We start from the raw sequence: 55,364 nt of genomic DNA, 5'->3' as shown, positions 1-55,364 counted from the left end.
GGTCTGCGCCAAGTCGTAGAAACCGGCCAGGTTGACCTCGGCGAAGTAGTCGATCGGCACGCCGGTCAGGCTGCGCACCGCGCGCAGGGTCGCGGCACGGCCGGCTTCGCGGCCGCGGGTCTCGAGCTCCCGCTGGCTGCTCCCACCCTGGTTGGCCAGCTTCTGCGCCACGTACTGCTTGGTGAGCCCGTAGGCCTCTTTGATCTTGATGTGGTTGTAGCCCGGAACCCCGTTGAACGGCACCCAGTCGTCGCGGGGGATCGAGAAGGCAGTCACCTTGTTGTCGGCCCCGACGTGCACGAGTATCAGCGTGTTGGTGTTGTAGCCACCGTCGTCGGAATCGCCGGCGTGCAGCTGCCGCAAAATCGACGACGGCAGGTCGTTGCCGTCCTGATCTTTTCGGGAGTCCAGGCCGATGAGCAAGATGTTCATGTTGTCGCCGCTGGATCGTGGATCGTCGGGGCTTAGGGCGTCCGAGACGGTGATGCCGCCCAGCGCCCCGTGAGCGACGTAGTAGCCTGCCCCGGTCATCAGGATGGCCCCGACCGAGACCAGCGACATGAAGCTGCGCGCCAGCCCTTTGCGAATTGCTGATGGCTGACGAACGGCTCGGTGGCGGCGATGGGCCCCGCCCGAGCGCGCCATCACAAACCCCGGCCCGTATCCAGCGCAGCACTCGCTACCGCGACTGCGGTTTGCGGTGACGGCGCTAAAAGCATGAGGTCAAGTATGCGTTAGCTTGCTGTGAAGCCCCCAATCGAGAAGGCCGCCGAGCGGCCGACTGTGGGCAGGCTCACCCGCCGCAAATGGCGAAATCGGCGGCGCCAATCTTCCCACTACCAGCACGTTTGGCGGGGCTACGCCCCCGTCGGGTGTGGGCGCGTCTCGGAAAGGTCTCGGGCGGGCCACTCGGCCGCCGAAATCGACGCCAACTCGTCACCGAGCCGGTACGAGGTCCTCGCCCGAGGAGTAGCAGAGGCGGATGTTCGAGCCCGTGGCGAACTCGGCGAGGTACACGCCGAGCGGTTCGACCTCGTAGTAGTAGTGCACGTAGCCCCGCGTATCCAACGCGGTCGCGCACGAATAACCGGGCGCGCCGCACCGCTGTTTGACCGGAATCGCGAGCACGCCGAGCAGCACGACGACGACAATCCCCACTACAACCGGGATTTTGGTCAGCGTGCGCGTCGCCTGCGCGGGATGCATCACAGGAGTGTAAGCGTCTCGCTTAGCGGCTCCGCGGAGCCCAGGCGCCGCGGCGGGCCTGATCCCCTGGGCGGGGCCGTCTTACGATCTCCTGATGGCGACCGCACCAGAGCAGTTCTCGACCCACGGGCCGGGCGGGGTTCGTATCGTCGCGGATCGCTGGGGCGATCCCCACGCGCGCGCCGTGGTTTTCCTGCACGGCGGTGGGCAGACCCGACGCTCGTGGGCCCGCGCGGCTGCCGCTGTGGCCCGGCGCGGGTGGCAGGCCGTCACGATCGACCTACGCGGTCACGGCGAGTCCGACTGGTCCAGCGACGGCGACTATCGTGTCGTCAGCTTCGCCGCCGACGTCCAACAGGTTCTGGAGAGCCTGCCGCCACAACCGGTTCTGGTTGGCGCGTCGCTGGGCGGATTCACCTCGATGCTGCTCGCGGGCGAGCTCTCACCGGGCATCGCCAGCGCGGTGGTCCTGGTCGACATCGTGCCGAACATGGAGCAGTCCGGGGCGACGCGGATACACAACTTCATGGCCGATCGGGTGGAATCGGGATTCGCCTCTCTCGAAGAGGTGGCCGACGCGATCGCCGAGTACAACCCGCACCGGCCCCGACCGACCGATCTGGACGGTCTGACCGCTAATCTGCGCCGGCGGGGCGACCGCTGGTATTGGCATTGGGATCCGCAATTCATCAGCGGCACAGCGCCGTTTCCCCCATTCGAGGTCACCGACGCCGATCGCATGCACGCGGCCGTCGATGCGATCCTGCGCGACGGCGTGCCCATGCTCTTGATCCGGGGTCAGATGAGTGACCTCGTCAGCCAGGAGAGTGCCGACGCATTTCTCGCGCGTTTCCCACAAGTCGAGTTCACCGACGTGCGCGGCGCCGGGCACATGGTTGCCGGGGACCGCAACGACATTTTCGCCGGCGCCGTGCTGGATTTCCTCACCCGGCGCGTCGACCAGGCGGGGTGACGATCGCGCAGCGATCGCTGGCCGACGGAACATCCTCGGGGAGAACGAATCCCGCGACGATCAAGGTGAGAACCCCGATCGGGATGTTGATCAGGAAGATCGACTTCCAGCCGAACGAGTCGATCAACCAACCGCCGACCTGCGGCCCGCAGATCGGCGCCAGCAAGATGGGGACCATGCTGATCGCCAGCACCCGGGCCAGTCTTTCGGGTCCGGCGGCGTGGGCCAGGATGATCAGCAAGAGCGGTATCAGCATGCCACCGCCGAGTCCCTGGAATGCCCGAAAGACCGCCAGCAGACCGACATTTGGGGCCTGCACACACAGCAGGGATGCCCAGGAGAACAACAGCACCGAACCCAGGAATAGGGGTTTCGCGCCCACCCGGCGTGCGGCCCAGCCGGCAAGTGGGATCACCGCCGCCATCGCCAAGGTGTAGCCGGTCACCGACCACGCGATGGCCCCCGTCGAGCCGAATCGCCCGCTCAAAGCCCGCGGCGCCGCGTTCACGACCGTGGCGTCCAGGGTGATCATCACCGGGAGCAGTGTGCACGCCACCGTGATCAGCCAGAGTCTGGAAGCCAGCCTGGCGGGATGGGCCTTGGCGCGAGCTTGTTCGATTGTCGTCGGCGTCACGGCTGAATCGTCAGCCCATGCGCTTGAGGAATCCTTGCGAAATTCTTGGAAAGCTCACCCGACCTTCCGCCGCGTTCCCGTTTCTCTCGCCAGGTAGAAGGCGCCGCACACTGCTAGCATGCTGCGGACACAACTGGAGGAGGACGGCGTGACCTTTCGGTGGTTGCGGGCGCCGGGGCTGGTCGGTGCCGTGATCGTGGCCGCGACGACGGTCGCCGGGACAGCGGCGGCGGACCCGGACTTGGCGTCACGCCCCATGCCGGGCATGCACGTTGCCGACGGAACCGGCGGGTGCACAGCCGCTTTCGCGGCGCAGGACAACGACGGCAGCTACTACCTGCTCACCAGTGGACACTGCGATCCGCACGACGGTTCGGTTTGGACCTACGGGGAGGATCGTCCGCTCGGGATGATCACCGCCAGCGAGAAGGTGGGCGACACCAGGGACGCCGCGATTATCCGCCTGGACCCGAGCGTCGGAGCGCCGACGGGCGATGTCGGTGACCGGTATCCGGTCCGGGATGTGTTGAGCCTCCCACAGATTCGGGTGGGCATGCCCTTCTGCAAACTGGGCGCGGTCACCGGTGAGACCTGCGGCGTCGTCAAAGGCGAGAAGGGCGACGTCATCGAGGCCAGCGTGTACAGCCTCAACGGCGACAGCGGGAGCCCTGGCTTCGTCAAAAACGCCGACGGCACCGTGAGCGCCGTCGGAATCTTGATGTCCTCGCCCGACGGCGACGACAACACGACGTACTTCACACTCGTGCATCCACTACTTGCCAAGTGGGGCTTGCACATTCTTCCCTGACGCGGCGGAAACCCCCACGCGGCGCGTCTCCGGATGAGATCATCTGACGGTTCACACCGGCATGCCTGAAGGAGAGCGCCATGGCCAAACCGTGGTTACGGGGACTCGGCGGGGTCGGTGTCGTGGCGATCTCCGCGACGGTGTTGGCGAGCCCGGCGCGCCCAGACCCAGGTCTGACGCCGGGCGTCCAGGTTCAAGACGAAAGCAGCTCGTGCACAGCGGGTTTCGCGGCACAAGGCAACGACGGCAGCTACTTCCTCATGACGAGCGGACACTGCGACGCTCACGACGGCTCGGTGTGGACCTACGGGAACGACGTCCCGCTGGGCAGGATCTCGGCCAGCGAGCAGGAAGGCGACAAGCGGGACGCCGCGATCATCCTCCTCGACCCGAACGTCGGTGCCCCGGTGGGTGATGTCGGCGGCAGGTATCCGGTGCGGGATGTGCTGAGCCTTCCCCAAATCAAGGTGGGCATACCGTTTTGCAAGGTCGGTGCGGTCACCGGAGAGACCTGCGGCGCCGTCACGGGCATCGAGGGCGACGTCATCGAAGCCAGCGTGTACAGCCTCCAGGGGGACAGCGGCAGTCCCGGCTTCGTGAAAAACGCCGACGGCACCGTGAGCGCGGTCGGTCTGTTGATGTCTTCGCCGGAGGGCGACGACAACACGACATACTTCGCGCTCGTGAATCCACTGCTCGGCAGATGGGGTTTGCGAATACTGCCCTAAACGTGGGGCATCGGGTATTCGCGGGGCGGCATCGTGCGGCCCGTCCGAGGGCGACCGGTAGGGTCTGCCATTGTTGACGAGGTCTGGATGACGAGTCCGGGACCAGCGAGACGAAGGAGACCAGTGCTAAAGCGTGGGATCGTAGTCGGCGTCGCCGGCGCGGCCATGGTGGTCGCGGCTTGCGCCGGCTGTTCGAGCAACAAGTCCAATACGGGTGCGTCGTCGAGCTCAGCGCCGGCCGGCCCGCAGGTCATCGTGGACGGGCAGAACCAGAACGTCAGCGGGCCCGTCACGTGCACCCCGGCGGGCGCCAACACCACTATCGGCATTGGCGATCCGACCGCCGGCGTCGGCGCGGTGGTCAGCAACGACAATCCGCCCATCGTCCATTCGGTCGGGCTGGGCAGCGTCAACGGCATCTCGCTCGGATTCTCGGATGCCGCACCGAATAACCAGGGCGCCAACGCCGGAGCCGCGGTCAACGGCAAGTCGTATGCGATCAAGGGCACGGCCACGGGTGCCGACATGAGCAACCGGCAGCAGCCGAAGCAGGTGACCAAGTCGTTCGAGATACAGGTGACCTGCCCGTAGGGGGCTAGTCAGACATCGTCGGGGCCCGAAGCCCCAGAGGGGACGCAGCTATGTCTAGGAAACGTGTCGTCAGCGCGGCGGCGGTCGCGGCGGGCTTGGGCATCTCCGCGCTGACGTTGAATCCGGGGTTCGCGAACTCCGCGCCGATGGACCCGCCGCCGCCGTGCCCGAACTGCCACGGTGGCGGTGGCGGCGGTGGCGGGGTCTCCGGCGGCGGCGGGATTTCCGGCGGTGGTGGGGTTTCCGGTGGGGCCGGACAGAACCCGCAGGCTCCGGCAACCACCGCGCCGGCGCCCACCCACAGCACGGCGCCGGCCCAAACCACGGCTCCGCCCGCGTCTCAAACCACGGAGACGCCGGCCACTCAGAGCACCGAGCAGCAGACCACCCAAAGCACGCAGACCACGTCGACGAGCGCGCAGACCACGTCGACCAGCGCGCAAACCACGTCGACCAGCGCGCAGACCACGTCGACAAGCGAGCAGACGACGTCGACGAGCGCGCAGACGACGACGCCGGGTGCAAATACCAGCACGTCGTCCGGCCCAACTGAGCGTCAGGCCTTGAATCCGCCGAGCACTCAGCCTCCGCACCCGGCGTACATCCCGCCGCGCGGAGAAATCGCACGGGGCAGCGCGGAAATCGGTGGCCCCATCGACGCGAGCGTTGGCTTCAGCATCCCGGGCCGCGGCGCGCCGCTGCCGCCGCGGGAACGAGGGTACGGCTGGAACGACGGCCCGCCTCCCCATCACCCGCCTCCCAACTGGTACGGCCCACCGCCTCCGGGCGGCTGGGACGGTCCGCCGCCCCCGGGCGGCTGGAACCGGCCGTGGGACGGACCGCGCGACCGCGACGTGGTCTACGCGCAGAGCGACTTCGGACCGTTCGAGTACAACACCTTCACCGTCATCCCGGTCTTCAACTGGCAGTACGGAGGTTGGGGATACTGGTTCTTCGGTGTTTGGGTCCCGCTGTACTGACGCCGAGCAGCGCAACGGACTGCGGCGCCCATGAACGGGCGCTTCGTCCAGCTCGCTCGTGACGGCGGCGTGGTCACCATCGAGTTGATCAACTCGAAGCCGCTGAACATCATTGGCAGCGGCGCTATCTCGGAGCTGACCGACGCATTCCGTGCCGTCGGCCAGGACGGTGACGTGCGGGTCGTGGTGTTGCGTGGAACGGGTGAGAAGGCGTTCATCGGCGGTGCCGACATCAACGAGATGGTCACCCTGGACCGGTCCAGCGGCGAGGCGTTCATCCGCCGGCTCGCGGACCTGTGCGAAGCGATCCGCGAATGCCCAGTCCCTGTTATCGCCCGGCTTGCGGGCTGGTGCCTCGGCGGCGGTTTGGAGATCGCAATGTCGTGCGATCTGCGAATTGCAGAGGCGGGGGCCAAGTTTGGAATGCCGGAAGTGGCGGTCGGAATCCCGTCGGTCATCCACTCGGCGCTAATGCCGAAGCTGATCGGCGCCTCGCACGCGGCGTGGCTACTGCTGACCGGCGAGACGATCGATGCCGACACGGCCGCCAGCTGGGGTTTGGTACACGAGGTCACTACTCCCGGCGAACTCGACGTGCGCATTGCCGAACTCGCAAGGAAGCTAACTGGATTCGGGCCGCAGGCGGTGCGACAACAAAAGCACCTGCTGAATAAGTGGTTCGACATGACGGTCTACGGGGCGGTCGAGGACAGCATCGATCAGTTCGGCCTGGCATTCCTGACCGGCGAGCCGCAACACCACATGCGGCAATTCCTGTCTCGCAAGCGCGACAAGAAATAGCGCGGTTGGTCGAGGGCGGCTACTTGCCGGTGCGCTCGCGATGCGTGCAGCCCGGCCAGCAGCAGGGCCTCCGCATGCCTTCTTCCAACTCTTCCTGGGTTCGGCGGATGCGGCGCTCTCGGGTCTTCTGTTGCTTCGCATCCTCGACCCAGCAGATGAATTCGTTGCGCGCCAAGGGCGTGATGTCGTTCCACGCGGTAAGTGCGGTGGAGTTCGCGATCAGCGCCTGGCGCAGGTCGGCGGGCAGTTTGTGCACCACCCCACCGGGCACTCGCTGGCTGCTCACGGGGCCAGCCTAACTTGCTCGATGTCCCGGGACTTGTCACAACGTCGCGGGACCATCAAACTGACTGATATGCGCGATCGCGAGACGATCGACTCAGAATTGCGGCTCCTCGCTGCTGCCCGCCGATCGATCCGCGAGCAGGGTCATCAGCCGTCGTCCCGAGAGGCCGACCAACTTCTCGACGAGCTCCTGGCCCACGACGCAGGGGCATCTCTCGCCACGCCGGTGGAACCCGATATTGTGGCGGACACCAGGCCGCGGGGCTACAACAACGGCACGACGCCTCACCGGCGGAACGACGTGCTGCGCCGACGCTTGGGCCTCTTCGCGGCGTTGCCCCTATCTCTGATAGCCGTCGCCGCCGCGGTGGTGGTGATATTCGCGTCCCACCACGAGGATTCATCGGCGCAGGCGCCGGAAACCCCGCCGTCGGCCGCGCCGCCCAAGCCGGTTGCGCCGAAAGCACCCCCTCCGCGGATTGACGTCGTCGACATGGCGTTCATCGCCGCGTTGAAACAAGAAGGCGTACCTGTTCCCAGCCAGGAATACGCGATGACGCAAGGGCACGCGGTTTGCGACTTCCTGGCGCACCAACCCGACTTCGGGCAGGCGGTCAGCTTCGTGCAGCGATCGTCGATATGGGATGCCAATCAAAGCGCGGTGTTCGCCACTGGCGCGATCGTTTCGTACTGCCCTCAGTACCAACTTGCTAGCCCGGTCGACACGCAGCCGGGCTTGCAGAATGCGCTGCCTGATCTGCAACGCATCCAGGGCGAGCTGCAAGGCATCCAGGGTGATCTGCGCGGCATCCGAGATGGTCTGCCAGACATCCCGGGCCACCCGTAAATTGCAGTAGGTACCTTCAAAGTAGTCGCGTTTCAACGCAATTTGCTGGCGTAATGGAAGCAGCCGTTGGCTCGTCCGGATGGTCGCTCAAACGTTTGCATCCGGGCCCGGGCTGCATCTCCGTTAGCCATACCAGTCGTGCACATCCTTCGGGTACGCATCAAGCAGTCCAAGACCCTCGCAGCGCTGCCCCGGCGGGTAGATGACGCGGGCGTTGAGCCGATCGCGGAGAATGTTCACCTGCTTACCCTTGCCGGTGTTTGTCAAGCACTGCGTCGGCGGCCGGGTGTGAGCTTGGGCGGGCAATGAGTGCCACTAGTAAGGCGATGAGCGACGCCGCCGCGCGACGATCGATCACGGGAACTCCTTGAGTGCGGGATGTGGGGCTGACTAATCAACCCCGAACGATTCCTTTGAGCGTGTCGGTCTGTGTTAATTCCGGTAACACGATGGCATAGTTGTTTAAAGCCCTCTCAGCTGCCGATTCACCCGCGAACAGATCGCGGCGTCACTTCCCCGACGATGCTGGCGGCCAATGCGAAATGTTCGTGGACCAGCAACGGCCGCTCGGCATTCACGCGCGCGCCGCGTGTCACACGGTGACGGGCCTAGCCGCGAGGTGAGTGGAGAAAAACTGCATCGACAACTCGAACCAGTCGGGGGCGTGCCGCATCGCGCAGTGATCATCATCGGGGTACAGCTTGAGCAGTCCGCCAGGCGCGCATGTAGCAATGTCGATGGAGTCCTGAGTGGCCAACAGGGTGTCGTTCTCGCCATTGATGACCAGCAGGGGAGCGGTGATTTGCGCGTACCGGTCTTTCAGCGACAGTGCCTGGAGTTTGGTGAGCAGGTCGCGACGGTTCTTCGCGTGCGTGGCCTTGGTCAGCGTCTGGATGAATATTTCAGGTGTGCCGATATTGCGGCCGGCTTGGAAACTGTAGTGGCTGGGCGCGCCGCTGGCGACAATTGCGCGTAACCGGTTGTCGGCGCAGGCCATTCGGGTGGCCCAGTAACCGCCGAAGCTGACGCCGAGCATTCCAATACTTTCGGCGTCGACGCGGGGATGTGTGGTCAGGTAGTCGATGACCGCGCGATAGACGTCGGCGGCGGCGAGCGCGAGTGGTTGTCGGTAGCTGTAGGTGCCGGGCATCTCCATGCAGAGCACGCCGAAGCCGCGGCGCCGGTAGGCCAAAGCGGGTAAGAGGATTTCGGGCACCGTTCCCTCAAGGCCGTTGCTACACAGAATGGTTGGGAGCCGGTCCGCGCCGGCGGGGAACGCCACGGTGGCTCGCACGGTGTCGCCGCCGGGCACCGGGATGCTGACGTGCTCGATGACACCGTTGGCGTGCGGCCCCAACGCTGAGGTGAGCACCTCGCACAGCCGCTGCGACACCGCATGGGCCCGCAGACGTTTCGGGCTCCAGCCGGGCCAGGCTTCGGCGAACTTGTACGTGATGACTTTGATGAGCTCATCGGTCGCTGTCACGGCCGTCGTGGCCTCGGGAGCCTGGGCGATGAATCGTCTCGCGGCGTCGGGGGGCGGCATGGCGCCGCGATCGGCGGCGAATAGCGCGGCCGGGGCCAGGGCTTGACCGAGCGCATCGATATCGACGGATGCTTCGGGGTCACTGAGTTCGTGCACGAGGGGAGCGCCGAGCGCCGCCAGCGCCGCGTCGGCGGCTTCCATGTGGTTGTTCGCGATGGCGCCCCAGTGCTCGGTCCACCGGGCTTCACCGAAGGAGCGGCACGCCTCGAGCTGGGCGGCGAAAACCTGCGGGTCGATGCCACCCATATGGGTGAACCGGTCGACGAAGAGCGCGGGCAGGAAGAACGCCGTACCTAGTCGCGCCGCGGCCGCCTCGGTGGCCCCCGTCAGCGCGCAGCCCGAAATGAACAGCCGGCGCAGCAGTGAACGTGACGCCATCCAGCCTCCTTTTTACGCAGAATCTCTGCGTTAACGTTAGGCGCGAAATAGTGCTAATGCAAACCCTCTGCGTTTATGATGACAGGGGTGACCACGCCCGATACACCCCGCCTGCGTCCCGGTGGCCGGTCGGCGCGCGTCCGCGCCGCCGTGCAGGCCGCGACGTTGGACCTCATCCGGGAGTGCGGCATCGACAAGGTCAGCGTGCCCGAAGTAGCCCGGCGCTCAGCCGTGCACGACAGCTCGATCTATCGACGCTGGGGCACCCGGGAGAACTTGATCGCCGACACCTTGCTCGCACACAGCGAGCAAGTGATTCCCACCCCCGACACCGGCAGCTTGCGCGGCGACCTGACCGCGTTCACCGCGTCGTTGTCCGCCTATCTGTCAACTCCGTTGGGCGCCAGCCTGACTCGGACGATGGCATATGTCGTCGACAACGACGCCACCGCGGCGAGCCGACGCGCGTTCTGGCAGGCCCGCTACCAGGCAGCCGCACCGATGATCCATCGCGCAATCGAGAGCGGTGAGCTGAATCAAGCCACCGATCCGGCGCTCGTGCTCGAAATGCTCATCGCACCAGTTCATTTCCGGGTGCTGTCCACTCGTCAACCGCTCACGGCTGAGTTCGTGAGCCACCTCGTCGACTTCGTCATGCGGGCGCTGACCGCCTCAGTGAGCGCACCACACAGGGCCATGTAAGCGATCGTTGGAAAGGAGCAAGATGCGTATGGGTGACATAGACGGGCGGTTGAGCAACGCGAGCGGGCTGAGTCTGTTGGGCGAACCGGTCCGCTACGCGGGCGGACTGCATGAGCTCGAATCCGGCGTCTTCGCATGGATGCAACCCAATGGTGGAATGGGCGAAGCCAACTGCGGATTGGTCCTCGGAGGCAACGAAGCGGCCGTCATTGACACATGCTGGGATCACCGTCAGGCACGGAGATTCCTCGACGCCGCGGATGGAGACATTTCGCGTGCACCGATTCGGCACGTCATCAACACCCATTCCAACGGCGATCATTGGTGGGGCAACTCGCTGATGCCGCGAGAGGCCACCATCATCACCTCCCAGGCGAGCCGGGATGCCATGAATCGCGAATCGCCACGGGAATTGACGCTTATCCAGAAGGCTCTCGCCGCCGGCAAGTGGTTGCCCGGCCCGATCGGCGCTGACTGCCGGTTCGGCGCCAGAAACTTCGCCCCCTACGAATTCAGCCGGGTGCGCCTGCGCTGGCCCGATCAAACATTCACGGGGACAACGACTCTCTCGGTTGGATCGCTGGCTGTGGAGCTGATCGAAGTCGGTCCCGCTCATACTCCCGGGGACCTTCTGGTGTACGTGCCCAGCGCGTCGGTGGTCTTTGCCGGCGACATCCTGTTCGTCGGCATGACACCCATCATGTGGGACGGCCCGGCGGACAACTGGATCGCCGCGCTCGACACCATCACGTCGCTGAATGCCAAGACCGTCGTGCCTGGACATGGCCCACTCGCTACGCCTGCTGATATCGCCGGGCTGAGGAGTTACTGGAGCTGGCTGCAGGCCGAGGTCCCAGGCCGACATCGACGCGGGTTGAGCGTCTACCGGGCGGCCGCCGAGCTGGTAACCTCGCGGGAATTCCGTGAGAGCCCGTGGTCGAGCTGGCAAGGTCCAGAGGTAATCGTAGGCAACGTGGCTGCCATCTATCGCAACCTCGAGCAGCGGTGCGGCGCCTTATCGCCCTTGGCGACGGTGCAGGTGTTCCGCGGGATCGCCCGACTGGCGCGAGAGCTAGGTGAATCCGGTAAACACTTGTCGGACAACAAATGACGGGCCAGCGCGCGAAATAGTGCGCTTCCAAATAGCTAAGCTGTCGGTCTCGACATCAAGCCCATGCTCGTACGACTTTCGGGTTGTAGCTTCGAACGTCTGCTGGGTCTGACTGTGGTACTGGAAGAGCCGCGCACGCGGGACAGCTCTCACGTAAACGCGTAGAGCCCCCTGTCAGGATTGAACTGACGACCGCTCGCTTACAAGGCGAGTGCTCTACCACTGAGCTAAGGAGGCCGGTAAAAGCCGGTCCAAGCCTATCCGGTCACTGCTCGCCGTCGATGACACGTTGCGTGCGCACCGATCGCGACGATGAGCGGGGCCGGCGGCCGGGCAGCGGAATACGGTCGGCGATGTTGCTCAGCGGGTTGACCACCATGGTCAGCCCGAGCACCGCGTCTTGCAGTGTGGCGATGGCCGGCTCGAGCGCCTCCATCCCCGGGGTCAGCCGAGCCAGGGTGTCGGCGACATCGGCGAGCTGGTCCAGCGGGCCGTTCTTGGCGGTCAGTTTGTCGATGAGCCCGCCGTCGGCGAGCAGCCGTTCGGCCAGCCCGTCTTCTGACAGCACCCGATCGATTAGCCCCTCCTCGGCGAGCAGCTGGTCGGCCAGCCCACCCGGCTGCAGCGCGCGATGCAGGCCGCCGCCCTCCGCGGTGAGGCGGTCGAGCAAGCCGCCCTCGGAGGTCAGCAGGTCAACCACCCCGCCGGGGCGCAGCAACCGGTCCATCGGCCCGTCGGGTGCCACGGCGCGTCCCAGCGGCGCGTCGTCATCGAGCAGCTTGGCGAGCCGATTGGCCCTGATGATCGCGTCGTCGATCCCCAGCATGGAAGTCACCGCGTTGGTACCGGCATTGCCCCCGGCGTCCGACACCGCTCGCTTCGCGACGCCAACCGCCGCCGACGCGACGTTCAAGCTCGCTTCGGCGGTGGCAAGCCCGACTCGCGCAGGAGCGGTCGCAAGGGAAACAATGCTTCTGGCGAGATTCATTCTCCGAGTCTATTCACGACATACCCCCATAACCCGAGACGAGTCCAAGCCGATGCGATGATTCCTGGCAGACTACTGGCAGACTATTAGCAACGAGCTTTCAGGAACTACACAATGACTACCAAGGCAACGTTCAGGCAAGGGACGGAAGTAACCCGCATGGATGTGACCTCATGACGGGGGCCGCCCGCACCGAAACCAAACCGGAGGCCCGCGTCCTCGTGGTCGACGACGAGGACAACATCGTCGAACTTCTCTCGGTGAGCCTCAAGTTCCAAGGGTTCGAGGTCTACACGGCGACCAATGGAGCCCAGGCCCTGGATCGCGCCCGGGACGCCCGCCCGGATGCGGTGATCCTCGACGTGATGATGCCCGGTATGGACGGCTTCGGGGTGCTGCGCCGCCTGCGTGCCGACGGCATCGACGCCCCGGCGCTGTTCCTGACGGCGCGCGATTCCCTGCAGGACAAGATCGCGGGCCTGACCCTCGGCGGCGACGACTACGTGACAAAGCCGTTCAGCCTGGAGGAGGTCGTCGCCCGGCTGCGGGTCATCCTGCGCCGCGCCGGCAAGGGCGGCGCCGAACCCCGCAGCGCCCGTTTGACATTCGCCGACATCGAACTCGACGAAGAGACGCACGAGGTGTGGAAGGCCGGCGAGCCGGTGTCGCTGTCGCCGACCGAATTCACGCTGCTTCGCTACTTCGTGATCAACGCGGGCACGGTGCTGAGCAAACCGAAGATCCTCGACCACGTCTGGCGCTACGACTTCGGCGGCGACGTCAACGTCGTCGAGTCCTACGTGTCGTATCTGCGGCGCAAGATCGACACCGGCGAGAAGCGGCTGCTGCACACGTTGCGCGGCGTGGGCTATGTGCTTCGGGAGCCGCGCTGAGCATGCGCGCGGAAAGGCACCGAACGGCTCGACGCGGTATACCCCTGCGGGTGGGCCTCGTCGCGGCCACCCTGCTGTTGGTGGCCTGCGGTCTGGTGGCGTCGGGGATCGCGGTCACGTCGATCCTTCGTCATAGCCTGATCAGCCGGATCGACCAGACGCTGCTCGACGCGTCCCGCGGCTGGGCCCAGGCGCCGCGGCGGCAATCCGCGCCGCCGTACGAGGGTCCGGACCCGGGCCGGCCGCCGTCGAAGTTCTACGTGCGCGGCGTCGGCATCGACGGCACCCCGTTCACCGCGATCAACGACCGCAACGCCGAACCGGCGCTGCCGCCCGACAACAACGTGGGACCCAATCCCACGACGCTGCCCTCGGTCAACGGCTCCGATATCCAGTGGCGCGCGGTGTCGGTGCGCGGGCCACACGGTTTGATCACGGTCGCGATCGACCTGTCCGACGTCCAGCACACCCTGCGCTCGCTGGTCCTGTTGCAGATCGGCATCGGGGCGGCGGTGCTGGTGGTGGTCGGGGTCGCAAGCTTCGTCGTGGTGCACCGCAGCCTGCGGCCGCTGTACGAAGTCGAGCACACCGCCGCCGCGATCGCCGCGGGGCAGCGAGACCTCCTGGTTCCAGAGCGCGACCCACGAACCGAGGTGGGCCGACTTTCGTTGGCGCTCAACGGGATGCTCACCCAAATCCAGCAGGCGCTGGCCTCTTCGGAGTCGTCGGCCGAGAAGGCCCGCGGTTCCGAGGAGCGGATGCGACGGTTCATCACCGACGCCAGCCACGAACTGCGGACGCCGCTGACCACCATTCGCGGCTTCGCCGAACTGTATCGGCAGGGCGCCGCGCGTGACGTTGCCATGCTGCTGTCGCGGATCGAAAGCGAAGCCAGCCGGATGGGCTTGCTCGTGGACGACCTGCTCCTGCTGGCGCGGTTGGACGTGCAACGGCCGCTGGAGCACCACCAGGTCGACTTGCTGGCCCTGGCCAGCGATGCCGTGCACGACGCGCAGGCGATCGACCCCGCGCGCAGCATCACGATGGAAGTCTTCGACGGCCCCGGCGTCCCCGAAGTGGTCGGCGACGAGCCCCGGATCCGGCAGGTGCTGAGCAACCTGGTTGCGAATGCGCTGCAGCACACCCCGGCCAGCGCCGACGTCGTCGTTCGCGTCGGCACGGAAGGCGACGACGTGGTGCTCGAGGTGGCCGACACGGGTCCCGGGATGAGCCAGCAGGACGCGTCGCGGGTGTTCGAGCGGTTCTATCGCACCGACTCGTCGCGGGCCCGGGCCAGCGGCGGCACCGGCCTGGGGTTGTCGATCGTCGACTCGCTGGTGCACGCGCACGGCGGCGACGTCACCGTGACCACCGCGCCGGGGGAGGGTTGCTGCTTCCGCGTCAGGCTGCCGCGCAGCAGCGACGTGCCCACGCGCGTTTGAGCTCTAAGCCAGTTGCTCCAGCGCCGCCTTGATCCGGGCCTGGGCCTGGTCGAGGGATTCCGGCGACGGGTTGCGGTCGACGTTGGCGAAGCCGAAATCGCTCAGGCTGCGGGTGGGGAAGACATGGACGTGCAGATGCGGCACTTCCAGCCCCGCGATGATCACCCCGGCACGCTCCGTCCTGAACGCCTTGCACACCGCCTTGCCGATCAGCTGACTCACCGCCATAACGCGTGAGAACGCCGCGTTGTCGACGTCCTGCCACTGATCGATCTCCTCGCGCGGCACCACCAGGGTGTGCCCCTGTGTCATCGGCTCGATGGTCAAGAACGCGACGACGTCGTCGTCCTCATATACAAATCGGCCGGGCAGTTCACGGTTGATGATCTTGGTGAAGATCGACGCCATGGGCCAAGCATATGTGCCGATGAGTTTGGCCGGTCTCGATGGTCAGTCCTGCAAAGACCAACAAGGAGACTTCGCCATGTCACAGGTGCGCGTGCACAACTTTTCGGTTTCCCTCGACGGCTTCGGTACGGGCATCGGACAAAGCATGGATGCGCCGTTCGGACACGCCGGCGGGCGGTTGCATGAGTGGTTTTTCGGCACGCGTACCTTCCGCACAATGCACGGCGAGTCGGGCGGGACGACGGGCATCGACGACGCTTTCGCCAGCCAGTGGGCAACGGGCATCGGCGCCGAAATCATGGGACGCCACAAGTTCGGACCGCAGCGCGGACCGTGGACCGCCGATGACTGGAAGGGTTGGTGGGGTGCCAACCCGCCATTCCATACCCCGGTCTTCGTGCTCACCCACCACCCCCGGCCCTCAATCGAGATGGAAGGTGGCACCACCTTCCACTTCATCGATGCCAGTCCCGCCGAGGCACTTCGAATCGCCCGAAAGACCGCCGGGGACAGGGACATTCGCCTCGGTGGAGGCCCGTCGAGCATCCGACAATTCCTCGCCGCCGACCTCGTCGACCACCTCCACGTCGTGGTGGTGCCGATCATCCTGGGCCGAGGCGAGCCGTTGTGGAATGGCCTGGAAGGCCTCGAAGAGCGATACTCCGTGGAATCGGTGAGCAGCCCCAGCGGCGTCACGCACCTGATCTTTACCCGCCGCTAGGCCTGTCGCGGGCTGCCAGCGCGTCGGCAAGCGTCCAGACCGCCAGGCCGAGTAGCGCAACGTCTTTGATCAGGAATCCACCATCCGCCGACAGCAGGGGGAATCCTCCGGCGGCGGCGTCGAAAATATCCGGTGTGGTGAACAAGAAGCTGATGGTGGCGACGAAAAGGCCAATCGACATTAAGCTGCCTACGATCGACGCGCGGGGCGACATGGGTTTGACCGAAAGCAACAGTGCCGCAGTAAGTTCGAAGATTCCAAGCAGGGTTGAGAACGTGCGGACCGAGAACACGGCATAGAGCCAACTCATGAAGGGGCTATGCGCTATGAGCGGTTGGATTCCCTGCGCCTCGTAGGCCGTGAATTTCATTACGCCGAACCAGGCGATCACGATGACCAACCCGTAGCGGGCGAGCCCGCTGCCCAGCCGCATCGTGGCATCAGCTATTGCGAAGTCTTGAGTGGAAACGTTGTACCGCAGGTTCATTGAGCACATCCTTCAATGCGGGTCATCCGATAGCGGGTTACTGGTCCCAGGGGGCCGGGTATGCAGGCGATGGGGGTCATGCCGAGACGTTCGATCACTGCGGCCGACGCGACGTTGCCGCCGTCGACCTCGGCGAAAATCTCCGCTAGACCCAATTTGCCTAGCGCGTAATCGATCACGCCGCCGGCTGCCTCGGTGGCATAGCCGTTGCTCCAGCTGTCGGGGGTCAGGCTATAGAAGACTTCGACGCCCACCTCCTCCAACGGCCGTAACCCAACCGCGCCGACGGGTGGACCGCCGCCGTCGAGCCGAATGAGCCATAGCCCATATCCGGCGGACGCGAAGCGGCGAACGCTTTCCATGATGGTTGCCACTATCTCGTCCGGGACGGCGGGTGTTGCGTCGAACAAGAACCGGCGAATCACTGGATCGCTCCAATGCGCGATCAAGAAGTCGGCATCGTCCGCCGATACCGGACGCAGCGTAAGCCGTTGCAGTTCAAGCACGTCCGTCACATCGGACTCCAGCCGGTGGAGGCGAATACGGCACCCCGCGACCTCACCAGACCCGCGAGCATCAGCGCGCAGTACCCGTAGGGCAACACCATGAGCGGCTGCCCGGTTGCGCTGAAGAAGCGGGTGGCCATGATCGCATCGTGGAGACCGACCCATACGAAGCAAAAGGCAAGGAACCACCATGCCCAGCGCTGTCCGTCGCGCAGCCCGAAACGCGCGACGACAATCACGGCGACCGCGCCGGCCACGATGTTGACCCCGCCGACCGAGCCGCTCAACTGCATCCACGCCGGGGCGTCGAGTCCGGCGCGCGAAAGATCCGAGTAGGAGAAGTCGAGGGTGCCCAACCCGGTCCACCACGCAGAATTCGGGCGTGCCGCCACACCGATCCATGTGGTCAGGAGCGTGGTCAGTCCGGCCGCGAGGGGAACGAAGCCGGCGGCGAAATTCAGCTTCCAGCCCGGCACGGTGGACAGGCTCGTGGATGATTGCATGCTGAGTGGTGTGCGTGGGATCGTCCGGCGTTACACAGACTGTGGATGGCGGTGTAACGATCCGGCCCGTCCGGCCAACTAAATCTAAAGCCGATGGTGGTTAGCGTTAGGTCGCGATGACTGTGAAAGACGAGTCGGGGCTGATCGCGGCGCTGCGCGAAGGCGACGAGGCCGTATTCGCTCAGCTTGTCGATCAGTACACCCCGGCGATGCTGCGGATGGCGCGCGGTTATGCGCCGACACATCAGATCGCCGAGGAGGTCGTCCAGGAAGCCTGGATCGCGCTGCTGAAAGGAATTTCGAGATTTGAAGGCCGATCCTCGTTACGCACTTGGCTTTTCGCCGTGGTAATCAATATCGCCAAGCAGCGGGGCTTGAGGGAGCGCCGCGACGCCGACGCGGAAATCGCCGCGTATACCGGTGGCACCGTCGATCCCGGGCGATTCCGTGGTGCCGATGACCCGGCGTGGCCGGGTCATTGGAAAGAACGTCAGGAACCGGCCGCGTTCCCCGACACCCCGGAGGAGTCGGTCCTCGCCGATGAATTGGTCGCGGTCGCGCGACGCGAACTCGACAAACTACCGGAACGTCAGCGCATGGTCGTGTCGCTGCGCGACATGCTCGGATTCGACTCCAGCGAGGTGTGCGAATTGCTCAACATCAGCGTGGCCAACCAGAGGGTGCTGCTGCACCGCGGCAGGGCCGCCGTCCGGCAAACACTCGAGAACTACCTGGCGGACCCGTCATGAGCGCGCGGCCGATGGACTGCAACGAGCTGGTCGAGCTGGTCACCGCCTACCTGGACGACGCGCTGGACGAGCAGACCCGCGCCCGCTTCGTCGACCACCTGCAAGCGTGTGACGGCTGCGAAAACTATCTCCAGCAATTCCGCACGACGGTGGCGACCCTCGGCAAGATTCCCGGCGAGGAACTCGACCCCGCCTTCCGCGACCGACTGCTCAGCGCCTTTCGCCACTGGCAATAGAACAAGGACAGCATGCGGGCGCCGACATTGCCGCCATGGCTGTGATCGCCGTCCAATTCGCGACCATGACGGCAATTTCGGCGCGTGGAGCAGCGCCGGCTACTCCTCCTTGCCGAACTTCATCGCGTCGAGGTTCCAGTACCCTCGCATGTTGGTGATCAGCCCCGCGTCGTTGACCTTGTAGGTGAACACCCCGCGCACCTCGCTCGTGACACCACCCTCAAACTTGCTGTGCAGCACCAGGATATGGGCTATCTCGTCGGGCGAGCTGGACGGGAACGTCTCCTCGCAGGTGATCGTCAACTGATTGGCCGCGATGTTGTTGTCGTAAAAGGCAGCGACGCCTTCCTTGCCCTTCACGCCGTCGCCCTCGGGGTTGGTCACCGACTTGCCGATGGGGTCCTCGATCACGATGTCGTCGGCCATGAGCGCGAGCCAGCCCTCGCGGTCATGGGCCTGCACACAGCGCCACGACGATTGCGACGCGGTCAGTGCCGGGGATTGGGCGGTTTGGGTCATCGTGTTCTCCTGTCTCTAGATTGCGCACGCGGCGCGTGCGCCCTCCTCGGTGGCTTTGCGGATGAGGCCAAGGCCGCTGCAGTCGCCGGCCGCGTGCACCTCGGCTCCGGGCATGGCAGCGACCAGGCGGTCGAACAACGCGGTGTCGGGCTCGACCGTCCCGGCCAGCACGACGCTGTCGGCGGGCAGTTGCCGCCGGGTGCCACCCGCGGGCGTGAACACCACGGCGGTGGTCGTGATTCTTTCGACGGCGGCCCGGACATGGACCGTGACGCCGAGCCGGTCCAGACGATCCATGTGCTCGGTCTTGCGCTTGTTGCCCACTTCGGGGGCGATGTCCTTGCCGGCTTCGAGTACCGACACCAGCCGGCCCCGGCTCGCGAGAAATTCCGCCAATTCCAGCGCGACCAGGTCACCGCCGACGATGGCCACACGCCGCCCGACGGGCATCCACGCCCGGCTGGCGAGGCGAACCGCCGTGGGGCGCACCAGCCGCTGTCGCCAGCCGGCGAACAGTTGTCCGTCGAGGAATGCACGTAACCCGGGACCGGTGCGGACGTGCGGCAGGTCGGCTCCCGGTAGGGTCGGCACGGCGACATGGCCGCCCGTTGCCACGATCACCGCGTCGGGCGTCTGAGCGATGACCTCCTCAGCCGAAACCGCGTGGTGCAGCGTGACTTTCGCGGTGCTCGACTTGACCTCGTCGCGCAGATAGTGCAGGAACGGCTGGTTTTCCGGGTGCAGCACCGACGCCCACCGAAGGGCGCCGCCCAATTGGCCACCGCGTTCGAATAGCTGGACGCGATGGCCCCGCTCGGCGGCCACGCGGGCGGCTTCGAGCCCCGCGGGTCCGCCGCCGATCACTACGACGCGCTTGGCGCGAATGGTGCGGGGCGCCGCCAATTCGCGCTCCTTGCCGGTGCGGGGATTGACCGCGCAGTCGACGGAGAAGCGTTGTTCCATTGAGTCGATGCAGTTTTCGCAGGAGATGCACTTGCGAATCCGGTGCGCCTGCCCGGATCGCAGTTTGCGCGGCAGCTCGGCGTCGGCGAGCAGCGGGCGGCCCATCGCGATGAAATCCGCACGCCCCTCGGCAAGGATTTCCTCGGCCCGGGCCGGGTCGTGGATTCGGCCGACGGCGATCACCGGCACGTCGACGGCCTGCTTGACCGCGGCGGCGGCGCCGACGTTGACCGCGTCGCCGTCGTCGGCACCGTTGACCATCCCGGTGACCAGTCGGTCTATCACGCCGCCGCTGACGTGAAACGCATCCACGCCCGCGGCCACCAGTTCGGGTGCCACCCGCGCGGTTTCGTAGATCGGCCGTCCTCCGGCCACCCGTTCGTAACCGGAAATCCGCAACGTGATGGGCAGGGCGTCGCCGACCTCGGAGCGAATCGCCGCCAGCGCGTCCAGCACCACCTTGATCCGACCGCGCGACGAGTCGCCCCGGTAGTCATCGGTGCGTCGATTGCGTTGCGGGGCAAGGAAAGAGCCCAGCAGCATGTAGCCATGCGCGGCGTGCAGCTCGATCCCGTCGTATCCCGCCTCGGCGGCGCGGCGCACCGCGGCCTTGAACAGGTCGAACACCGCGCAGAGCTGAGCCTTGCTGATCTCCGTCGACGGACGGCCGGTGAGATAGGACGGGATAACCGAGGGCCCCACGGACGGGACGCCGAAGATCTCCGGCCCCAGGCCGTCGGGGCCGGCGTGCACGATCTGGGGCTGGATCTTGGCGCCGTGTTCGTGCACGGCCTCGACCAGCGCACGATGGGCGTCGACCGCATCGTCGGTGGCCAGATGCAGGCCGCCCGGAGTCTCGGGGTGGCGATGGTCGATTCCGGTGGCGCCCAACGTGATCAACCCGACGCCACCGCGAGCTCGGGCAGCGAAATAGTCGCGGGTGCGCTGCGACGGCAGCCCGTCGGGTGTGCCGTACATCGTCTCCATCGGAGACATCACCAACCGGTTGCGCACCGTCATGGCGCCGATTCGCCCGGGCGCCAAAAGATGCCGAAAGCCGGCGGTCACCGGCAAGCCGATGGTCGGCTACCGATCGGCGTCCGTGTAGCGGATGACGCCGCGAATGTTCTTGCCGTCCAGCATGTCCTGGTAGCCGTCGTTGATCTGCTCGAGCCGGTACTGGCGGGTGATCATGTCGTCCAGGTTGAGCTTGCCGGCCTTGTACATCGACAGCAGCTGCGGAATGTCGTATTGCGGGTTCCCGCCGCCGAAGATGGTGCCCTGCAGGTTCTTCTGCATCAGGGTCAGCATCGCCAGGTTCAGCGTCACGTTGGTGTCCAGCAGGCTGCCGATCGCCGTCAGCACGCAGGTGCCACCCTTTTGGGTGATGTTCAGGTAGGCGTCGACGTCGGCGCCCTTCAGCTCACCAACCGTGACCACCACTTTGTGCGCCATCAGGCCGTAGGTGACCTCGGCCATGCCCATCAGCGCGGCGTTGATGTCGGGGTACACGTGGGTGGCACCGAACTTCAGCGCCTGATCGCGCTTCCACTCCACCGGGTCGATCGCGAAGATGTAGCGGGCGCCGGCGTTGACGGCACCCTGCAGCGCGGCCATGCCGACGCCACCGACGCCGACGATCGCGACGTCCTGGCCCGGACGGATATCGGCGGTGCGGACGGCCGAACCGTAGCCGGTGGTGACGCCGCAACCCACCAGGGCGGCCACCTCGAAGGGCACCGACGGGTCGATCTTCACGACCGAGCTGCGGTGCACGACCATGTACGGCGAGAACGTGCCCAGCAGCGTCATCGGGTAGACGTTCTGGCCGCGGGACTGGATGCGGAAGGTGCCGTCGGACACCGCCTCCCCGCCCAGCAGCCCGGCACCAAGATCACACAGGTTGCGCATGCCCGCCTGACAGGTCGCACACTGCCCGCACGACGGGATGAACGACAGCACCACGTGGTCTCCCGGGGCGATGTCCTCCACGCCCGGCCCAACCTCGGTGACAATGCCCGCGCCTTCGTGCCCGCCGAGCACCGGGAAGCCCGCCATCGGGATGCCGCCCGTGACCAGGTGATGGTCGGAGTGGCACATGCCCGCCGCTTCCATCTGGATCTTGACCTCGTGCGCTTGCGGGTCGCCGATCTCGATCTCTTCGATGGACCACGGCTGGTTGAATTCCCAGATCAGTGCGCCTTTTGTCTTCACGTTGGACCTGACCCCATTTCGCCTTTGAATTGAGACTGCCCGACCAATCTTGCCTGGCAGCGGTGGTGACGGGTGCCACAGGGCACTCCTGTCGCGTCAGCATAGCGCGTGCAACAAATCAAATGCTTGGTTGGGTGGGCCGGACCCCGTTCACCAGATCGGGACGGGCGCCTGCCCGAGCGGGTAGTAGCCAGGCAGCTTCTCACCGGCGATGCTGCGCTCGATCCGCTTCTGCATACCCGCGGACAGGTCGCCGGACTCGATGAGCTTCGCGAACATCTTCGCGACATGACCGAAGTCAAAGAAGTCCCGCTGCCACTCGATGAGCCCCTCGCCGTTGAGGCGGAACCAGCTGCCGCCGATGCCGTAGATCTCGTCCTGCGTGCCGTCGGCCTTGTTGACGATCTGCTTCCAGAAGCCGACGATCTCACCCTGCTTCTCGTCGATGAGCACCTTCTGGTACTCGTACACCCAGTTCTCCAGGCCCTCCATCTCCAGGCCGAGTGCGACATCGCGGATTTCGTCGACGCCCACGCACATCACGTCCTCCTTCGGACCGATGTTCCACCCGTAGGTCGCATCCTTGGCGTAGAAATCCGCCAGCGGCTTCCAATCGCCGGCTTTTTCGCAGTCCTTGTTGGCCTGCAGCCAGCGGTCGACCCATGCCTCGAGTTCCGCGCGTGAGTGTGACGGCTCCGACGTCATTGTCAGTCTTCTTTCTCTTTGATGAATAGTGCTTGCGTTGGGCACATATCGACCGCGCGCTCGACGTCTTCGCGGGCGTCTTCGGGCGGTTCGGGGTCGAGGATCTCGACCTTGCCCCGCTTGGGCACCCGGAAGTAGTCCGGCGCCTCCAATTCACACATGGCGTGGCCCTGACACAAATCCAGATCCGCTTCGATCCTGAATCCGCCCATCGGACTGACTCCTTACGCGCTGCGCTTGCGGTATCGGACCTTCGCCGGCCGCGCGAGCTGGACGACCATCTTGGAGTGGTCGTTGTGATAGCTGTCCGCGGGCTGCGCCATCTCAAACTCGTACTCGCGCAACAAAACCGAGAAGATCGCCTTGATCTGCATCTGGGCGAAGGCGGCGCCGACGCAGCGGTGTCGCCCCGCGCCGAACGGGATCCAGGTCCACCGGTTGACGATGTCGGCCTGCTCGGGCTTGTTGTAGCGATCGGGCTTGAACGCATCCGGGTCGGGAAAATCTTCCGGGATCCGGTTGGAGATGGCCGGGGAGGCGGCGACGTAGTCACCGTCGTGAATCGGGAAGCCCTCGACATCGAACTCGCCCCGGGCCACCCGCATCAAGATGATCAACGGCGGGTGCAGGCGCAGCGTTTCCTTGACCACGTTGTCCAGCTTCGGAATCTGGCGCAGCGCATGGAAACTCACCTCCTGCCCGTCGGCGTAGAGTTCCTCGAGTTCGTCGAGCACCTCGGCGTAGACGTCGGGATGGCGGATGAGCTCGATCAGCGTCCATGCCGAGGTGCCAGAACTGGTGTGGTGCCCGGCGAACATCAGCGAGATGAACATCCCGGTCACCTCGTCGGCGGAGAACCGGGGATTGCCGTCTTCGTCCTTGATCGAGACCAGCACGTCGAGCATGTCGCGGTCGCCCTTGTCCTCGGGCGGGTTGGCGATGCGCTGGTTCATGATCTCCTGCACCAGCGCGACGAGCTTGACGCGGGCCTCGTCGCGGCGCTGGAAGCTTTCGATCGGCAGGTAGGGGTCGACGTAGCACAACGGGTCGGTGCCGCGCTCCAGCTCGTGGTAGTACTCGGCGAATCGGTGGTCGAGCTGATTGCGGAATTTCACGCCGATCAGGCAGGCGGTTGAGGTGTAGATGGTCAACTCGGAGAAGAAGTCGAGCAGTTCGAGTTCGCCTTCCTCGCCCCAGTCGGCGATCATCCCCTTGACTTGAGCCTCGATGGTGGCCGCGTGGCCCTTCATCTGTTCACCGCGCAGCGCCGAGTTGTGCAGCATCTCCTTGCGCCGCTCCGGGCTCGCGTCGAAGACCACGCCCTTGCCGAAGATCGGCGCCATAAACGGATAAGCCGCCGCCTGGTCCAAATCCTCGTCGGCAGAACGGAAGAAGAACTCGTTGGCGTTTGAGCCCGAGAGCAGGATGACGTGTTTGTCGGCCAACTGGAACCAGCCGACGTCGCCGCATTCGTCACGCGTACGCTGCATCAGGCCGATTGGGTCGGTTCGGAACTCCTCGAGATGACCGTGTTCTTCTTCGCCGCCGGAAACCCGGGGCACGATGGCGGTTGTCATGACGGCATCCCCTCCTCGCCGAGCGCGAGCTTCTGACGATCTTTTTTGTCGGCCAAGGGGGCCTCGGGTTGAAGCTCCATATTCGCGATGAAGCCGCCGCGCGGTGTCTCGGCGACAAAGGTGATGGCTCGTGCCAGATCCGCCGCCCGCAGGAAGTAGTCGTGGCGGGCCTGGCCCCACTTGGCCCAGTCCTCGAGCGCCGGGCCGATCTTCTCGGCCGGCAGGCTCCAGCCCATCCCTGTCTTGGTGGGACCCGGGTGCACGATCGAGGCCCGCACGCCGGTGCCCTCCAGCTCCATCTGGAAGTTGGTGACCATCGCGACGAGCGCGGCCTTGGCCGCGCCGTACGCGCCCATGTGCGGGCGTTGGCGTAGCGCGACATCGGATCCGACGAAGATCAGGTCGCCGCGCTGGCGCTCGAGCATGCCGGGCAGCACAGCGGAGGCCAGCCGGTTGGCGCCGACGAGGTGGATCTGCAGCTGCGATTCGAACTCGTCGGTGGTGATCTCGGCGAGCTTGCCGAAGTAGGTGTCACCCGCGCCGGTAACCAGTACCTCGATTTCGCCGAGCGCGTCGACCGATTGTGCGACAAACGATTTCACTGAGTTCGGGTCGGTGACGTCCAGGTGGAATCCGACGGCCTCGCCTCCTTCGGCGTTGATCTTGCCGACGATGTCGTTCAGCTTCTCGACCCGGCGGGCGCCGAGGGCGACCGGAAAGCCATGCGCAGCGAGTTCGATGGCGGTGGCCTCTCCGATGCCGGAGGAGGCGCCGGCCACGATCGCCGGTCGACGCTCGGGCAAGGGATCAAAGCGGGGCATTCAGCGGACCTCCACGGTCATGGGTAGGTGAGCGAATCCGCGGACATTGCTGGAGTGGACGCGGACGGCGTTGGCCTCGTCGACCTGATATCCGCGGATTCGCTTGAACAGTTCGGTCAGCGCCACGCGGGCTTCCATCCTGGCCAGATGGGCGCCCAGGCAGAAGTGCGCGCCGCTGCCGAAACTCACGAGCTTGGAACCGATGTCGCGCCCGATGACGTAGGCGTCGGGATTGTCGAACACCCGCTCGTCGCGGTGGGCCGACCCCGGTAGCAACAGCAGGACGTCGCCCTCGGGAATGGTGGTGTCGTAGAGGGTGAGCTCGCCGGACACGGTGCGCGCCAGAATCTGACTGGACGTGTCATAGCGCAGTGTCTCCTCCACCCACAGCGGGACCCGGGACAGGTCGTCGTAGACGGGTGCGAGCTGATCGGGATTCTTGTAACCCCAAAATGCGGCGTTGGCAACGAGTTTCGTGGTGGTTTCGTTGCCGGCGATCACCATCAGGAACATGAACCCGAGGATTTCCTCGTCGGTGAGTCGGTCGCCGTCGATCTCGGCGGCCAGCAGCGCCGACGTCAGGTCCTCGGTCGGCCGGTTGCGCCGCTCGGCGATCATCTGCTGGTAGTAGACGATGAGGTTGATCGACGCCTCGATCGCCGACGCCGGCACATCGTTGACGCCGTCCTCGCGATGCATCACGCCGTCAGCCATCGCGCGGATGCGGTCGCGGTCGGCCAGCGGCACGCCCATCAGTTCTGAGATGACGTCCATCGGCAGCTTGCCGGCGAATTCCGCGACATAATCCACAGTTCCCGAGTCCGCCTTCTCCAGCATGGCGTCGAGGTGCTGCACCGCGAGCGCGGTGACGCGTGGCTCGAGTTCCCGGATCCGGCGCGGCGTAAAGCCTTTCGACACCAGCGTGCGCAGACGTAGATGGGCGGGATCGTCCATCGCCAGGAACGACATGGTCTTCGACGCATGCGGTCCGCGCGAGACCGGGTCCAGCGACACGCCGTCGCGGTTGGAAAGCGTTGTGCTGTTCCGAAACCCGTGCAGCACATCTTGATGCCGGGACAAAGCCCAGAACTTCAGTTCCTCGTTGCGGTACAAGGGGGCGTCGTCGCGCAGCCGCTTGTAATACGGGTACGGATCCTCATGGAAGTCGTAATCGTAGGGATCGAGGACCAATTCGTGGTCCCCAACGTGCACCGTCATGAGCTCGTCGCCTCCTGGTTGGTCTCGCTGGCTCCGGCCAGAATGAGGCGCACCACATAGGTCAGCCGGTCGGCGATCTCGTGGTAGGTGAATTCACCGCTACCCGCCTGCACGAGCGCACCGAAGAAGGCCATCTCTAACGCCGACACGGTGGTGGGGTTGGCGCCGGGCCCGATGGCGGTGGAAATGCGACGGTGAATTTCCGCGCCGATGCGGTCGCGGGCGGCGCTGACCGCGGGATCGGCACCCCCGCCGAGCAACGCCGTGGTGCACGCCGCGCTGACCTCGGGCTCGTCGGCGACGACGAGGGCCAGATGCCGCAGCGCCTTGTCCACCCGGGTGGGCATGGGGTCGTTGACGTCGGTGAAGTAGGGCACCTGGCGGACGAGGTCGAGGTAGACCTCGGCGATCAGGTGATTCTTCGACGAGAAGTAGGTGTAGGCGGTGGCAGGGGCGACCTTCGCGCGCGCCGCTACCGCGCGCACCGTCAGGTCGGCGTACGACTTCTCCCGCAGGGTCTCGATGCCGGCGGCGAGCACCTTGCGGAACGTCTCCTCCTGGCGCCGGTTGCGCGGCGCCTGACCGGTCTGGTGCTCGGCTTGGGATGTGATCGTAACCAGGGCATCGCTGGACACATGTCCAAGCTATCGGATAAACGCGAGGCGAGGCAAGCCCGTTTCGCAAATACCCAGCGTAGCGCGGCCTTAGCGCAGGCCTCATCGGGTGGGATCAGGTCGGCCCTTGCACCGCAGACAGCCTGGCGACTATGGTGCGATGGGACAATATCGGACAACTGTCCACTTGATTGGCTTCGTGGATTTGCCCTTCGAATCGCCACAGACGGGAGCGGGAGATGGCCCTGTTGGCCGACGGCGTGAGCGCGCTGTTCATCGACGGCAAGATGTCGACCGGAAACGCGGGTACCTTCCCGACCATCAATCCGGCGACCGAGGAGGTGCTCGGCGTCGCCGCCGACGCCGACGCCGAAGACATGGGCCGCGCGATCGATGCCGCCCGGCATGCCTTCGACGAGACGGACTGGTCGCGCAACACCGAATTGCGGGTGCGGTGTGTTCGGCAGCTGCGAGATGCGATGCAGCAGCACCTCGAAGAATTGCGCGAGATCACCATCGCCGAAGTGGGCGCGCCGCGCATGCTCACCGCGATCGCTCAGCTCGAAGCCCCGGTCAACGACCTCGCATTCGCGGCCGATACCGCCGAATCATACGAATACAGCCAGGATCTCGGCGAGGCGTCACCGATGGGGATCCCCACCCGGCGCACCATCGCCCGTGAAGCCGTCGGCGTCGTCGGAGCCATCACCCCGTGGAACTTCCCGCACCAGATCAACCTCGCCAAGATCGGGCCCGCGCTGGCCGCCGGAAATACCGTCGTCTTAAAGCCCGCCCCCGATACGCCCTGGTGCGCCGCCGTGCTCGGGGAACTCATCGCCCAGCACACCGACTTTCCGCCCGGCGTGATCAACATCGTCACGTCAAGCGACCACGGCGTGGGTGCGCTGTTGGCCAAAGACCCTCGGGTGGACATGGTTTCGTTCACCGGATCGACCGCCACCGGCCGCAGCGTGATGGCCGACGGCGCCGCGACCATCAAGAAGGTGTTCCTCGAGCTGGGCGGCAAGTCGGCGTTCATCGTTCTCGACGACGCCGACCTGAACGCCGCGGTGGGCGTGGCGGGGTTCTCGGTGTGCATGCACGCCGGGCAGGGATGCGCAATCACCACCCGGTTACTGGTCCCGCGGGCGCGGTACGACGACGCCGTCGCGGTCGCAGCCGCGACGATGGGCGGTATCAAGCCCGGCGACCCGACCGACCCCGGAACAATTTGCGGCCCAGTCATTTCCGCACGCCAGCGCGACCGGATCCAGGGCTATCTTGACTCGGCGATCGCCGAGGGCGGGACCTTTGCGTGCGGGGGCGGCCGGCCGGCCGACCGCGACGTCGGTTTCTTCATCGAGCCCACCCTGATCGCTGGGTTGGGCAACGACGCGCGCTGCGCGCGCGAGGAGATCTTCGGCCCCGTCCTGACGGTGATTCCGCATGACGGCGACGACGATGCCGTGCGCATCGCCAACGACTCGCCATACGGGTTGTCGGGCAGCGTGTTCGGCGCCGACCCGGAGAGGGCGGCGAGGGTCGCCGCACGGGTCCGCGCGGGCACGATCAATGTCAACGGCGGCGTGTGGTACTCCGCCGACGCGCCGTTCGGCGGATACAAACAGTCCGGCAACGGCCGGGAAATGGGGCTTGCCGGCTTCGAGGAATACCTGGAAGTCAAAACCATTGCGACAGCGGTCCAGTGAACGTGCGAGAGGAAAAGATGCGGTTCGAAAACAAGGTCGCCATCGTCACCGGATCGGGCGGCGGCATCGGCCAGGCGTACGCCGAGGCGCTGGCCCGTGAGGGCGCGGCGGTGGTCGTAGCGGACATCAACGCGGAGGCCGCCGAAGGGGTGGCCAAGCAGATCGCCGCCGACGGCGGCACGGCGCTGGCAGTTCCGGTCGACGTCTCCGATCCGGACTCGGCCAAGGCGATGGCCGATCGCACGCTGGCCGAGTTCGGTGGCATCGACTACCTCGTCAATAACGCGGCGATCTTCGGCGGCATGAAGCTGGACTTCTTGCTCACCATCGATCCCGAGTACTACAAGAAATTCATGAGCGTCAACCTCGATGGCGCGCTGTGGTGCACGCGAGCGGTGTACAAGAAGATGTCCAAGCGCGGCGGCGGCGCGATCGTCAACCAGTCGTCCACCGCCGCGTGGCTGTACGCGAACTACTACGGCCTGGCCAAGGTCGGCGTCAACGGTTTGACACAGCAGCTCTCGCGGGAACTGGGCGGCCGCAACATCCGGATCAACGCCATCGCGCCCGGCCCCATCGACACCGAGGCCAACCGGACCACCACGCCCAAGGAGATGGTCGACGACATCGTCAAGGGTTTTCCGTTGTCGCGCATGGGAACTCCCGACGACCTGATCGGCATGTGCCTGTTCCTGCTGTCCGACGAGGCCTCGTGGATCACCGGGCAGATCTTCAACGTCGACGGCGGGCAGATAATACGGTCATGACAGAGCTGAAGCTGGGCTACATCGGCCTGGGAAACATGGGCGCACCGATGGCCACGAAGATGACCGAATGGCCCGGCGGAGTAACGGTTTACGACATCCGGACCAAGGCGATGACGCCACTGGCCGAAAAGGGCGCCGGCCTGGCCGACAGCGTGGCAGACGTCGCCGCCGCGGACATCATCCATATCACCGTGCTCAACGACGCCCAGGTGCGAGAGGTCGTCGGCGAGCTGGCCGCCCATGCGAAGGTGGGCACGGTGATCGCGATCCACTCGACCATCAGCGACACCACCGCTGTCGAGCTTGCGGCAGAGCACAAACCGCAAGGCATCCATATCGTCGACGCGCCGGTGAGTGGTGGGGCGGCCGCCGCGGCGAAGGGTGAGCTCGCCACCATGGTGGGCGCCGAGCGTGAGGTGTACGAGCGCATCAAGCCGGCGTTCAAACACTGGGCGGCGATGGTTGTTCACGCCGGTGAGCCCGGCGCGGGGACGCGAATGAAACTGGCGCGCAACATGTTGACGTTCACCTCCTACGCCGCGGCCTGCGAAGCGATGAAGCTGGCCGAGGCGGCCGGGCTCGATCTGCAAGCCCTGGGCCGGGTGGTGCGCCATACCGACCAGCTGACCGGCGGGGCCGGGGCGATCATGGTGCGCGACGACATGAAAGACCTTGAGCCCGACCACTTCCTGTACCAGCCGTTCTTGCATACCCGCGGCCTGGGGGAGAAGGATCTGAGTCTGGCGCTGGCCTTAGGTGAGGCCGTATCGGTTGAGCTACCGCTCGCGGAGCTGGCCTTCGAGCGGCTGGCGGCCGGCCTCGGAGTACCGCACACACAGGAAGAAACCTAAATGGACGAACTGCGCCGCAAAGGCCTCGAAAAAATGAACGAGGTCTACGGCTGGGAGATGCCCAACATCGAGGGCGACGCGTACTTCGACCTGACCGTCGACCACCTATTCGGCACTATCTGGTCCCGGCCGGGATTGTCGATGCGCGACAAGCGCATCATGACGCTGACTGCGGTAACCGCCGTCGGAAATCGCGACCTGGCCGAGATCCAAATCAATGCCGCATTGCTCAACGGGGAGCTAAGCGAGACCGAACTCAAGGAGATGGCCGTCTTCCTCACCCACTATCTCGGGTTCCCACTGGGCTCGGCGCTCAACGGCGCGGTCGACACCGTGGTGGCCAAGCGCAAGAAGGCCGCGGCAAAGGGCGCCGGGGAGGACAAGAAGGCCAACGTCGACAACGCGGTGAAGATGCACAGGGGCAATACCGGCGACTAGCCGGCCCGCTAGAGTGACGTTTCGTGCGCGTCCTGGTGGTCGGCTCCGGTGCCCGTGAACACGCCCTGCTGCTCGCGCTCGGCAGGGACCCCGAGGTCACCGGGCTGGCCATCGCCCCCGGCAACGCCGGCACCGCCCGGCTCGCCGAGCAGCATGACGTCGACGTCACCTCCGGCGAAGAGGTCGTCGCCCTGGCCCGCGAGGTCCGGGCCGACCTGGTGGTCATCGGTCCCGAGGTGCCGCTGGTGCTTGGCGTGGCCGACGCCGTCCGGGAGGCAGGTATCGTCTGCTTCGGCCCCGGTAAGGACGCGGCACGCATCGAAGGCTCCAAGGCGTTCGCCAAGGAGGTCATGGCGGCCGCCGGTGTGCGCACCGCCGATAGCGAAATCGTCGACAGCCCAGCACTTTTGGACGCGGCCCTGGACCGGTTCGGGCCGCCCGCCGGCGACCCGAATTGGGTGGTCAAGGACGACCATTTGGCCGCCGGCAAGGGCGTGGTGGTGACGCCGGATCGCGACGTCGCCCGCGCGCACGCCGCCACCCTGCTCGAGGCTGGTCACCCGGTGCTGCTCGAGTCCTATCTGGACGGCCCCGAGGTGTCGCTGTTCTGCGTCGTCGACGGCCCGACCGTGGTGCCGTTGCTGCCGGCACAGGACTTCAAGCGGGTGGGCGAGGGCGACACCGGGCCCAACACCGGCGGCATGGGCGCCTACGCGCCGCTGCCCTGGCTACCCGACGAGCTGCACCGGGAAATCGTCGGCCAGATCGTCGAACCCGTTGCCGCCGAACTGGTTAGGCGCGAAAACCCGTTCTCCGGATTGTTGTACGTCGGTCTGGCGATCACCGCGAAGGGGCCCGCGGTGGTCGAATTCAATTGTCGTTTCGGCGATCCCGAGACGCAGGCCGTGCTGGCCCTGCTGGACTCGCCGCTCGGCCAGCTGCTGTATGCCGCGGGCACCGGTACGTTGGCCGACTTCGGTGAACTGCGCTGGCGGGACGGCGCCGCGGTGACCGTCGTGCTGGCGGCCGAAAACTATCCCGGGCGCCCGCGGGTCGGAGACGTCGTCGTCGGCTCCGAAGCCGAGGGGGTGCTGCATGCCGGGACGACCCGGCGCGACGACGGCGCGATCGTCTCGTCGGGCGGGCGGGTGCTGTCCGTGGTGGGCACGGGGGCCGACCTGGCCGCTGCGCGCAGCAGGGCCTACGAAATCCTCGCCTCAATTCGGTTGCCCGGCAGTCATTTCCGCAGCGACATCGGCCTGGCGGCCGCCGAGGGCAAGATCAGCGTCTAGCGGGTTTCAAAAACCCGTCGCTTGCCCGTCCCGGCGTGGATCGCTCGCCGCGAAATATCCGCCGTCCAGGCACCAGATCGCTTGGCAGCTACCGAATTGGCTGTAGTCGCCCACGGCCACCAGGTCATGCCCGCGCCGCCGGAGCTCGTCGAGCGTCGAGGGCGGGAAACCCCGTTCGCAGCTGACCTGCGTCCCCTGTATCCAACGGAAGCGGGGGCCGTCACACGCCGCCTGCGGGTTCTGGCCGTGGTCGGCGATGCGCGCCATCACTTGCACGTGACCCTGGGGTTGCATGGGGCCGCCCATCACCCCGAAGCTCATCACGGGGCTCCCGTCTTTGGTGACAAAGCCCGGGATGATCGTGTGATAGGGGCGCTTGCGCGGGCCGACTTGGTTCGGATGGCCTTGCACCGCAGCGAAATCCGCGCCCCGATTCTGCAGCGAAATCCCCGTGCCCGGCACCACCACACCGGAGCCGAATCCCATGTAGTTGGACTGGATCATCGACACCATCATCCCCGCGGCGTCCGCGGCGGTCAGATACACGGTGCCGCCCGCCGGGGTGCCGGCGGACGCCGGTTTGGCCTGACCCTGGTCGATCAGCGCCGCCCGCTTCCGCAGATATTCTTTATCCAGCAAGCGTTGTGTGGGAAACGGCATGTGGTTCGCATCGGCGACGTAGGCCTGCGCGTCGGCGAAAGCCAGCTTCACCGCTTCGATCTGAAGGTGCACGCTGTCGGCGGAATCGGCTGGCAGCGAGGCCATGTCGAAGTGCTCCAGGATTCCCAGCGCCATCAGGGCCACGATGCCCTGCCCATTGGGCGGTATCTCGTGGACGGTGTAGCCGCGATAGGTGGTGTCGATCGTGCCCACCCAGTCGGCGCGGTGAGCGGCGAGGTCGTCGGCCCGCATCGCGCCGCCGTTGGCCGCCGCATGCGACTCGAGTTTGTCCGCCAGCTCGCCGAGGTAGAACGCCGCACCCCCGGTTGCCGCGATCTTCTCGAGCGTGGCCGCATGGTCGGGAAACCTAAACCGCTCACCGGCTTTCGGCGCGCGCCCGCCGGGCATGAAGGCCTCGGCGAACCCGGGCTGCTCCTTGAAGAGCGGGACCTGAGCCGCCCACTGCTCCGCGACCGTCGGAGAGACCAGGAAGCCGTCGCGGCCGTAGCCGATCGCGGGCTCGAACAGCATGTCGAACGGGAGCTTTCCGAACTTGGTGTGCAGTTCGGTCCACGCCGACACCGCTCCCGGTACGGTCACCGAATTCCAGCCGAGCGCGGGAACGGCGTTGCCGCCGAAGTATTCTGGCGTCCACGCCGCGGGTGAGCGACCCGAAGCGTTCAGTCCGTGCAGTCGATTGCCATCCCAGACGATGGCGAACGCGTCCGATCCGATGCCGTTCGACACTGGCTCCACGATGGTCAGGGTGATGGCCGTCGCGACGGCGGCATCGACCGCGTTGCCGCCCTGGGCGAGCATCCGAAGACCCGCCTGCGCGGCGAGCGGTTGCGACGTGCACACCACGTTGGCGGCCAGCAGGGGTTTGCGTGGCCAGGCGTAGGGGAAGCTCCAACCGAACGGTGCGGTCACGCTCGCGAGCGTAACGCGCGCACCAAGGGCTCAGGCCGTAAGCAGCGGTGCCATCCAGGTCAGCTCGGCCGGCAGCTGTGAGCTCCAGAATTCTGCCGTGTGCCCGCCGGGGGAGAAACCGCCCGCGGGTGGGTTGGGCAGTTGAGCGATGAATTGCTTGGTCGCCGCGTAGAACGGGTCGCTATCGCCGCAATCCACCCGGATCGGGATCGATGCCAGCGCAGGCATTCCGAACACCGAGTTCGCCGCGAAGTCGTCGGCGCCGTCGAACGCGCCGGGCGCGGCCGCGCCCGAGGACAGCCACAGCGCCGGACTCACCGCACAGATCGCGGCGGTGCGCGCGGGCCCGAGCCGCCCGCCGAGCAACAGCGCGCCGTAGCCACCCATCGACCAGCCCAGGAATGCGACCCGCGAGGTGTCCAGGTGCTGGCTATCCAGCATCGGGATCAGTTCGTTGAGCACCATCGCGCCGGCGTCGTCGCCAGACGCCCTCTTGTGCCAATAGCCGCCGCCGCCGTCGACGGCGACCACCGCGAATGGCGGAAGGCCGGCGTTGACGGCCTGGGCCAGACCCTGCTCGACACCGCCGGCCATCACGGTCGACGCGTCACTGCCCTTGCCGTGCAGCGCGATGACCGGTCGCAGCGCCTTCGTCTGGCCCGGCGGGCGCGCGATCGCCCAGTTGGTCGAGATTCCGCCGCGTGCCGCCGACACGAAGGAACCGGTCGTCATGGTCGGCGCAGCCTGAGCCGGCGGGGCGGGTTCGAGCGGCGGCGCCGGCGCCAACGGAACCTGCGTGCCGGCCCCCGATACCGGCATGGCTTGAGATGTGCGGGGCTGGAACAGGATGTCGAGTCCGATTGCGCCGGCCGCCCCGGCGGCCACGCCGACGCCGAGACCGAGCACTGCGCGGCGGCTCAAGTCGGGCATCCGGCAATCATGCCATGGCCGTTTGGCCGAAATGGCATCGCAGTACCACTTTTACTGGCACCATGGCTATTCGTGACAGCAGCAGTTACTCCAAAAGGAGAACGCCGCCGGTACGCGCTCGTGAGCGCGGCCGCCGAGCTGCTTGCCGAGGGCGGCTTCGAAGCGGTGCGACACCGAGCGGTCGCTCAGCGGGCCGGCCTGCCATTGGCCTCTACGACTTACTACTTCTCGTCGCTCGACGATTTGATCGCGCGCGCGGTCGAACACATCGGCATGATCGAGGTGGCGCAGCTACGGGCGCGGGTCAACGGCCTGTCGCGCCGGCGCCGCGGGCCCGAGACCACCGCCGAGATGCTGGTCGAGTTGCTCGTGGAGGACGTATCCAGTCCGGGACTCGCCGACCAGTTGATTTCGCGGTACGAGCGGCTGCTCGCCTGCACCCGCCTGCCCGCGTTGCGTGAGACCATGCGCCGCAACTTGCGCCAGCGGGCCGAGGCCGTTGCCGAGGCGCTCGAGCGATCCGGCCGATCCGTGCACATCGAGCTGGTCCGCACGCTGCTCTGTGCGGTCGACGGTTCGGTGGTGTCCGCGATGGTTGAGGGCCGCGATCCGCGCATCGCCGCAGAGCAGACGGTGGTCGAAGTGATCGAGGTTTTGGCACCGATCGATCAGCGGGCCGTGCCGATCTGACCCGTCTGCCGAAGCGAGTTCGGCGGCAGCGTCGGCGTCACGATGTAGCCGGTGGTGAAGTCCCCATAGACCGTGACAGCGGCCGGGCAGCGCTGCGCGTACAACGCGACGTAGGCGCAAACGACGGCGTCGACGGGATCCTCGGCGCGGCGCAGATCGCTCTTGCGTTGCGCGGCGACCACCCGACGGCGCAGCTCGACCCAGGCCTCGTGATCGGCGACGTGCAGTGCGACGTCGCTGAGCGCGAGCTTCTCGACGCCGTCCATTAGCGCTAGCAGCTCCGACCTGAGCCGCTCGAGGCTGCGCCCGGGCTTGGCTTTGTACTTCAAAGTCCGCTCCAGCCGGAACAGCACCACCGTCGCCGGGTGCGGGTACACCTCGATGGCGCGCCGCGCCGCCGACGACAGCGGGTCCATATCGAGCTCCAGCGCCCGAGCCAATCGCGCGGCCCGGGGAACGTCGGCGAACTCCGGCTTCCCCGTGTTGGCCGGGTGTGCGCCCGCTTCGAACCTGCGGAAGTCGCGGTTGAGCGCGGTCTCGGCCGGCCGCTGGCCCGTGCTGTTGGTCACCACCAGCGGGGCATCGAAAGCCACCAGGCAATCGCCGCCTACGTACGGCCGCAACGCGGCCAGGATCTCGTCGTCGTCGCGGACCGCGCCGATGTACACGAGGCGGCCCGCGGCGTCGACGACGGCCACGCCGGTCGGATTGCGGCCGGCCCAGGCGAGATCGACGCCGGCGAAGAACACCCGCCAAGTATTGCCGCGGCGACGCTTTCACATCGACCAAATTGGTCGCCGCGGGAAAGTGGGTGCCCGTTGTGCCCGCCTCACAGCGACAATGCCAATCGGATGGCACGCCAGATTGCGCGGATGGCGAATTGTCGCTGTGAGGCGGGCAATTTGTGCGTCTCCTGGCGCAGAGACGGATGTGGCAACTGTGGCCATAGATGCGGTGAAAGCCCGGCCGTCGGTGGGGGCAACCGTAAGCTGTGTCTTTGTGAGCATTCCGAATGTGCTGGCCGACCGGTACGCCAGCGCCGAGATGGTCGCGATCTGGTCGCCGGAGGCCAAGATCGTAGCGGAGCGGCAGCTGTGGGTGGCCGTCCTACGCGCACAGGCGGAACTCGGTGTCGCGGTGCCCCCGGAAGCGATCGCCGACTACGAGCGGGTGCTCGGCGACGTGGACCTGTCCTCGATCGCGGCGCGGGAGAAGATGCTGCGCCACGACGTCAAGGCTCGCATCGAGGAATTCAATGCGTTGGCCGGTCACGAGCATGTGCACAAGGGAATGACCAGTCGGGACCTGACCGAGAACGTGGAGCAGCTGCAGATCCGGCGATCGCTGGAATTGGTTTTCTCCCACGGGGTGGCGGTGGTGGCGCGGCTCGCCGAACGGGCGGTCACGTATCGCGATCTGGTGATGGCCGGGCGCAGTCACAACGTCGCCGCGCAAGCCACCACGTTGGGCAAGCGATTCGCCTCCGCGGCGCAAGAGACGCTGATCGCGTTGACCAGGCTGGGCGAGTTGATCGACCGCTACCCCTTGCGCGGGATCAAGGGTCCCATGGGAACCGCGCAGGACATGCTCGATTTGCTCGACGGCGACGCCGCCAAGCTGGCCGACCTCGAAGGCCGCATCGCCGACTTCTTGGGCTTTGCAACGGTTTTGACCAGTGTCGGGCAGGTGTATCCGCGTTCGCTGGACCACGACGTCATCTCCGCGCTCGTGCAACTCGGCGCCGGACCGTCGTCGATGGCCCACACCATCCGGCTGATGGCCGGGCACGAACTCGTCACCGAGGGCTTCGCGCCGGGGCAGGTCGGGTCGTCGGCCATGCCGCACAAGATGAACACCCGCAGTTGCGAACGGGTCAACGGCCTGCAGGTGGTCCTGCGCGGCTACGCGTCGATGGCCGCCGAACTGGCGGGCGCGCAGTGGAACGAGGGCGACGTGTTCTGCTCGGTGGTACGCCGAGTTGCCTTGCCGGACAGCTTCTTTGCCGTCGACGGGCAGATCGAGACGTTTTTGACGGTGCTCGACGAGTTCGGCGCCTACCCGGCGGTGATTCAGCGCGAACTGGACCGCTACCTACCGTTCCTGGCCACCACCAAGGTGTTGATGGCGGCCGTGCGCGCCGGCATGGGGCGCGAGGCCGCGCACCATGTGATCCGCGAACACGCGGTGGCGACGGCGCTGGCGATGCGGGAACGCGGCGCGGAGCCCGACCTGCTGGATCGGCTGGCCGCCGACGACCGGTTGCCGTTGGACCGCGCGGCCCTGGACGCCGCGCTCGCCGACAAGACGGCGTTCACCGGTGCCGCCGGCGACCAGGTCGACGGCGTCGTCGCGATGGTGGACACCCTGGTGAGCCGATACCCGGACGCCGCCAAATACACCCCGGGGGCGATCCTATGACTCTCGCCGGCGCCCTCGCGGGGATCGACTTCACCGATCTGGACAACTTCGCCAACGGATTCCCGCACGAGCTGTTCGCCGTCCATCGGCGCGAGGCGCCGGTGTATTGGCACCAGCCGACCGACAACACCCCCGACGGGGAGGGCTTCTGGTCGGTCGCCACGCACGCCGAAACCCTTGAGGTGCTGCGCGATCCGGTCACCTATTCATCGGTCACCGGCGGCGTGCGGCCATTCGGCGGGACGCTGTTGCAGGACTTGTCCATCGCGGGCCAGGTGCTCAACATGATGGACGACCCGAGGCATTCGCAAATCCGGCGGCTCGTCAGCTCCGGGCTGACGCCGCGGATGATCGGTCTGGTCGAAGACGATCTGCGGGCCCGGGCGCGCCGGCTGCTGGATGCGGTGGTGCCCGGCGAAGCGTTCGACTTCCTGGTCGACATCGCGGCCGAGCTGCCGATGCAGATGATCTGCATCCTGCTGGGAGTGCCGGAGTCCGAACGGCATTGGCTCTTCGAGGCCATCGAGCCGCAGTTCGACTTCGGTGGTTCGCGGAAGGCGTCGCTGTCGCAGTTGTCGGTGGAGGAGGCCGGCTCGCGGATGTACTCCTACGGCCAGCAGCTGATCGCCTCCAAGCGCGCCGAGCCGACCGATGACATGCTGTCCGTCGTCGCCAATGCGATGCTCGACGACGCGGACGCCCCGGCCCTTTCCGACCTGGAGTTGTATCTGTTCTTCAGCCTGCTGTTCAGCGCCGGAGCGGAAACGACGCGTAACGCTGTCGCCGGCGGGCTACTGGCGTTGGCCGAGCATCCCGACCAATTGCATGCGCTGCGTGCCGATCTCGACGGGCTGCCGACGGCAGTCGAAGAGATTGTGCGGTGGACGTCACCGTCGCCGTCCAAGCGGCGCACCGCCACGCGCGATGTCACGCTCGGCGGACAGTCGATCGAGGCGGGCCAGAAGGTGCAGATATGGGAGGGCTCGGCCAACCGCGACGCCCGCGTGTTCGATCGCGCCGATGAATTCGATATCACCCGAAAACCCAACCCGCACCTGGGCTTCGGGCAGGGCGTGCACTATTGCCTGGGCGCAAATCTGGCCCGGCTGGAACTGCGGGTCCTCTACGAGGAACTGCTGACGCGGTTTTCCGCCGTGCGGGTGGTGCGGCCGGTCGAATGGACTCGCAGCAACCGGCATACCGGCATCCGGCATCTCGTCGTGGAACTGGCCGAGTAACGGTGTCTTCCCGGCTCGCCGATGTCGAGCCGTCACCCGATGTGTTCGCCGCGGTGATGGCGACGGGAATCCTGTCCATCGCCGCGGCCGATCATGGTTACCGCCAAATCAGCGAAACGATGGGCGTTTTGGCCTCGCTCGGCCTGGTGGTGCTCGTCGTCGTGGTGATCCTCACGCGGCGCCATGCGCGGTGGGATCTGAAGGATCCCGATGTCACCTTGCGGCTGTTCACCTTTGTCGCCGCCTGCGCGGTGTTGGACAGCCGGGTGGCGTCTCGTCCGGTGCTGGCGCTGACGCTGGGTGTGGTGGCGCTGGTGTCCTGGCTGGTGCTGATCGCGCTCAGCGCGCGCAATATGTCGGCGTTTGCATGGTCACGGTTGCGCGACCGTGCCCACGGCGCGTGGGAGCTGGCCAGCGTGGGCACCTCGGGTCTGGCGATCGTGGCCGCGAAGGCGGCCCGGTACACCCCCGAGCGCTGGTGGCTGGCGGTGGCCGTGCCGATTTGGCTGGCGGCGCTGTGCATCTATGGCCTGATGACCTGGCTCATCCTGTGGCGCAGTGTCGCGCAGCGCCAGGACCGCGACGGGTTCGAGCCCGATACGTGGATCCTGATGGGGGGCTTGGCAATTGCGACATTGGCCGGCGACACGATCCACGGCCTTGCTCCGGGGTGGCTGGCCGGGCCGGTGCTCGCCCTCACGGTGGTGACCTGGGTGGCGGCCACGCTGTGGATTCCGCCGCTGATCTACTTCGGTCTGCACCGCATCCGCCGCCGCCCCGAAATGCTGCACTTCGCCGGTGTGTGGTGGGCGTTCGTCTTCCCGCTGGGCATGTACTCCGCGGCCAGCTACAGCATGGCGGCCCAGCTAGGGCAGCGGTCGCTCATCACCGTGTCGCTCGTGTTTTTCTGGGACGCGTTGGCGGCGTGGCTGATTGTCGTCGCGGCCGGGCTATTGCGCGCTTGGCGCATGTTTGTCAGCCCGCACGAATCGTGATCCCGGCCGCGCGCAGTTCGAGTGCGGCCAGCGCGCGAATTGTGACGGGGTCCTCACGGCGCCACCCACCGACCGGATCCGCGCTGACGGAGGTCAGTTTGCGTGGCGGCCGGTTGGTCAGTGCCCGCAACGCCAGCAGTTGCTCGCCGGCCGGGGTCGCGGCCAGGGCGGTCACCGTTCGTTTGCGCCGGAAGAACCGGAGCCGGAGCCAGAACCACGGCACGACCGCGATCAGGTTGGGGAGGGCGGCGACAGAAATCGCGAGCAGCACCGCGAGCCAGCTCGTCGTGGTGTCCAGGTCGTGGACGGCGTCCGCGATGTCGAGGGCGCTGTGGCTGGCAGCCGTCAGCGGTTTGCTGACCGCGTCGCCGACCAGCGGAATGTGCTGCGCGCCATGGCCGGCAGACGCCAGATTGCCCCCGATGCCATGCGCGCCACTTTCGACTTGACGGCCGGCTTCGGCGATTGTCGAGATGGCGTCGTACACGGCGACCCCGACGAGCAGCCAGCTGACGGTCCACACGACGACGGCGACATCGCTGAACAGTTGGGCAAGCAGTCGGGCGGGTCTGGTGGAGTAGGGCACGAACCGGGATGTCATGACCGAAATTCCAGCACAGCTCCCGGCACGGGGTCGCCCGCGCGGTGCCCGATAGGCTGGCCCGATGCGCCCCGCATTGTCCGACTACCAGCATCTGGCCAGCGGCAAGGTCCGTGAGCTGTACCGCGTCGATGACGAGCACCTGCTGCTGGTCGCGACCGACCGCATCTCCGCATACGACTACGTCCTGGACAGCACGATCCCGGACAAGGGCCGCATCCTGACCGCGATGAGCGTGTTTTTCTTCGACCTCGTCGAGGCCCCCAACCACCTGGCCGGGCCGCCGAATGACCCGCGTATCCCCGACGAAGTGCTGGGCCGCGCGCTGGTGGTGCGGCAGCTCGAGATGCTCCCGGTGGAATGTGTGGCGCGCGGTTATCTGACCGGCTCGGGGTTGCTGGACTACCAAGCGACCGGGAAGGTGTGTGGGATCGCGTTGCCGCCGGGTCTGGTCGAGGCCAGCAAGTTCGCCACGCCGCTGTTCACCCCGGCGACGAAGGCCGCACTGGGGGACCACGACGAGAACATTCCGTTCGCCCGCGTGATCGAGATGGTGGGCGCGGTGCGCGCCAACCAGCTGCGCGACCGCACGTTGCGGATCTATGTCCAGGCCGCCGATCATGCCCTGACGAAGGGAATCATCATCGCGGACACCAAATTCGAATTCGGCACCGATGGCGAGGGCAACCTGGTGCTGGCAGACGAAATCTTCACGCCCGATTCCTCGCGGTACTGGCCGGCCAACGACTACCGGGAGGGCGAGGTGCAGACCAGCTTCGACAAGCAGTTCGTCCGCAACTGGCTCACCGGCCCCGAATCGGGCTGGGACCGCAACGGCTCACAACCCCCGCCGCCGCTTCCGGAGGACATCATCGACGCCACCCGCGCCCGTTACATCAATGCCTACGAACGGATCTCCGGCATGAGCTTCGACGACTGGATTGGCCCCGGCGCATGACGAATTCCGTTGCGCAGACGCCCGCGCCGCCGGTCGCCAAGCGGGTGGAGGCTCGGCGGGAGCACCACGGCGACGTCTTCGTCGACCCGTACGAATGGCTGCGCGAGAAGGACAACCCTGACGTCATCGCCTACCTCGAAGCCGAAAACGACTACGTCGACCGGGCCACCGCTCATCTTGAACCGTTGCGGCAGCAGATTTTCGACGAGATCAAGGCGCGAACGAAGGAAACCGACCTCTCGGTGCCGACTCGTCAAGGCGACTGGTGGTACTACTCGCGAACCTTCGAGGGAAAGCAATACCGCGCCCAATGCCGTTGCCCGGTAGCCGATCCCGATGATTGGACCCCGCCGGCGCTCGATGAGAAGACCGAGATACCCGGTGAAGAGGTGTTGCTCGACTCGAACATCGAGGCCGAAGGCCACGATTTCTTCGCGTTGGGCGCCGCGATGGTCAGCCTGGATGCCAATCTGCTGGCCTACTCCGTCGACGTTCTTGGCGACGAACGCTATACGCTGCGGTTCAAGGATTTACGGACCGGCGAGATGTTCCCCGACGAGATCGCCGATATCGGTGCCGGGGTGACGTGGGCAGCCGACAACCGTACCGTCTACTACGCGACGCTGGACGCGGCGCACCGTCCCGACAAGATATGGCGATATCGATTGGGCTCCGGCGAGCCGTCGGAGCTGGTGTATCACGAAGCGGACGAACGCTTCTGGCTCGGGGTGGGGCTCACCCGCAGCGAAGCCTACGTGTTCATCGCCTCGGGTTCATCGATTACGTCGGAGATCCGCTACGCGGACGCCGCCGATCCCCAGGCGGCGTTCACCGTGGTGCTGCCGCGGCGCGAAGGTGTCGAGTATTCGGTGGAGCACGCTGTGATCGGGGGGCAGGATCGCTTCCTGATCCTGCACAACGACGGCGCGGTGAATTTCACCCTCACCGAGGCACCCGTCGACGCCCCGGCGCAGCAGCGCACCCTGATCCCGCACCGCGACGATGTTCGGCTCGACGGCGTGGACGCCTTCGCCGATCATCTGGTGGTCAGCTACCGCCGCGAGGCGTTGCCGCGGATCCAGTTGTGGCCCATCGACTCCGGTGGCGGCTACGGCGAGCCCGAAGAGATCGGATTCGAATCCGAGCTGATGTCGTCCGGCCTGGGGGGCAATCCGAACTGGAAGTCGCCCAGGCTGCGCATCCGGGCCGGGTCGCTCGTCATCCCGACGCGCATTTACGACATCGACCTGGCGACCGGCGAACGGGTCTTACTGCGTGAGCAACCCGTGCTCGGCGATTACCGGCACACGGACTACGTGGAACGACGCGACTGGGCGCGCGCAGAGGACGGCGCCCGGATCCCCGTGTCGATCGTGCACCGCGCCGGCCTCGAATTCCCGGCGCCCACGGTGCTCTACGGTTATGGCGCCTACGAGATTTGCACGGACCCAAGCTTTTCCATCGCGCGGCTGTCGCTGCTGGACCGGGGCATGGTGTTCGTCATCGCCCACGTCCGCGGCGGCGGCGAGATGGGCCGGCTGTGGTACGAGCACGGCAAGTTACTCGAGAAGAAGAACACCTTCACCGACTTCGTCGCGGTGGCAAAGCATTTGGTGGACTCGGGCCTGACCCGGCCGCGAGAGTTGGTGGCGCTGGGCGGCAGCGCGGGTGGACTGCTGGTCGGCGCGGTGGCCAACCTGGCGCCGGATCTGTTTGCCGGAATCCTCGCCCAAGTCCCGTTTGTCGACCCCCTGACCACCATCCTGGACCCCTCGCTGCCGCTCACAGTCACCGAATGGGACGAATGGGGAAACCCGTTGAGCGACAGCGAAGTCTACGCCTACATGAAGTCCTACTCGCCCTACGAGAACGTCGAGACCAAGCGGTATCCCGCCATCCTGGCGATGACGTCCCTGAACGACACCAGGGTCTATTACGTCGAGCCTGCGAAGTGGGTCGCGGCGTTGCGGCACGCGAACGCCAATGGCAACCCGGTGCTGCTCAAGACCCAAATGGCGGCGGGCCACGGCGGGGTCAGCGGTCGCTACCGGGCCTGGGAAGAGGCCGCGTTCCAGTATGCGTGGCTGCTAGCCGCTGCCGACGGCGACCGCTACGGCCGCGCCCAGAAAGACGACCTCGATGGCGATGCGCAGGGGTAGCTGCGTCGTCATCGACTTAGGCGGATCGGGCATCCGGGCGGCGTAGACGTTGGCGGGGAACATGACCAGCATCAGCACCAGGAGGCACAGGGCCGCGGCCACTCGGGTCAAGGGAAGCAATAACCCCACGGCGCCCAGCAGCTCGAGCAGGCCGGTGATGGTGACCAGGTAGCCGGGTGCCGGTAACCGGGGCGGCACAATCGCGATCAGGTCGCGGCGCAGCTGCGGGGCGAAGTGGGCGAACCCGGTCATCAGGAACATCGCGGCCAGTCCCACTGCGAGCGCCGCCGCCCAGCTGTTGACGTAGGCGACGCCGAGCCAGCCGATGCACCGAGCGGCGATGGTGCCCATCAGCAGGGTGATCAACGGAGCCATCTCAAACGTCCGATCCGGCTGTTTGGCTTGCGGGCCGCTTCGGCAGAAACACCGCGGGGATGACCGTGGACACCACCAACGCGACCGCGACGACGAACACCGCCGTATAGGCGTGCGACAAATCGTGCAGCACATTGTCCGCGAAGCCCGGGGCGAGGGCCTGGCGGGGTATCGCGGCCGGATCGAGTGGCACCCCGCTGGCGGCGGCCTTCTGTTGCAGCGACGCGAGTTTGTTCGCCGCGGAGATGTTCTCGCTTCGATTGAACTGGTTGGTCAGGATCATCGACATGAGCGCGGTTCCCATCGAGCCGCCCACCTGGTGGCTGACGCTGATCAGCGTTGTGCCGCGGGCGATCTGGTGCGGCGCCAGCGCCTGCACGGACGCGACCGACAGCGGCATCATGGTGCATCCCATGCCCAGGCCCATGATCGCCAATCCGACCAGGAGCGTGGGTAGGTACTGCGCCTGCTTGGCCACCCCGAAGGCGAAGGTGCCCAGGCCGGTGGTGATCAGCGCGATGCCCACCAGGACGACCTTGCCCGGTCCCTGCCGGTCCACGAGCGGCCCGGTCAGGCGCATGGTCAGCATGGCGCCGAGTCCCTGCGGGATCATGTGCGCGCCGGCCTGCATCGGCGACTGATGCAGCACCTGCTGGAAGTAGCTCGGCAGCAGCAGGCCAGCGCCGAAGAAGGCGGTGGCGAAGACCAGCATCGTCACGTTGGCCTGGGTGAGCACCTTGTTCTGGAACAGCCGCAGATCGATGAGCGGGTGGTCCGCGCGGTGCCACGCGTGCAGCACGAACGCTCCGATCAACGCCAGGCCGACCGCCGCCGGTATCAGCACGCGGCGATCGGCGACGGTACCGCAGCGCGGAATCGACGACACCGCGAACAGGAACGTCGCTAGGCCCGGCGACAGCAGCAATACCCCGACGACGTCGAAGGTTTCCGAGCGCGCCGGGTGATCTCGCGGGAACACGATCGCCGCGAGGACGATGGTCACCAGGCCGATGGGGAGGTTGATCAGGAAGATCCACCTCCAGCTCGAGGTGTCGATGAGCCAGCCGCCCAGAATGGGCCCACCGATGGGGGCGAGCAACATGGGAATGCTCAGGATCGACATGAGACGGCCGAGCCGCCCGGGGCCCGCTTCGCGGGTCATGATCATGAATCCCAGCGGCATCAGCATGCCGCCGCCGATGCCCTGCGCCACGCGAAACACGATGAGCTGCAGGATGTTTGCTGCCACCGCGCACAGCAGCGAGCCCAGCGCGAAGGCAAGCACGGATCCCATGAAGAGCCGCTTGGTGCCGAATCGGTCGGCGGCCCAGCCCGTTACCGGAATTACTGTTGCCAAGGCGAGCGTGTAGCCGGTCATCGTCCATCCGACGACGGCTTGGGACGACCCGAATTCGGCGATGAAGGTACGTTGCGCGACGCTGACGACGGTGACGTCGAGTATCGCCATCACCGTGGCGAGGATGCACACGCCGGAGATCCGCAACAGCCGGGCGTCCAGCTTGTCTGGATAGACATGCACGCCGGGGGCGGGCTGCCGCGTGGGAGTGGTGGTCAGCGGGGTGTCGGCCGCTGCGGAACGGGCCTTCTCCATGGCGTTGCTTAGCATATCGAATCGATTACCGGGTCCCTGGCCTGCGTCGCCGCGGACTCGATATACGCCTGCTGTCCGCGTGTCCTTCACCATTCCGACACCTGACATGGTCAAACTGCGGGTGTGTCTGGAAAATTGATCGTCTCGGTCTCAGGGATAGGGGAGCGCACCCTGGGCGACGTTGAGGCGTTCTGCGCACAAATGGATGCCCGCAACGTGCCGGTGTCGTTGCTGGTGGCCCCGCGGCTATCCGGCGACTACCGACTCGACCGCGATCCGCGCACAGTCGAGTGGCTGACCGCGCGGCGCGCCGCGGGCGACGCCATCGTGCTGCACGGCTACGACGACCCGGCCACCAAGAAGCGGCGTGGCGAGTTCGCCATGCTGCGGGCGCACGAGGCCAACCTCCGGCTGACGGCCGCCGACCGGGTGCTCGAACACCTCGGGTTGCGCACCCGGCTGTTCGCGGCACCGGGCTGGGTAGTGTCACCGGGCGTGGTCAAGGTGTTGCCGCGCAACGGGTTTCGACTGCTGGCCGACCTGCACGGGATCACCGACCTGGTCCGTCACACCACCGTCCGCACCCGCGTGCTCGGCATCGGAGAGGGCTTCCTGACCGAGCCGTGGTGGTGTCGCATGGTTGTGCTGTCCGCCGACCGGATCGCCCGCCGGGGCGGGATCGTGCGCATCGCGATCGCCGGCCGCCAGTTGCGCAAGCCCGGGCCGCTGCAAGCGGTGCTGGACGCCGTCGACCTGGCCGCGATGCACGGCTGCACCCCGACGGTGTACCAATGGCGGTCCGGCAAAGCCGTTGTCGACGCCGCCTGATCAAGCCGTCATAAGTCGGCAATGGAGCCGAAGGTGGGGGCGCCGGGCTCGAGGCTGACCCTGGCGGCTCGGGCCACGAAACTAATGGCGTGGTACCAGCCGCACAAGAAGAGCAGATCGAGCAGGCTGGCATCGCCGAATTCCGCGCTGAGTTGTCGCCACAGCGCATCGTCGATATCGGCGTTGTCGTGCAGGGCATCCACCGCCCGGATCAGTAGCCGATCGCGATTCTCGGTCCAGCAGTCGTCCTCGTCGTCGCCGGTGACGAGCGAGGCGACCTGCCGCGCATCGAGGCCCACGCGTTCGGCGAAGAATGCGACGTGTACGCCCCACTCGTACTCGCAGCCGCAACGCGCGCAGGTCCGGTTGATCACGATCTCGCGGTCGCGCATCGACAGCGACAGCTGGCGGCTGAGTTCGTAGCGACCCCACGGGCCCATTGCCTGCGCCATGGGAAGGTTCCGGACGAAGGTGCGGAAGAGCCCTATCGGCGGAACCCCGGCCGGCATCATCGTCTGCAACTGGGCGTCGACCTCGGAATCGTAGGGCGGGTCGAGCGGGGAGATCCTCGGTGTTACTGTTTCCGTAACCATGACCTCGCAGCGTATGTTACGGAAACCGAAACGTCAACAGCTTCCGCGTCCGGGTCAACCGGTTCGGGGCTCCGATAGCGGACGGCCACTCATGGCCGCCCTCGACCTTCTCGGCCGTCGCTGGTCGCTACGGATTCTGTGGGAGCTGCGAGACGGCCCGCTGGGGGCTCGTGCGCTCCGTAGCCGCTGCGACGGCATGTCACCGAGCGTTCTTTACGACCGGCTCGGCGAACTCGCCGCAGCCGGACTGATCGCCAGATCCGACGAGGGGCATTATCAATTGACTCCGATCGGGCGACAGTTGGGCGTGGCCCTCGACCCGCTCGATCACTGGGCTCGCCAGTGGGCCGAGGAAACTCGCTGAAGAGTATGGTGTTCGGGCTCGTTCGAGCGCTCGGCGAAGCGTATCCCGTTGGGCCACAGGGGCTCCGTCGATGACCTTGTTGCTCCGTCGCGATGTCGACGCGGCGTGACTAAGCCGTCCGCTTAATCGACCGGCGCGGGGCACTACCCTGTTCCGACATGAGCGAATCTTTCGCAGCCGATGCCATCGTCGTCGGGGCGGGCTTGGCGGGCCTGGTCGCCGCCTGCGAACTGGTGGATCGCGGCCTGCGCGTGCTGATCGTCGACCAGGAGAACAGCGCCAACTTGGGTGGGCAGGCCTTCTGGTCGTTCGGCGGTCTGTTTTTCGTCGACAGCCCCGAGCAGCGGCGGCTGGGCATCCGCGATAGCCACGAGCTTGCGTTGCAGGACTGGTTGGGGACGGCGGCTTTCGATCGTGAAGAGGACTATTGGCCGCGTCAGTGGGCGCATGCCTACGTCGATTTCGCGGCCGGGGAGAAACGCAGCTGGCTGCGCGATCGAGGCCTGAAGGTCTTTCCGTTGGTGGGTTGGGCTGAGCGCGGCGGCTACGGCGCACAGGGGCACGGCAATTCGGTGCCCCGCTTTCACATCACGTGGGGCACCGGGCCCGCGTTGGTCGAGATCTTCGCGCGTCGGCTGCGCGATCGCTCGGCGGTGCAATTCGCCCACCGCCACCAGGTTGACGAGCTGATCGTCGAGGGCGGCGCGGTGACCGGTATCCGCGGCACCGTGCTGGAACCGTCGCCTGAACCACGCGGGGTGCCTTCGTCACGAAAAGCTGTGGGGCAATTCGAGTTCCGTGGGTCGGCGGTGATCGTGGCCAGCGGCGGCATCGGGGGAAACCACGATCTGGTGCGCAAGAATTGGCCCAAGCGGATGGGCCGCGTCCCCGGGCAGCTGCTGAGCGGGGTGCCCGCCCACGTCGACGGCAGGATGATCGGAATCTCGCAGCAGGCCGGCGCGCGGGTGATCAACCCCGACCGGATGTGGCACTACACCGAGGGCATCACCAACTACGACCCGATCTGGCCGCTGCACGGCGTCCGGATCATCCCCGGCCCGTCTCCGCTGTGGCTGGATGCGTCCGGCAAGCGGCTGCCGGTTCCGCTGTATCCCGGGTTCGACACCCTAGGCACGCTGGAGTACATCACCAAATCCGGATACGACTACACCTGGTTTGTGTTGAACGCCAAGATCATTGAGAAGGAATTCGCGCTGTCCGGCCAGGAGCAGAACCCCGATCTGACCGGGCAGAGCGTAAGAGAGCTGCTGCGCAACCGGGCCAGCTCCGGCGCGCCGCGGCCAGTGCAGGCCTTCGTCGACCGAGGCGTGGACTTCGTCGCCGCAAACTCGTTGCGCGAGTTGGTGACCGGGATGAACAAGCTGCCCGACGTGGTCCCGCTCGACTACGCGACGGTGGAAGCCGAGGTGACCGCCCGCGATCGTGAGGTGGCCAACAGGTTCAGCAAGGACGGCCAGATCACCGCGATCCGCGCCGCGCGTGGTTATCTGGGTGACCGGGTGGGCCGGGTGGTGGCGCCGCACCGCTTGACCGATCCGAAGGCCGGGCCGCTGATCGCGGTCAAACTGCACATCCTGACGCGAAAGACATTGGGCGGCATCGAGACCGACCTGGCCGCGCGGGTTCTCAAGGCCGACGGCTCACCGTTGCCCGGCCTGTACGCGGCCGGCGAGGTGGCCGGGTTCGGCGGTGGCGGCGTGCACGGCTACCGGGCGCTCGAGGGCACGTTCCTGGGCGGCTGCATATTCTCCGGCCGAGCCGCCGGCCGCGGCGCCGCCGCCGACATCGCCTAGCCTTTGGCTGTGTGCGCTAGAAGGTGACCCCGCTTTCTTCGGGCAGCACCTGAAAGTCTGTGTCGGTCATCTCGGTGAGCCGGCCGTAGTAGATGCCTCTCGCGTCCGGGGCGATGATCCCTTGGTGAATGGGCACCGCGCGGGCCGGCGCCACCGCACGCAGGTAGTCGACGGCCTCGGAGACCTTCATCCACGGCGCCGCCGCCGGAGCCGCCAGAACGTCCACCGGCTCGTCGGGCACGAACAGCGCGTCGCCGGGATGCATGAACCGTGCGCGATGGTCGGCGTCGCCGATCAGATACGAAATGTTCTCTATCACAGGGATTTCCGGGTGGATGACCGCGTGCCGGCCGCCGACGGCCCGGACGGTCAGCTCACCGATGCGCAGCTCGTCGCCGACGTGCACCGCTTGGCACGGGTCGCCGAGCTGTGCGGTGGTCTGCGGATCGGCGTAGAGCGCGGCGTCCGGGTTGCCCTCGAGCAGCGACGGCAGCCGGGCGACATCGACGTGGTCGGGGTGTTGGTGGGTGATCAGGATGGCGGTCAGGCCGGTGATTCCCTCGAAACCGTGCGCGAAGGTGCCAGGATCGAAGAGCACGCGGGTTTGATCGAACTCGGCGAGTAAGCAGGAATGACCGAAATGCGTCAGTAGCATGTTTACGATTGTGCCCTGACGGGGGTGATACCGATGCGGGTGATCCTGGCGACGATGCTGGTGGTCGGTGGCCTCGCGGTGGCCCTTGTCGTCGTGGTACCGGCACACGCCGAGCCCCAGACGTGCCCGCCGGTGTGCGACCAGATCCCAGACAGCGCGTGGATCCAGCAGCGCGCCATTCCGCTCAATTCCGTGTACAACTGGCCCGCGCTGGCCGGCCTGGCGACGCCGGCGACCGGGGCCGGGCCGCGCTTCCGCTTCGAGACTCTGTGCGGGTCGCCGGCGATTCCGCAGGACCCGCGCGATTCGGCGGTGGCGGCCCGGGCAACCGTCGTCCACCCGGACGGGCAGTGGCAGTTGCACGCGCAGATCCTGCATTGGCGCGGTGACACGGCGCGCGGCGGTTCGGCCGCGGCCGCGGTGTTCAGCACTGCCGTCGCCGCCCTGCGAGCCTGCCAGCAGGGGGCGCCGCAGCAGTCGCCGTCGATCACCACCGACCAGCCGAATCGGACGGCCGCGGTCGTCAGTGGGCCGGTGGTCATGCACACCTACCTGGTCGCACACGTCGCGAGCAGCACGATCACCGAGCTCACGCTGTGGTCATCGGGACCGCCGGAGGTACCCTGGCCCTCGATGGCAGACGATCCGGTGCTGGACGCCATGACCGCGCCGCTGTGCGAGGCGTACATCGCTTCGTGTCCGTGACCCGCGTGCGGCAACCCTCGCCGGTAGAGTTAGCGCCGAGCGAGATCTGAGGAGGAGCGCCGGTGGCTCGGGTGGTCGTGCATGTGATGCCCAAAGCGGAGATTCTCGACCCGCAGGGCCAGGCGATTGTCGGCGCGCTAGGCCGGCTCGGCCACGGCGGGGTCTCAAATGTCCGCCAGGGCAAAAGGTTTGAGCTCGAAGTCGACGACACCATCGATGACTCGGTGCTCGCCGAAATCGCGGAATCATTGTTGGCGAACACGGTGATCGAGGACTGGTCGATAAGCCGGGAAGCCCTGTGACGGCACGAATCGGCATCATCACCTTTCCCGGGACACTCGATGACGTCGACGCCGCGCGGGCCGCGCGCCGTGTCGGCGGAGAGGCGGTCAGCCTGTGGCATGCCGACGCCGACCTCAAGGGAGTCGACGCCGTGGTGGTGCCGGGTGGTTTTTCCTACGGCGATTACCTGCGGGCCGGCGCCATCGCCAGATTCGCCCCGGTGATGGCAGAAGTGGTCGACGCCGCGCGGCGCGGCATGCCGGTGTTGGGAATCTGCAACGGTTTTCAGGTCCTGTGTGAGGCCGGGTTGTTGCCCGGCGCCCTCACCCGCAACGCGGGTCTGCACTTCGTCTGCCGCGACGTGTGGCTGCGGGTGGCCTCGACCGCGACGGCATGGACGTCGCGTTTCGAGCCCGAGGCCGATCTTCTGGTGCCGCTGAAGTCCGGCGAGGGCCGATACGTGGCACCCGCGGCTGTGCTCGACGAACTGGAGGGCGAGGGCCGGGTGGTGTTTCGCTACCACGACAACCCCAACGGCTCGCTGCACGACATCGCTGGCATCAGCTCGGCCAACGGCCGCGTCGTCGGCCTGATGCCGCATCCCGAGCACGCCATCGAGGCGCTGACCGGTCCCTCCGACGACGGGCTGGGCCTGTTTTATTCGGCGCTGGACGCCGTGCTCGCCGTTTAGCGGTAAAGCTCAGCCGCGCAACGTAATTCGCGGAAGGCCGCGGTGAGCGCGTCGGTCGCGTCGTGCGGGTCGTTGAACGTCCGGTCGTCGGTGAGCACCGCGATGCCGAGCTGGTCGACGTAGCTCCACACGGTGATGTTGACCGGCGCGCCCGGCGACAGCACGCCGGTCGAGTAGATCTCGCTGACCGTGGCGCCGCCGAAGTGGCCACGCTCGCGCGGGCCCACGACGCTGGACACCGCGACGTTCATCACCTTGTTCGGCGCCTCGCGCCGTGCCAGCCAGCGAAACGCGGGCGGGGCCAGCGCGGTCGGCAGGTAGGTCATCATCCGCTCGTAGAGGCGGGGGCCCAGAATTTCGTGGTCTTCCTTGGCGATTCGGGTCGCCAGCGCGACCAGCCGCGCCCGTTCGGCCGCGTCTGCGATGTGCACGGGCAGCGAAACCATCAGGCCGCTGATCTCGTTGCCCGTGATCCGGTCGGACTTGTCGGTGGCGGTGGGCACCGACGCGATGATGGGCCGGTCGGCCGCTCCGTCGTAGGCCAACAACAGCTTCCGAAGGCCCCCGGCCGCCGTCGCCAGCACCATGTCGTTCATCGTGATGTCCAACGCCTTGGCGGTCGCCTTGACGTCGGGCAGCGGCAGCGTCGCGCTGGCGAACTGCCGCCGGGGTGACACCACGTGGTTGAGGAAGGTCGGCGGTGCGTCGAACGCGTCGGCCAGGTCGGGGTGTTTCCCGCGCTGGCGGGACCGGCGGCGGACCCGGAACAACCCGACGGCCGCGTCTTTGACCAGGCCCGGCAGTTTGGCGGCTTGCCGGGCGTGGTCGCGCGCGGCGGCGCGCAGCAGCTCGGACGTCGACGGGGTGACGCAGGGTTCGTCGTCGTCGCGCTCGTCGGTCGGCCCGTCCTCGAGGTCCATCGCGCGCGCCAGCAGGTTGACCGCGGCGACGCCGTCGGCCAGCGCGTGGTGGATCTTGCCGATCAGCGCGAATCGGCCGCCGGTCAGGCCCTCGGCGAAATGAAACTCCCACAGGGGGCGGTCGCGATCCAGCGGCGTAGAGGCCACCTCACCGATGACGGCGTCGAGCTCCCGTCGCCCGCCCGGCGCGGGCACCCGCACCCGCCGCAGGTGGTAGTCCAGGTCGACCTCGCAGTTCTCCAGCCACATCGCGTGATGCAGTTTCCACGGGATGTCGACGAGCTTGTAGCGCAACGGTTCTAGCAGATGCAGCCGGCGGCGCACGTGGTGCCGGAACGCCTCGAAACCGAAGTCAGATTCGCAGCTGGAGGGGTCGAGGACCGCGACTTTCAGCGTGTGCGTGTGCAGGTTCGGCGTCTCGCTGTACAGCAGCATGGCGTCCATGCCGTTGAGCCTCTTCACACGCCACCTCGCTCCCGGAGACGAGTCAGCCCAGAATGGGGAACCGGCGCTCGGCGGCGAGCCGGTCGAGCGCGGTCTGCATCATCGAACGCACGTAGGCGTCGACTTCGTCGATGTCGGGATCGTCGCCGAAGCGGGCGGCGATATCGATCGGCTCGAGGACCTCCGTGACGATCTTGGCCGGCAGCGGCAGGTTGGGCGGGAAGATCACGCTCAGGCCGAACGGAAAACCGAAGCTGATCGGCAATATGTTGATCCGGGCCTTCGTCAGTCGCAGCGTGCGCGCCAGCCAGTTGCCGCGGGTCAGGAACAACTGCGTCTCCTGGGCGCCGATGGACACGATGGGCACGATCGGCACCCCGGCTTCGATCGCCGTCCTGACGTAGCCGGTGCGACCGTCGAAGTCGATGGTGTTTTCGCTGAAGGTGGACCGGTAGGAGTCGTAGTCGCCGCCCGGGAAGACCAGCACCACCGCACCCGAATGCAAAGCGGCGGCCGCGTTTTCGCGGCTCGCCTCGATGACCCCGAGGCGGCGCAGCCACCCGTCCAGCGGGCCCATGAACAGCCCGTAATGGCCCAGGGTGTAGACGGGCCGGCCGTAGCCGAACCTCTCGTAGAAGGCCGGCGAGAAGATCAACACGTCGGGAGTGAACATGCCGCCGGAGTGATTGGACACGACGAGCGCCCCGCCGGTCGACGGGACGTTGTCGATGTTTCGCACCTCGGCGCGATACCACCGCTTGATCCACGGACCGATGGCTTTGGAGACCTGCTCGGTGAAGGCCGGATCCCACTTGGCGGTCTCGCGATTGTCCGCCGCCGCGCCGTCGCTGCCCTTCATGGTTCGCCCTCAAGTTCCGCCGGTCGTGTCCTGCTATTTGCTATTGCCAGCGCGATGGCGGTCCCAAACCTCAGCGCGTTTGCGGCATATGCTACTCTCTATTTTGGAGAATGTCATATCCGTTTGCTGGCTCTGGGGCGCTCGGGAGAAAATGACCGAAAAGGTTCTTGTCACAGGTGGATTCGGCCTCGTCGGCTCGCAGACAGTGCGCCGGCTAGTTGCCGATGGCCATGATGTGGTGGCTACGGACCTCGGAACTCCCGCTCAGCGCAAAGCCGCGGGATCGCTACCCTCGGGCGCCGAGGCGAGCTGGGCAGACCTGACCGACCCGGACGAGGTCGCCCGTCTGGTCACCGAGGCTGCGCCGACGGTGATCATCCACCTGGCCGCGGTGATCCCGCCCTCCATCTACCGTGATCACGAGCTGGCTCGTCGGGTCAATGTCGACGCGACCGCAGCGCTGTTGCGTGCCGCGCAGTCCAGCCCCCACCCGGTGCGGTTCATCCAGGCGTCGAGCAACGCCGTGCACGGCTCGCGCAACCCGCACCGTCATCCGGAGCTGGTCCGCGCTGACACCCCGATCGCGCCATCGGATGTGTACGGAGCGCACAAGGCCGAGGCCGAGCGCCTGGTCCAGGACTCGGGTCTGGAGTGGGTGATCCTTCGTCTCGCCGGCGTGATGAGCGTCGATCTCGACGCCATGCCGCTGAATATGGATGCGCCGTACTTGGAAAGCGCGCTGCCGACCGACGGACGCATTCACACCGTCGACGTCCGTGATGTGGCGCTCGCGTTCGCGACCGCCACCACGGCCGATGTTGTCGGTGAGATTCTGCTCATCGGAGGCGACGAGTCCCACCTGCTCCGACAGGGCGACGTCGGAAAGGCATTGGCCGCCGCGCGGGGACTGGTCAATGCCTTGCCGCCGGGGCGGCCCGGCGACCCCGATAGTGACGAGGACTGGTACGTCACGGACTGGATGGACACCACCCGGTCTCAGGAAGTTTTGAAATTCCAGCGCCACCCCTGGCCGGACATGCTCGCCGAGATGCGCGCCGCCGCTGGGTGGAAGCGCTACCCGCTGCGGGTTATCTCGCCGGTCGCCCGTCAGTTGCTGAAACGCCGGGCCGCGTACCGGAATTCGCCCGGCCGCTACGCCGACCCGTGGGGAGCATTCCGGGCCGAGTTCGGCGAGCCATGGCCCGACGGTAAGAGGCGCGGCGCTACGAACTAGTTGGTTCCGAAAGTTCAGCCGGCATCCAACACCAGCGGCTCTTCCATCGATGACTGCTCGACGATCGGGCTCAACCCGCCGAAGAATTCGATCGCCGCGGCGATCGCGCGATCGACGAAAGTCGCGAAATCCTCGAAGGCCACCCCGCCCCGGATCCAGTGCGAACGGCGTGCGACGACACCGATGCGCTGTGGATCG

62 protein-coding genes and 1 tRNA gene (2 of these 63 running past the window's edge) are annotated in these 55,364 nt (G+C 66.5%); 32 read left to right on the top strand and 31 right to left on the bottom strand.

Annotation, left to right across the window (positions count from 1 at the left end):
• Positions 1-645: the start of an LCP family protein gene (locus A5745_RS12050; protein ID WP_076116167.1), read on the bottom strand. 909 nt of this gene lie to the left of the window's left edge; 645 of the gene's 1,554 nt are visible here — the first part of the coding sequence; it begins with the start codon at positions 643-645; the stop codon falls past the left edge of the window.
• Between the two features lie 291 nt (positions 646-936).
• Positions 937-1,206, bottom strand: coding sequence for a hypothetical protein (locus A5745_RS12045; protein WP_170874549.1), 270 nt, complete (start codon positions 1,204-1,206; stop codon positions 937-939).
• Positions 1,207-1,300: 94 nt separating this feature from the next.
• Here A5745_RS12045 and A5745_RS12040 point away from each other — a divergent pair, with 94 nt between their 5' ends.
• Positions 1,301-2,179: an alpha/beta fold hydrolase gene (locus tag A5745_RS12040; protein WP_175879812.1), complete on the top strand. Its 879-nt coding sequence runs from the start codon at positions 1,301-1,303 to the stop codon at positions 2,177-2,179.
• Here the strand turns inward: A5745_RS12040 and A5745_RS12035 are convergent.
• Positions 2,151-2,813: an MFS transporter gene (locus A5745_RS12035; RefSeq protein WP_076116166.1), complete on the bottom strand. Its 663-nt coding sequence runs from the start codon at positions 2,811-2,813 to the stop codon at positions 2,151-2,153. The genes A5745_RS12040 and A5745_RS12035 overlap by 29 nt on opposite strands.
• A gap of 148 nt (positions 2,814-2,961) precedes the next feature.
• Here A5745_RS12035 and A5745_RS12030 point away from each other — a divergent pair, with 148 nt between their 5' ends.
• The 5 genes from A5745_RS12030 (at position 2,962) to A5745_RS12010 (ending at position 6,721) form a co-directional block, all read left to right on the top strand.
• Positions 2,962-3,621, top strand: a complete 660-nt coding sequence (locus A5745_RS12030) for a S1 family peptidase (protein WP_076064355.1) — start codon at positions 2,962-2,964, stop codon at positions 3,619-3,621.
• An 80-nt stretch (positions 3,622-3,701) separates the two neighbouring features.
• Positions 3,702-4,349, top strand: a complete 648-nt coding sequence (locus A5745_RS12025) for a S1 family peptidase (protein ID WP_076116165.1) — start codon at positions 3,702-3,704, stop codon at positions 4,347-4,349.
• Positions 4,350-4,514: 165 nt separating this feature from the next.
• Entirely contained in the window at positions 4,515-4,940 is a 426-nt protein-coding gene (locus tag A5745_RS12020; protein WP_254848561.1) for a lipoprotein LpqH, read from the top strand.
• Positions 4,941-4,990: 50 nt separating this feature from the next.
• Complete coding sequence (locus A5745_RS24690; protein ID WP_076116163.1) at positions 4,991-5,920, top strand: MAP_0585 family protein; 930 nt, start codon at positions 4,991-4,993, stop codon at positions 5,918-5,920.
• 30 nt (positions 5,921-5,950) lie between these two features.
• Positions 5,951-6,721, top strand: coding sequence for an enoyl-CoA hydratase (locus A5745_RS12010; protein ID WP_076064263.1), 771 nt, complete (start codon positions 5,951-5,953; stop codon positions 6,719-6,721).
• Between the two features lie 19 nt (positions 6,722-6,740).
• Here A5745_RS12010 and A5745_RS12005 read toward each other — a convergent pair whose 3' ends face one another.
• On the bottom strand, positions 6,741-7,007 hold the full coding sequence (locus A5745_RS12005) for a YdeI/OmpD-associated family protein (RefSeq protein ID WP_076064264.1): 267 nt from the start codon (positions 7,005-7,007) through the stop codon (positions 6,741-6,743).
• Positions 7,008-7,076: 69 nt separating this feature from the next.
• On the opposite strand from A5745_RS12005, the gene A5745_RS12000 reads away from it, so the two are divergent.
• Positions 7,077-7,853 carry a DUF732 domain-containing protein gene (locus A5745_RS12000; protein WP_076116162.1) on the top strand — a complete coding sequence of 259 codons (777 nt, stop codon included), beginning with the start codon at positions 7,077-7,079 and terminating at the stop codon, positions 7,851-7,853.
• A 592-nt stretch (positions 7,854-8,445) separates the two neighbouring features.
• On the opposite strand, the gene A5745_RS11995 is transcribed toward A5745_RS12000, so the two are convergent.
• Positions 8,446-9,777, bottom strand: coding sequence for a S9 family peptidase (locus tag A5745_RS11995; RefSeq protein WP_076116161.1), 1,332 nt, complete (start codon positions 9,775-9,777; stop codon positions 8,446-8,448).
• Positions 9,778-9,864: 87 nt separating this feature from the next.
• Between A5745_RS11995 and A5745_RS11990 the strand changes: the two genes are divergently transcribed.
• Positions 9,865-10,479 (top strand): TetR/AcrR family transcriptional regulator, encoded by a 615-nt coding sequence (locus tag A5745_RS11990; protein ID WP_083662900.1) that lies wholly within the window; start codon positions 9,865-9,867, stop codon positions 10,477-10,479.
• Between the two features lie 28 nt (positions 10,480-10,507).
• Positions 10,508-11,590 (top strand): MBL fold metallo-hydrolase, encoded by a 1,083-nt coding sequence (locus A5745_RS11985; protein WP_076116160.1) that lies wholly within the window; start codon positions 10,508-10,510, stop codon positions 11,588-11,590.
• 165 nt (positions 11,591-11,755) lie between these two features.
• Here A5745_RS11985 and A5745_RS11980 read toward each other — a convergent pair.
• A tRNA-Thr gene (locus tag A5745_RS11980) sits at positions 11,756-11,827 on the bottom strand.
• A gap of 28 nt (positions 11,828-11,855) precedes the next feature.
• The gene (locus A5745_RS11975) at positions 11,856-12,578 is read right to left on the bottom strand and encodes a hypothetical protein (protein ID WP_076116159.1); all 723 of its coding nucleotides are present in this window, start codon (positions 12,576-12,578) and stop codon (positions 11,856-11,858) included.
• Positions 12,579-12,751: 173 nt separating this feature from the next.
• Here A5745_RS11975 and phoP point away from each other — a divergent pair, with 173 nt between their 5' ends.
• Complete coding sequence (gene phoP, locus A5745_RS11970) at positions 12,752-13,471, top strand: two-component system response regulator PhoP (protein WP_076064267.1); 720 nt, start codon at positions 12,752-12,754, stop codon at positions 13,469-13,471.
• A gap of 2 nt (positions 13,472-13,473) precedes the next feature.
• Positions 13,474-14,913, top strand: coding sequence for a cell wall metabolism sensor histidine kinase WalK (locus A5745_RS11965; protein ID WP_076116158.1), 1,440 nt, complete (start codon positions 13,474-13,476; stop codon positions 14,911-14,913).
• A 3-nt stretch (positions 14,914-14,916) separates the two neighbouring features.
• On the opposite strand, the gene A5745_RS11960 is transcribed toward A5745_RS11965, so the two are convergent.
• The gene (locus A5745_RS11960; protein WP_076064269.1) at positions 14,917-15,321 is read right to left on the bottom strand and encodes an HIT family protein; all 405 of its coding nucleotides are present in this window, start codon (positions 15,319-15,321) and stop codon (positions 14,917-14,919) included.
• Between the two features lie 76 nt (positions 15,322-15,397).
• On the opposite strand from A5745_RS11960, the gene A5745_RS11955 reads away from it, so the two are divergent.
• Positions 15,398-16,042 carry a dihydrofolate reductase family protein gene (locus tag A5745_RS11955; protein ID WP_076064356.1) on the top strand — a complete coding sequence of 215 codons (645 nt, stop codon included), beginning with the start codon at positions 15,398-15,400 and terminating at the stop codon, positions 16,040-16,042.
• On the opposite strand, the gene A5745_RS11950 is transcribed toward A5745_RS11955, so the two are convergent.
• Genes A5745_RS11950 through A5745_RS24680 form a run of 3 tightly spaced genes read right to left on the bottom strand, consistent with a single transcriptional unit; the run spans position 16,029 to position 17,538 of the window.
• Entirely contained in the window at positions 16,029-16,475 is a 447-nt protein-coding gene (locus tag A5745_RS11950) for a YkgB family protein (RefSeq protein ID WP_076064357.1), read from the bottom strand. The genes A5745_RS11955 and A5745_RS11950 overlap by 14 nt on opposite strands.
• 50 nt (positions 16,476-16,525) lie before the next feature.
• Positions 16,526-17,044 carry a GNAT family N-acetyltransferase gene (locus A5745_RS24685; protein WP_076116157.1) on the bottom strand — a complete coding sequence of 173 codons (519 nt, stop codon included), beginning with the start codon at positions 17,042-17,044 and terminating at the stop codon, positions 16,526-16,528.
• Entirely contained in the window at positions 17,041-17,538 is a 498-nt protein-coding gene (locus tag A5745_RS24680; protein WP_076116156.1) for a hypothetical protein, read from the bottom strand. The genes A5745_RS24685 and A5745_RS24680 overlap by 4 nt, the downstream gene beginning before the upstream one ends.
• Before the next feature lie 116 nt (positions 17,539-17,654).
• Here A5745_RS24680 and A5745_RS11935 point away from each other — a divergent pair, with 116 nt between their 5' ends.
• On the top strand, positions 17,655-18,287 hold the full coding sequence (locus tag A5745_RS11935) for an RNA polymerase sigma factor (RefSeq protein ID WP_076116155.1): 633 nt from the start codon (positions 17,655-17,657) through the stop codon (positions 18,285-18,287).
• The gene (locus tag A5745_RS11930; protein ID WP_254848555.1) at positions 18,284-18,523 is read left to right on the top strand and encodes an anti-sigma factor; all 240 of its coding nucleotides are present in this window, start codon (positions 18,284-18,286) and stop codon (positions 18,521-18,523) included. The genes A5745_RS11935 and A5745_RS11930 overlap by 4 nt, the downstream gene beginning before the upstream one ends.
• A 99-nt stretch (positions 18,524-18,622) precedes the next feature.
• Here A5745_RS11930 and A5745_RS11925 read toward each other — a convergent pair whose 3' ends face one another.
• The 9 genes from A5745_RS11925 to A5745_RS11885 form a co-directional block, all read right to left on the bottom strand.
• Positions 18,623-19,042, bottom strand: a complete 420-nt coding sequence (locus tag A5745_RS11925; RefSeq protein WP_076116154.1) for a ketosteroid isomerase family protein — start codon at positions 19,040-19,042, stop codon at positions 18,623-18,625.
• Positions 19,043-19,057: 15 nt separating this feature from the next.
• A complete protein-coding gene (locus A5745_RS11920) occupies positions 19,058-21,073 on the bottom strand; it encodes an FAD-dependent oxidoreductase (protein WP_254848554.1) in 2,016 nt (671 codons plus the stop codon).
• Between the two features lie 18 nt (positions 21,074-21,091).
• The gene (locus tag A5745_RS11915) at positions 21,092-22,219 is read right to left on the bottom strand and encodes an NDMA-dependent alcohol dehydrogenase (RefSeq protein WP_076064274.1); all 1,128 of its coding nucleotides are present in this window, start codon (positions 22,217-22,219) and stop codon (positions 21,092-21,094) included.
• A 150-nt stretch (positions 22,220-22,369) separates the two neighbouring features.
• Positions 22,370-22,924, bottom strand: coding sequence for a hypothetical protein (locus A5745_RS11910; protein ID WP_076064275.1), 555 nt, complete (start codon positions 22,922-22,924; stop codon positions 22,370-22,372).
• A gap of 2 nt (positions 22,925-22,926) precedes the next feature.
• Complete coding sequence (locus A5745_RS11905; protein ID WP_076064276.1) at positions 22,927-23,136, bottom strand: ferredoxin; 210 nt, start codon at positions 23,134-23,136, stop codon at positions 22,927-22,929.
• A 12-nt stretch (positions 23,137-23,148) separates the two neighbouring features.
• A complete protein-coding gene (locus A5745_RS11900) occupies positions 23,149-24,501 on the bottom strand; it encodes a cytochrome P450 (RefSeq protein WP_076064277.1) in 1,353 nt (450 codons plus the stop codon).
• On the bottom strand, positions 24,498-25,322 hold the full coding sequence (locus A5745_RS11895; protein ID WP_076064278.1) for an SDR family oxidoreductase: 825 nt from the start codon (positions 25,320-25,322) through the stop codon (positions 24,498-24,500). Before A5745_RS11895 ends, A5745_RS11900 begins: the two co-directional genes overlap by 4 nt.
• Entirely contained in the window at positions 25,323-26,540 is a 1,218-nt protein-coding gene (locus tag A5745_RS11890) for a cytochrome P450 (RefSeq protein ID WP_076116153.1), read from the bottom strand.
• A complete protein-coding gene (locus A5745_RS11885; RefSeq protein WP_076116152.1) occupies positions 26,537-27,175 on the bottom strand; it encodes a TetR/AcrR family transcriptional regulator in 639 nt (212 codons plus the stop codon). Before A5745_RS11885 ends, A5745_RS11890 begins: the two co-directional genes overlap by 4 nt.
• A gap of 218 nt (positions 27,176-27,393) precedes the next feature.
• Between A5745_RS11885 and A5745_RS11880 the strand changes: the two genes are divergently transcribed.
• Genes A5745_RS11880 through purD form a run of 5 tightly spaced genes read left to right on the top strand, consistent with a single transcriptional unit; the run spans position 27,394 to position 32,211 of the window.
• Positions 27,394-28,863 carry an aldehyde dehydrogenase gene (locus A5745_RS11880; protein ID WP_076116151.1) on the top strand — a complete coding sequence of 490 codons (1,470 nt, stop codon included), beginning with the start codon at positions 27,394-27,396 and terminating at the stop codon, positions 28,861-28,863.
• A 17-nt stretch (positions 28,864-28,880) separates the two neighbouring features.
• A complete protein-coding gene (locus A5745_RS11875) occupies positions 28,881-29,630 on the top strand; it encodes an SDR family oxidoreductase (protein ID WP_076116264.1) in 750 nt (249 codons plus the stop codon).
• Complete coding sequence (locus tag A5745_RS11870; RefSeq protein WP_076116150.1) at positions 29,627-30,481, top strand: NAD(P)-dependent oxidoreductase; 855 nt, start codon at positions 29,627-29,629, stop codon at positions 30,479-30,481. The genes A5745_RS11875 and A5745_RS11870 overlap by 4 nt, the downstream gene beginning before the upstream one ends.
• The gene (locus A5745_RS11865; RefSeq protein ID WP_076064283.1) at positions 30,482-30,919 is read left to right on the top strand and encodes a carboxymuconolactone decarboxylase family protein; all 438 of its coding nucleotides are present in this window, start codon (positions 30,482-30,484) and stop codon (positions 30,917-30,919) included.
• Positions 30,920-30,942: 23 nt separating this feature from the next.
• On the top strand, positions 30,943-32,211 hold the full coding sequence (purD, locus tag A5745_RS11860; RefSeq protein ID WP_076116149.1) for a phosphoribosylamine--glycine ligase: 1,269 nt from the start codon (positions 30,943-30,945) through the stop codon (positions 32,209-32,211).
• A 6-nt stretch (positions 32,212-32,217) separates the two neighbouring features.
• Here the strand turns inward: purD and A5745_RS11855 are convergent, their stop codons facing one another.
• Both A5745_RS11855 and A5745_RS11850 read right to left on the bottom strand, forming a co-directional pair.
• Complete coding sequence (locus tag A5745_RS11855) at positions 32,218-33,801, bottom strand: gamma-glutamyltransferase family protein (protein ID WP_076116148.1); 1,584 nt, start codon at positions 33,799-33,801, stop codon at positions 32,218-32,220.
• Between the two features lie 30 nt (positions 33,802-33,831).
• Positions 33,832-34,731: an alpha/beta hydrolase-fold protein gene (locus tag A5745_RS11850; RefSeq protein ID WP_076116147.1), complete on the bottom strand. Its 900-nt coding sequence runs from the start codon at positions 34,729-34,731 to the stop codon at positions 33,832-33,834.
• 72 nt (positions 34,732-34,803) lie between these two features.
• Here A5745_RS11850 and A5745_RS11845 point away from each other — a divergent pair, with 72 nt between their 5' ends.
• Positions 34,804-35,421 (top strand): TetR/AcrR family transcriptional regulator, encoded by a 618-nt coding sequence (locus A5745_RS11845; RefSeq protein WP_076064287.1) that lies wholly within the window; start codon positions 34,804-34,806, stop codon positions 35,419-35,421.
• Here the strand turns inward: A5745_RS11845 and A5745_RS11840 are convergent.
• Complete coding sequence (locus A5745_RS11840) at positions 35,400-36,170, bottom strand: DUF429 domain-containing protein (protein WP_076116146.1); 771 nt, start codon at positions 36,168-36,170, stop codon at positions 35,400-35,402. The two genes, A5745_RS11845 and A5745_RS11840, sit on opposite strands and share 22 nt — an antisense overlap.
• A gap of 250 nt (positions 36,171-36,420) precedes the next feature.
• On the opposite strand from A5745_RS11840, the gene purB reads away from it, so the two are divergent.
• Genes purB through A5745_RS11825 form a run of 3 tightly spaced genes read left to right on the top strand, consistent with a single transcriptional unit; the run spans position 36,421 to position 40,072 of the window.
• The gene (purB, locus tag A5745_RS11835; protein WP_076116145.1) at positions 36,421-37,839 is read left to right on the top strand and encodes an adenylosuccinate lyase; all 1,419 of its coding nucleotides are present in this window, start codon (positions 36,421-36,423) and stop codon (positions 37,837-37,839) included.
• Positions 37,836-39,077, top strand: coding sequence for a cytochrome P450 (locus A5745_RS11830; protein ID WP_076064290.1), 1,242 nt, complete (start codon positions 37,836-37,838; stop codon positions 39,075-39,077). Before purB ends, A5745_RS11830 begins: the two co-directional genes overlap by 4 nt.
• A gap of 2 nt (positions 39,078-39,079) precedes the next feature.
• Positions 39,080-40,072: a tellurite resistance/C4-dicarboxylate transporter family protein gene (locus A5745_RS11825; protein WP_076116144.1), complete on the top strand. Its 993-nt coding sequence runs from the start codon at positions 39,080-39,082 to the stop codon at positions 40,070-40,072.
• Here A5745_RS11825 and A5745_RS11820 read toward each other — a convergent pair.
• Positions 40,053-40,673 carry a hypothetical protein gene (locus A5745_RS11820; protein ID WP_076116143.1) on the bottom strand — a complete coding sequence of 207 codons (621 nt, stop codon included), beginning with the start codon at positions 40,671-40,673 and terminating at the stop codon, positions 40,053-40,055. The genes A5745_RS11825 and A5745_RS11820 overlap by 20 nt on opposite strands.
• A 64-nt stretch (positions 40,674-40,737) precedes the next feature.
• On the opposite strand from A5745_RS11820, the gene A5745_RS11815 reads away from it, so the two are divergent.
• Together A5745_RS11815 and A5745_RS11810 are read left to right on the top strand one after the other, a co-directional pair.
• The gene (locus A5745_RS11815; protein ID WP_076116142.1) at positions 40,738-41,631 is read left to right on the top strand and encodes a phosphoribosylaminoimidazolesuccinocarboxamide synthase; all 894 of its coding nucleotides are present in this window, start codon (positions 40,738-40,740) and stop codon (positions 41,629-41,631) included.
• Positions 41,628-43,790: a S9 family peptidase gene (locus A5745_RS11810; protein ID WP_076116141.1), complete on the top strand. Its 2,163-nt coding sequence runs from the start codon at positions 41,628-41,630 to the stop codon at positions 43,788-43,790. The genes A5745_RS11815 and A5745_RS11810 overlap by 4 nt, the downstream gene beginning before the upstream one ends.
• Here A5745_RS11810 and A5745_RS11805 read toward each other — a convergent pair.
• Positions 43,719-44,165 (bottom strand): DoxX family protein, encoded by a 447-nt coding sequence (locus tag A5745_RS11805; protein ID WP_076116140.1) that lies wholly within the window; start codon positions 44,163-44,165, stop codon positions 43,719-43,721. The two genes, A5745_RS11810 and A5745_RS11805, sit on opposite strands and share 72 nt — an antisense overlap.
• Before the next feature lies 1 nt (position 44,166).
• Positions 44,167-45,792 (bottom strand): DHA2 family efflux MFS transporter permease subunit, encoded by a 1,626-nt coding sequence (locus A5745_RS11800; protein ID WP_175879811.1) that lies wholly within the window; start codon positions 45,790-45,792, stop codon positions 44,167-44,169.
• A gap of 108 nt (positions 45,793-45,900) precedes the next feature.
• Between A5745_RS11800 and A5745_RS11795 the strand changes: the two genes are divergently transcribed.
• Positions 45,901-46,605 (top strand): DUF2334 domain-containing protein, encoded by a 705-nt coding sequence (locus tag A5745_RS11795; RefSeq protein ID WP_076064297.1) that lies wholly within the window; start codon positions 45,901-45,903, stop codon positions 46,603-46,605.
• Positions 46,606-46,613: 8 nt separating this feature from the next.
• On the opposite strand, the gene A5745_RS11790 is transcribed toward A5745_RS11795, so the two are convergent.
• Positions 46,614-47,198, bottom strand: coding sequence for a carboxymuconolactone decarboxylase family protein (locus tag A5745_RS11790; protein ID WP_076116138.1), 585 nt, complete (start codon positions 47,196-47,198; stop codon positions 46,614-46,616).
• A gap of 91 nt (positions 47,199-47,289) precedes the next feature.
• On the opposite strand from A5745_RS11790, the gene A5745_RS11785 reads away from it, so the two are divergent.
• Together A5745_RS11785 and A5745_RS11780 are read left to right on the top strand one after the other, a co-directional pair.
• On the top strand, positions 47,290-47,562 hold the full coding sequence (locus tag A5745_RS11785) for a helix-turn-helix domain-containing protein (protein ID WP_240563131.1): 273 nt from the start codon (positions 47,290-47,292) through the stop codon (positions 47,560-47,562).
• A 158-nt stretch (positions 47,563-47,720) separates the two neighbouring features.
• Complete coding sequence (locus A5745_RS11780; protein ID WP_076116137.1) at positions 47,721-49,376, top strand: FAD-binding dehydrogenase; 1,656 nt, start codon at positions 47,721-47,723, stop codon at positions 49,374-49,376.
• 16 nt (positions 49,377-49,392) lie between these two features.
• Here the strand turns inward: A5745_RS11780 and A5745_RS11775 are convergent, their stop codons facing one another.
• Entirely contained in the window at positions 49,393-50,031 is a 639-nt protein-coding gene (locus A5745_RS11775) for an MBL fold metallo-hydrolase (RefSeq protein WP_076116136.1), read from the bottom strand.
• Positions 50,032-50,064: 33 nt separating this feature from the next.
• Between A5745_RS11775 and A5745_RS11770 the strand changes: the two genes are divergently transcribed.
• From A5745_RS11770 to purQ, 3 genes are all read left to right on the top strand, one after another.
• The gene (locus tag A5745_RS11770; protein WP_076116135.1) at positions 50,065-50,736 is read left to right on the top strand and encodes an ATPase; all 672 of its coding nucleotides are present in this window, start codon (positions 50,065-50,067) and stop codon (positions 50,734-50,736) included.
• 62 nt (positions 50,737-50,798) lie between these two features.
• Positions 50,799-51,038, top strand: coding sequence for a phosphoribosylformylglycinamidine synthase subunit PurS (gene purS / locus A5745_RS11765; protein WP_076064302.1), 240 nt, complete (start codon positions 50,799-50,801; stop codon positions 51,036-51,038).
• Positions 51,035-51,709 carry a phosphoribosylformylglycinamidine synthase subunit PurQ gene (gene purQ / locus A5745_RS11760; RefSeq protein ID WP_076064303.1) on the top strand — a complete coding sequence of 225 codons (675 nt, stop codon included), beginning with the start codon at positions 51,035-51,037 and terminating at the stop codon, positions 51,707-51,709. Before purS ends, purQ begins: the two co-directional genes overlap by 4 nt.
• Here purQ and A5745_RS11755 read toward each other — a convergent pair.
• Both A5745_RS11755 and A5745_RS11750 read right to left on the bottom strand, forming a co-directional pair.
• Positions 51,706-53,091: a wax ester/triacylglycerol synthase family O-acyltransferase gene (locus A5745_RS11755; RefSeq protein WP_175879810.1), complete on the bottom strand. Its 1,386-nt coding sequence runs from the start codon at positions 53,089-53,091 to the stop codon at positions 51,706-51,708. The two genes, purQ and A5745_RS11755, sit on opposite strands and share 4 nt — an antisense overlap.
• A 25-nt stretch (positions 53,092-53,116) precedes the next feature.
• Positions 53,117-53,932, bottom strand: coding sequence for a lysophospholipid acyltransferase family protein (locus A5745_RS11750; protein WP_076064305.1), 816 nt, complete (start codon positions 53,930-53,932; stop codon positions 53,117-53,119).
• A 151-nt stretch (positions 53,933-54,083) separates the two neighbouring features.
• Between A5745_RS11750 and A5745_RS11745 the strand changes: the two genes are divergently transcribed.
• Positions 54,084-55,166, top strand: a complete 1,083-nt coding sequence (locus A5745_RS11745) for an NAD(P)-dependent oxidoreductase (protein ID WP_076116133.1) — start codon at positions 54,084-54,086, stop codon at positions 55,164-55,166.
• 14 nt (positions 55,167-55,180) lie between these two features.
• Here A5745_RS11745 and A5745_RS11740 read toward each other — a convergent pair whose 3' ends face one another.
• Positions 55,181-55,364, bottom strand: partial view of a YbjN domain-containing protein gene (locus A5745_RS11740; protein ID WP_076116132.1) — the 3' portion only. Its footprint extends 287 nt past the window's final position; only the last 184 of its 471 coding nucleotides appear in the window; the start codon falls outside the window, past its right edge; the stop codon is at positions 55,181-55,183.

The organism is Mycobacterium sp. IS-2888 (assembly GCF_001954215.1).
Lineage (GTDB): Bacteria > Actinomycetota > Actinomycetes > Mycobacteriales > Mycobacteriaceae > Mycobacterium.
The sequence above is the reverse complement of the archived record's forward strand: the minus strand, read 5'-3'. Positions and strand labels throughout refer to the sequence as shown.

Coding starts and splice junctions, on each gene's coding strand:
- A5745_RS12045 (WP_170874549.1), bottom strand. CDS start 1,206: ATGCATCCCGCGCAGGCGACGCGCACGCTGACCAAAATCCCGGTTGTA.
- A5745_RS12040 (WP_175879812.1), top strand. CDS start 1,301: ATGGCGACCGCACCAGAGCAGTTCTCGACCCACGGGCCGGGCGGGGTT.
- A5745_RS12025 (WP_076116165.1), top strand. CDS start 3,702: ATGGCCAAACCGTGGTTACGGGGACTCGGCGGGGTCGGTGTCGTGGCG.
- A5745_RS12020 (WP_254848561.1), top strand. CDS start 4,515: ATGGTGGTCGCGGCTTGCGCCGGCTGTTCGAGCAACAAGTCCAATACG.
- A5745_RS24690 (WP_076116163.1), top strand. CDS start 4,991: ATGTCTAGGAAACGTGTCGTCAGCGCGGCGGCGGTCGCGGCGGGCTTG.
- A5745_RS12010 (WP_076064263.1), top strand. CDS start 5,951: ATGAACGGGCGCTTCGTCCAGCTCGCTCGTGACGGCGGCGTGGTCACC.
- A5745_RS12000 (WP_076116162.1), top strand. CDS start 7,077: ATGCGCGATCGCGAGACGATCGACTCAGAATTGCGGCTCCTCGCTGCT.
- A5745_RS11995 (WP_076116161.1), bottom strand. CDS start 9,777: ATGGCGTCACGTTCACTGCTGCGCCGGCTGTTCATTTCGGGCTGCGCG.
- A5745_RS11985 (WP_076116160.1), top strand. CDS start 10,508: ATGGGTGACATAGACGGGCGGTTGAGCAACGCGAGCGGGCTGAGTCTG.
- A5745_RS11975 (WP_076116159.1), bottom strand. CDS start 12,578: ATGAATCTCGCCAGAAGCATTGTTTCCCTTGCGACCGCTCCTGCGCGA.
- phoP (WP_076064267.1), top strand. CDS start 12,752: ATGACGGGGGCCGCCCGCACCGAAACCAAACCGGAGGCCCGCGTCCTC.
- A5745_RS11965 (WP_076116158.1), top strand. CDS start 13,474: ATGCGCGCGGAAAGGCACCGAACGGCTCGACGCGGTATACCCCTGCGG.
- A5745_RS11960 (WP_076064269.1), bottom strand. CDS start 15,321: ATGGCGTCGATCTTCACCAAGATCATCAACCGTGAACTGCCCGGCCGA.
- A5745_RS11955 (WP_076064356.1), top strand. CDS start 15,398: ATGTCACAGGTGCGCGTGCACAACTTTTCGGTTTCCCTCGACGGCTTC.
- A5745_RS11950 (WP_076064357.1), bottom strand. CDS start 16,475: ATGCGGCTGGGCAGCGGGCTCGCCCGCTACGGGTTGGTCATCGTGATC.
- A5745_RS24680 (WP_076116156.1), bottom strand. CDS start 17,538: ATGCAATCATCCACGAGCCTGTCCACCGTGCCGGGCTGGAAGCTGAAT.
- A5745_RS11935 (WP_076116155.1), top strand. CDS start 17,655: ATGACTGTGAAAGACGAGTCGGGGCTGATCGCGGCGCTGCGCGAAGGC.
- A5745_RS11930 (WP_254848555.1), top strand. CDS start 18,284: ATGAGCGCGCGGCCGATGGACTGCAACGAGCTGGTCGAGCTGGTCACC.
- A5745_RS11925 (WP_076116154.1), bottom strand. CDS start 19,042: ATGACCCAAACCGCCCAATCCCCGGCACTGACCGCGTCGCAATCGTCG.
- A5745_RS11910 (WP_076064275.1), bottom strand. CDS start 22,924: ATGACGTCGGAGCCGTCACACTCACGCGCGGAACTCGAGGCATGGGTC.
- A5745_RS11905 (WP_076064276.1), bottom strand. CDS start 23,136: ATGGGCGGATTCAGGATCGAAGCGGATCTGGATTTGTGTCAGGGCCAC.
- A5745_RS11900 (WP_076064277.1), bottom strand. CDS start 24,501: ATGACAACCGCCATCGTGCCCCGGGTTTCCGGCGGCGAAGAAGAACAC.
- A5745_RS11895 (WP_076064278.1), bottom strand. CDS start 25,322: ATGCCCCGCTTTGATCCCTTGCCCGAGCGTCGACCGGCGATCGTGGCC.
- A5745_RS11890 (WP_076116153.1), bottom strand. CDS start 26,540: ATGACGGTGCACGTTGGGGACCACGAATTGGTCCTCGATCCCTACGAT.
- A5745_RS11880 (WP_076116151.1), top strand. CDS start 27,394: ATGGCCCTGTTGGCCGACGGCGTGAGCGCGCTGTTCATCGACGGCAAG.
- A5745_RS11875 (WP_076116264.1), top strand. CDS start 28,881: ATGCGGTTCGAAAACAAGGTCGCCATCGTCACCGGATCGGGCGGCGGC.
- A5745_RS11870 (WP_076116150.1), top strand. CDS start 29,627: ATGACAGAGCTGAAGCTGGGCTACATCGGCCTGGGAAACATGGGCGCA.
- A5745_RS11865 (WP_076064283.1), top strand. CDS start 30,482: ATGGACGAACTGCGCCGCAAAGGCCTCGAAAAAATGAACGAGGTCTAC.
- A5745_RS11850 (WP_076116147.1), bottom strand. CDS start 34,731: ATGCCCGACTTGAGCCGCCGCGCAGTGCTCGGTCTCGGCGTCGGCGTG.
- A5745_RS11830 (WP_076064290.1), top strand. CDS start 37,836: ATGACTCTCGCCGGCGCCCTCGCGGGGATCGACTTCACCGATCTGGAC.
- A5745_RS11820 (WP_076116143.1), bottom strand. CDS start 40,673: ATGACATCCCGGTTCGTGCCCTACTCCACCAGACCCGCCCGACTGCTT.
- A5745_RS11815 (WP_076116142.1), top strand. CDS start 40,738: ATGCGCCCCGCATTGTCCGACTACCAGCATCTGGCCAGCGGCAAGGTC.
- A5745_RS11810 (WP_076116141.1), top strand. CDS start 41,628: ATGACGAATTCCGTTGCGCAGACGCCCGCGCCGCCGGTCGCCAAGCGG.
- A5745_RS11805 (WP_076116140.1), bottom strand. CDS start 44,165: ATGGCTCCGTTGATCACCCTGCTGATGGGCACCATCGCCGCTCGGTGC.
- A5745_RS11800 (WP_175879811.1), bottom strand. CDS start 45,792: ATGCTAAGCAACGCCATGGAGAAGGCCCGTTCCGCAGCGGCCGACACC.
- A5745_RS11790 (WP_076116138.1), bottom strand. CDS start 47,198: ATGGTTACGGAAACAGTAACACCGAGGATCTCCCCGCTCGACCCGCCC.
- A5745_RS11785 (WP_240563131.1), top strand. CDS start 47,290: ATGGCCGCCCTCGACCTTCTCGGCCGTCGCTGGTCGCTACGGATTCTG.
- A5745_RS11780 (WP_076116137.1), top strand. CDS start 47,721: ATGAGCGAATCTTTCGCAGCCGATGCCATCGTCGTCGGGGCGGGCTTG.
- A5745_RS11775 (WP_076116136.1), bottom strand. CDS start 50,031: ATGCTACTGACGCATTTCGGTCATTCCTGCTTACTCGCCGAGTTCGAT.
- A5745_RS11770 (WP_076116135.1), top strand. CDS start 50,065: ATGCGGGTGATCCTGGCGACGATGCTGGTGGTCGGTGGCCTCGCGGTG.
- A5745_RS11750 (WP_076064305.1), bottom strand. CDS start 53,932: ATGAAGGGCAGCGACGGCGCGGCGGCGGACAATCGCGAGACCGCCAAG.
- A5745_RS11745 (WP_076116133.1), top strand. CDS start 54,084: ATGACCGAAAAGGTTCTTGTCACAGGTGGATTCGGCCTCGTCGGCTCG.